Origin of the sequence: Cryobacterium sp. PH29-G1, from assembly GCF_030063365.1 — a bacterium.
Taxonomy (GTDB): Bacteria; Actinomycetota; Actinomycetes; order Actinomycetales; family Microbacteriaceae; genus Cryobacterium.
Genome location: NZ_JASISY010000017.1, coordinates 1 through 57,671, shown reverse-complemented (window position 1 = coordinate 57,671; position 57,671 = coordinate 1). Strand labels below are relative to the sequence as shown.

Below are 57,671 nucleotides of genomic sequence, written 5' to 3'. Positions count from 1 at the left end.
TGTACGACCCGGCGGCCGAACGCGACGCGTGCGGCCTGGCCATGGTTGCGACCCTGCGTGGAACCGCCGGTCACGACATCATCACCCAAGCACTGGATGCACTGCGCAACCTGGAACACCGCGGTGCGGTCGGCTCCGATGCCGGGACCGGTGACGGCGCCGGTATCATCACCCAGATACCCGACGCGTTCCTGCGCGCCGTGACGGATTTCGCTCTGCCCCCGGTCGGTCAGTACGCCGTCGGTAACGTGTTTCTGCCGACCGACCCGACGGCCCGCACGGGCATCAAACGAGCCATCAGCCGCATCGCGGACGAGGAAAGTCTCACGATTCTCGGTTGGCGGGAAGTTCCGGTACACCCAGAGGATCTCGGCAGTCAGGCGCGCTCGAATATGCCCGCCATCCAGCAGCTGTTCGTGCAGAGCACTCGCACCACCGAGGCCGGCGAGCACCTCTCGGACATCGCGCTCGATCGGCAGACCTTTCGCCTGCGCAAGCGGGCCGAACGCGAGCTCGAGATCTACTTCGTCTCGCTGTCCTGTCGCACGCTGGTGTACAAGGGCATGGTCACAACCCTGCAGCTCGAACCGTTCTACCCCGACCTGTCGGACGAACGCTTCGTGTCGACGCTGGCCCTCGTGCACTCCCGCTATTCCACCAACACCTTCCCGTCCTGGCCGCTGGCTCAGCCGTTCCGCATGATCGCCCACAATGGCGAGATCAACACGGTGCAGGGCAACCGCAACTGGATGCGTGCACGCCAGTCCCAGCTCGAATCGGAGCTGCTGGGCGACATTGAGCCGCTGCTGCCGATCGTCACCCCCGGAGCGAGCGACTCGGCGTCATTCGATGAGGTCGTCGAACTGCTCAGCCTGTCCGGACGGTCGCTGCCGCACGCCATCATGATGATGGTTCCGGAAGCCTGGGAAAACCAGACCGACCTCGACGATGAACGTCGCGATTTCTACGAATACCACTCCATGCTCATGGAACCGTGGGACGGACCTGCCGCGATCGTGTTCACCGACGGTTCGCTCGTCGGGGCGACGCTGGACCGTAACGGTCTGCGCCCCGGCCGCTACCTCATCACCGATGAGGGCCTCGTCGTGCTCGCGAGCGAGATCGGGGTGCTGGGCATCGACCCGGCCCGCGTCGTGCGCAAGGGCCGCCTGCGTCCCGGCCAGATGTTTCTGGTCGACACCAAGGCCGGCCGCATCATCGACGACAGCGAAATCAAGGCGGAACTGTCGGGTAGCGAACCGTGGGGCGACTGGCTCCAGAAGGGGCGAATCAACCTCAAGGACCTGCCGGAGCGGGAGCACATTGTGCACCCGCCGGCATCCGTTGTACGTCGGCAGCGCACCTTCGGCTACACCGAGGAAGAGGTGCGCATTCTGCTCACCCCGATGGCCCGCACCGGTGCTGAACCGCTCGGCGCCATGGGCAGCGACACCCCCATCGCTGTGCTCAGTGATCGCCCGCGGCTCATGTTCGACTACTTCACCCAGCAGTTCGCGCAGGTTACCAATCCGCCGCTCGACTCTATTCGCGAAGAGGTCGTTACCAGCCTCAAGCTCGGTCTTGGCCCGGAGCGCAACCTGCTCACCGCCGGACCGGAGCACGCCCGTCAGGTCATTTTGGACTTTCCGGTCATTGACAACGACGAACTGGCCAAGATCCAGCACATCGATCCCATCGTCGGCAGCCGCACGACCACGACTATTCGTGGCCTGTACCGCTTCGACGAGGGACCCGACGCGCTGGCGAAGCGGCTCGCCGCTATCTGCGTCGAGGTCGACGAGGCCATTGAATCCGGCGCCCTGTTCATCGTGCTCAGCGACCGCGACTCCACCAAAGATCTCGCACCGATTCCGTCGCTGCTCATGATCGCGGCGGTCCACCACCACCTGATTCGCACCGAAAACCGCATGAAGGTGGGCATCGTCGTCGAAGCCGGCGACGTGCGCGAAGTGCACCACGTGGCCTTGCTCATGGGCTATGGCGCCTCCGCCGTCAACCCGTACCTCGCCATGGAAACCTGCGAAGACCTCGTTCGCAGCGGCATCATCACCAACGTCACGCCCGAAAAGGCGGTGCGCAACGTGATCAAGGCCCTCGGTAAGGGGGTGCTGAAAATCATGTCCAAGATGGGCATTTCCACCGTGTCGTCCTACGCCGGCGCGCAAACCTTCGAAGCGGTCGGACTGGCCCAGTCGTTCGTCGACCAGTACTTCACCGGTACGACGAGCAAGCTCGGCGGTGTTGGCATCGACGTGATCGGTGTCGAAAACCTGTCGCGGCACGCATCCGCATATCCCATGGATGCCGCCGTCACCGCCCACGAGCGCCTCGCGACCGGCGGCGAGTACCAGTGGCGCCGCGATGGTGCTCCGCACCTGTTCAACCCGGAGACCATCTTCCGGTTGCAGCACGCGACCCGCACCCGGCGATACGATATCTTCCGCGAGTACACGAAACTCGTTGACGATCAGGCCGAATCGCTCATGACGTTGCGCGGTATGTTCACGCTCAGCCCCGGCCAGCGCACCCCGGTGCCGCTCGATGAGGTCGAATCGGTTGCACAGATCGTGAAACGATTCTCCACCGGCGCGATGAGCTACGGCTCCATTTCGCAGGAGGCGCATGAAACCCTCGCGATCGCGATGAACCGCCTCGGCGGCAAGTCCAACACGGGTGAGGGCGGCGAAGACCTCGATCGTCTACTCGACCCGACCAGACGCAGTGCCGTCAAACAGGTCGCCTCCGGGCGTTTCGGTGTGACCAGCATGTACCTGACCCACGCCGACGACATCCAGATCAAACTCGCCCAGGGCGCCAAGCCCGGCGAGGGCGGTCAGCTGCCGCCGACCAAGGTGTATCCGTGGATCGCCCGCACGCGGCACGCCACGGCGGGCGTCGGTCTGATTTCGCCGCCGCCGCACCACGATATCTATTCGATCGAAGACCTCAAGCAGCTCATCTTCGACCTGAAGCGGGCCAACCCGAAGGCGCGCATCCACACCAAACTGGTCAGCCAGTCCGGTATCGGTGCCGTCGCTGCGGGTGTGGCCAAGGCGCTCTCCGATGTAATCCTGATCAGTGGCCACGACGGCGGAACGGGCGCCAGTCCGGTCAACTCGCTCAAGCATGCCGGCACCCCGTGGGAACTCGGCCTCGCCGAAACCCAGCAGACGCTCATGCTCAACGGCATGCGCGACCGCGTGGTCGTGCAGGTCGACGGCCAGCTCAAGACCGGGCGAGATGTGCTCATCGGTGCCCTGCTCGGTGCCGAAGAGTTCGGCTTCGCCTCCGCGCCGCTCGTCGTCTCCGGGTGCATCATGATGCGGGTCTGCCACCTCGACACCTGCCCGGTGGGCGTCGCCACCCAGAACCCGGAGCTGCGCAAGCGCTACGCCGGCCAGGCCGACCACGTGGTGAACTTCTTCGAGTTCATTGCCCAGGAAGTGCGGGAATACCTGGCCGAGCTCGGATTCCGCAGCCTCGACGAGGCCATCGGCCACCGCGAGGTTCTCAACGTGAACCGGGCTCTCACCCACTGGAAGGCGCAGGGGCTTGACCTCTCACCCATTCTCAGCGGCCCGGACTTCTCCGAGTCCGAACCGCGCAAGTGGGCACGCCACCAGGAACACGAACTCGAAAAGCACTTCGACAACGAACTGATTCGGCGCAGCCAGAGTGTCCTCGAACACGGTGGAACGGTCAGAATCGACCTGCCGATCCGCAACACCGAACGAGCTGTCGGCACCATGCTCGGCCACGAGGTCACCCTGCGACACGGCGAAAACGGACTGCCCGCTGGATCCATCGAGGTCACCCTCACCGGGTCGGCCGGGCAATCCTTCGGTGCGTTCCTGCCGAGCGGTATCACTTTGCGGCTCGAGGGCGAATCGAACGACTACGTCGGCAAGGGACTGTCAGGCGGGCAGATTATCGTGCGCCCCGACCGTGCCAGCCAATTCCCGGCCGAGGACAACGTCATCGCCGGAAACGTCATCGGTTACGGCGCCACCCAAGGCAATATGTTCATTCGCGGCATCGTGGGTGAACGATTCCTGGTGCGCAACTCCGGTGCCATCGCCGTGGTCGAGGGTGTGGGTGACCACGCGCTGGAATACATGACGGGCGGACTCGCCGTGATTCTCGGTGAGACCGGACGTAACCTCGGCGCCGGCATGAGCGGCGGCACGGCCTATGTCTACGGACTGACCGCCGAACGGGTCAATCGCGACGCGTTGACCTCGGGGGAGCTGCGTCTGCTTGCCCTGGACCGCGCCGACCGCGAGATCGTGCGTGATCTGCTCGAACAGCACCGGGACCAGACCGATTCGGCACTCGCCGAGCGGATGCTGGACAACCTGGACGAAACCATGAACGCATTTGTCAAGGTACTGCCGCGCGACTACGCGGCCGTACTGGAAACCAGGCAGACGGCCGTCGATGAGGGACTCGATCCTGACGGTCTCGTTGTCTGGAATCGAATTCTGGAGGTAACCAATGGCTGATCCGAAGGGATTCCTGAAAACTACGGAACGCGAGCTTCCCGCTCGTCGCCCGGTGTCCATCCGCTTGATGGACTGGAAAGAGGTTTACGAGCAGGGTGACGCTGCCGTGCTCAAACGGCAGGCCGGTCGCTGCATGGACTGCGGAGTGCCGTTCTGTCACCAGGGTTGCCCACTCGGCAACCTCATTCCCGAGTGGAACGATCTGGTCTGGCGCGACGAGGGGCGAGCGGCTATTGAACGCCTGCACGCCACGAACAACTTTCCCGAGTTCACCGGTCGACTCTGCCCGGCCCCGTGTGAGTCGTCGTGTGTGCTCGGTATCAACCAGCCCGCCGTCACGATCAAACAGGTCGAGGTCTCGATCATTGATCAGGCGTTCGCCAAGGGTTGGGTGCAGCCGCATCCACCCGGCCGGCTCACCGGCAAGACCGTTGCGGTCGTCGGTTCCGGCCCCGCCGGACTCGCTGCCGCACAGCAACTGACCCGTGCCGGTCACACCGTCGCCGTCTTCGAACGCGATGACCGGATCGGTGGGCTGCTGCGCTACGGCATACCCGACTTCAAAATGGAGAAGAAGCACCTCGAGCTTCGGCTGGCGCAGATGACGGCCGAGGGAACTCGGTTCCGCGCCAACGTGAACATCGGTGTGGACATCACCTGGGACGACCTGCGGGCGCGTTACGACGCCGTCGTGGTGGCGACCGGCGCCATGGTGCCGCGTGACCTGCCGATTCCGGGGCGTGACCTGCCCGGCGTGCACTTCGCCATGGAATACCTGGTGCAGCAGAACAAAATCGGTGCCGGCGGCAGCATCGAGGCGCAGATCACCGCAGAGGGCAAGCACGTCGTGGTACTCGGCGGTGGCGACACCGGAGCCGACTGCATTGGTACCGCGCACCGCCAGCTGGCAGCATCCGTCACCAACCTGGCCATCGGCAAGCAGCCGGGTACGACCCGTCCTGAGCACCAGCCGTGGCCGATGTCGCCGACCCTGTTCGAGGTCTCCAGCGCCCACGAAGAGGGCGGAACCCGTCAATACCTCGCCTCGACGGTCGAATTTCTGCCCAATGAATTCGGTGAGGTACGTGCCATTCGCATCGCCGAAACCGAGTACCTCGACGGACGACGCGTACCGAAGGTGGGCTCGGAACGGGAGATTCCGGCCGATCTCGTGCTGCTCGCCATGGGTTTCACCGGTCCGGAATCCGAGGACCTCAGCCACCAGCTGAAGCTTCCGTTCGATGAGCGTGGAAACGTGGAACGCGACAGCGACTATCAGACCAGCCACGAGGGTGTGTTCGTCGCCGGCGATGCCGGCCGTGGCCAGTCCTTGATCGTGTGGGCTATCGCCGAAGGCCGTGCCGCCGCAGCGTCTGTCGACCAGTTTTTGGAAGGTCAGACGCAGTTGCCGTCTCCTGTTAAGCCCACGGACCGTTCTTTCGCCCTGTAATCCATTAGTCTTCCTGCACCACGTCGTTATGCGCTCGAAAAGCGCGGAAAATGGAGATCCATCAGAATGAGACGCGCAAAAATCGTCGCAACCCTCGGGCCGGCAGCTGCCAGCTATGAGCAGATCAGGGCGCTCATCGACGCGGGCGTTGACGTCTGCCGGATGAACCTGAGTCATGGCAACTACCAGGTGCACGAGGGTGTCTACGCCAACGTGCGTAAGGCCGCGAACGACTCCGGACGTGCCATCGCCGTCATGGTGGACCTGCAGGGCCCCAAGATCCGCCTCGGCAAGTTCGAGGGTGGGCCGTACGACCTCGCCGTGGACGATATTTTCAAGATCACCACCGAAGACGTGCTGGGTACCAAAGAGCTCTCCGGCACCACATTCAAGGGCCTGCCGCACGACGTGCACCCGGGTGACTTCCTCCTCATTGACGACGGCAAGGTCAAGGTGCAGGTCGTCGAAACGGATGGCGTCGTCGTGACGACCAAGGTCATCGTCGCCGGCCCGGTCTCCAATAACAAGGGCATCAACCTGCCCGGCGTGGCCGTCAACGTGCCCGCCTTGTCGGAGAAGGACGAGGCCGATCTGCGCTGGGGCCTCCGTCTCGGAACCGACCTCATCGCGCTGTCCTTTGTGCGTAGTGCCGACGACATCACTCGCGTGCACGAAATCATGGCCGAGGAAGGCCGCCGCGTTCCGGTGATCGCGAAGATTGAAAAGCCGCAGGCTGTGGACAACCTCGAAGGGATCGTCGATGCCTTCGACGCGATCATGGTTGCCCGCGGGGACCTCGGCGTAGAGCTGCCGCTGGAAGCCGTGCCGATCGTGCAGAAGCAGGCCGTCGAGATCGCGCGCCGCATGGCCAAACCGGTCATTGTCGCCACGCAGATGCTCGAATCCATGATCCTGAGCCCGGTGCCGACCCGCGCCGAGACCAGCGACGTTGCCAACGCCGTGCTCGACGGCGCGGATGCCGTCATGCTCAGCGGAGAGACCAGCGTCGGAGAATATCCCGTCGTCACGGTGCAGACAATGGCCCGCATCATCGAATCCACTGAGGTGCACGGGCTCGAACGCATCGGCAAGCTCACCAACCGTCCGCGTACCCAGGGCGGTGCCATCACCCTCGCGGCCATCGAGGTCGCCGAGTTCGTCGATGCCAAGTTCCTCTGCATCTTTACCGAGTCGGGCGACTCGGCCCGACGGATGTCCCGTCTGCGCTCCAAAATTCCCATGCTGGCCTTCACGCCGGAACCGGGTATCCGTCGCCGTCTGGCCCTCACCTGGGGCGTGCAGACCTATCTGGTCGACCGGGTGACCCACACCGACTCCATGTTCGGTCAGGTCGATGACATCCTCATCGGCGAAGGCCTCGCTCAAATCGGGGACAAGGTCGTCGTGATCTCCGGATCCCCTCCCGGGATCGTCGGCTCGACGAACGACATTCGCGTGCACCGAGTGGGCGACGCTCACAATGAGGTTGCGCCGGCGTACGTCAAAAACTAGACGCCACCAGAAAAGCCCCGCCCGAGATTTTCGGGCGGGGCTTTTCTCTTGTTGTTTGGTGCGCGTGTTGGTATGCGTGCCCGCTACTGGCCGGGCGGGACGCGGGTGTCGAGCCATTCCTGATGCTGGCGCAGAGCCGAACGGATGGCGTTTCGAATGACCAGATAGGCCAGCCAGAACCCGAGCGCCGCCAGCGCGGGATAAATCAACAACGCCAGATAGCCCCAGTACGAAATATTGTTCATCATCGGACGACCCTGACAGGTGTATTGGCACAACGACAAACTTGCGTGGGTCGCATTCCGATGCGGAATTCAGCTGCACACACGTGCAGGCCGGGTCGTCCACGGAAAAAGAGGCTTGTGATCAGGTATTTCGTATTCTTGAACTGGTACCGGTGGTGGGACTCGAACCCACACGTCCTTGCGAACAAAGCATTTTGAGTGCTCCGCGTCTGCCATTCCGCCACACCGGCTTACAACTACTTGATCAGAATACCGTAGGCTTTTGCTCGTGACCGACCAAGACAGCACCCCCACCCCTCCGCGCCGCGTTGTCGTCGCTGAGGACGAGTCCCTCATCCGCCTCGACATCGTCGAGATTCTGCGCGACAACGGCTTTGAAGTCGTCGGCGAAGCCGGTGACGGAGAAACTGCGGTCGCCTTGGCACGGGAGCTCCGCCCCGACCTGGTCATCATGGACGTCAAGATGCCCCAGCTCGACGGCATCAGCGCGGCTGAGCGCCTCTCCAAGGAGCACATTGCTCCGGTCGTACTGCTGACCGCCTTCAGCCAGAAAGAACTGGTTGAGCGCGCCACCGAAGCCGGTGCCCTCGCCTACGTGGTCAAGCCGTTCACCCCGAACGACCTGCTGCCCGCCATTGAGATCGCTCTGTCACGGTACAGCCAGATCATCACCCTGGAAGCCGAAGTAGCCGACCTGGTGGAGCGGTTCGAGACTCGCAAGCTCGTCGACCGGGCCAAGGGCCTGCTCAACGAAAAGATGGGGTTGACCGAGCCCGAAGCCTTCCGCTGGATTCAGAAAGCCTCCATGGACCGTCGCCTCACCATGCACGACGTGTCGCAGGCCATTATCGAACAGCTCAGCGCCAAGAAATAGCACGACCAGCACGCAGACTGCGTCAGAACGGCCCGGCAGACTTTGCCGGGCCGTTCTGCGTGCCGGACGCAGAAAAATGGTGAGAGTACATAGTCCGGTCGGGCATATTGCCCACGGAAATATTCCGGCGGGCAGGCCAGTGGGCGTGTCGGAGGCATCCGGTACGCTCGACACGACGAAGGGCGAGCACATGTTTCTGCTGGATGAGACCGTGGTGACGAGTGCCAGTGACCTGAGCGCGGCATCCGTCTGCGAATTTGCTTTTCTGCGCCGTATCGACGCCCGGCTTGGGCGCATTGAGGCTGTGCCAGACCCGGTCGATGCCATGCTTGAGCGCACGTCACGCCTCGGTGACGCCCACGAACACCGGGTGCTCGACGGCTACCGGCAGGCTCGTTCCGTCGTAGAGATCGAGCGGCCTGAACGGATCTCGCGGCCGGCGCTCATTGCCGCAGCCGAGCAGACCCGCGTGGCGTTCACCGCCGAGTGCGATGTCATTTTTCAGGCCACGTTCTTCGATCCGGCCTTCGGGCCGGAAGGCACGGGCAGTCCTGCCACTGCAAACGGTTCCGTCGGCACGGGCAACCGCAAGCCGATCGCTTTTCTCGGATTTGCCGACTTCATTGTGCGGCAGAGCGACGGCAGGTGGCTCGTTCAAGATACCAAGCTCGCCCGGCATGCCCGCGTCACGGCGTTGTTACAGCTCGCCGCCTACGCTGAGCAGCTCGAACGTATCGGCGTTCCCGCAGCCGCAACCGTCGAGTTGCTGCTCGGTGACGGCTCGGTGAGCGTGCATCGGCTCGCAGACATTGTGCCGGTCTACCGTAAACGCAAAGCGCGGCTCGTGCAGATCATCGCGGAGCGCCTGGTCGATGCTGCGGCCGTAGCCTGGGGAGACGCGCGATATACCGTCTGCGGACGGTGCGCCACCTGCGAGATCGAGGTGCAGGAGCATCGGGATCCCCTGCTCGTTGCCGGATTGCGGTTGTCACAGCGCGCCCGTCTGGCGGCGGCGGGCATCGACACCATCGACGACCTTGCTGCCTCCACCGGCAGCCTCACCGGACTAGCAGATTCCACGCTCGATGCGTTGCGGACGCAGGCGCGGTTGCAGTTGCAAGCCGTGTCCACCCTGCCGCCGCCGATCGACCTGTACAACCCGGGTGCGCTGGCCGTGCTGCCCGAACCGGATCCGGGTGATATCTTCTTCGATTTTGAGGGCGATCCGCTCTACACCGAGGGCGAGCCGACGGCCAGTGACGCGGCGGGTGACGCACAGGACTGGGGCCTCGACTACCTATTCGGTTTGGTCGATCGGGATGAAAGTTTTCGTGCGTTCTGGGCGCACACCTGGCGGGAGGAGAAGAAGGCGCTCACCGACTTTCTGGCCTATCTCGCCGAGCGCCGGGCACAGTTTCCGGGACTGCACGTGTACCACTACGCCGCCTACGAGCGCACCCACCTGCTCAGTCTCGCCGCACGTCACGGAGTCGGCGAAGATCAAATCGACCAACTCCTGCGCGAGAACGTACTGGTCGACCTGTATCCGCTCGTGCGCAAGACCATGCGCGTCGGATCGCGTTCCTACTCGATCAAGAAGCTCGAACCGCTCTATATGGGGGCCGAACTGCGCGGCGGCGAGGTCACCAACGCCGCCGACTCCATCACCGAATATGCCGCTGCCCGTGATTTGCACGCGCACGGCGACGTCAGCGAAGCCCAGCGCATGCTCGACTCTATTGCTGATTACAACCGGTACGACTGCGTGTCAACGGTGCGCCTGCGCAACTGGCTGCTCACGCTCGCCCGCACCGCCGGCATCCGGCCGACCGGCAGCGTGCTCGAAGCGGATGTCGGCACCGTCGAGCCCTCGCCCGTGCGCGACGCGCTGCTCGCTCTGGCTGCTCGATCACCGGCCGTCGCACACGCTCCGCGCAGCGCTGACCAGACCGCGGCGGCCTTCGCCGCCGCTGCGATCGACTATCACCAGCGCGAGCAGAAGAGCTTCTGGTGGGGGCATTATTTTCGCCTCGAGTATCCCATCGACGAGTGGCAAGACACTCGCGACGTACTCATTGTCGAACACGTTGATATTGAACGCGACTGGTTTCGTGAGGGCCAGCAGCGCGTTGACCGCCGCCATCTCTGGTTGCGCGGGCAGCTCGCCCCGGGAAGCAGCATCAAACCGGGGGACCAGGCCGGGCCTTACCTGCTCTACGAATACCCGGGACCGTTCGAAAATGTTGGCGCTGCAGCCGGCGCCCGCACCCACCGCAGCGTGAAAGTACTCGAGGCCACCGAGGGCGGCATCTTGGTCGAAGAAACGCTGCCCAAAGACATACCCCGCTACGGCCATCGGCCGAGCGCCCTCGCCCCGGCAGCACCGCCCCGGCCGATGCAGCAGAAACCCGCCATCGATGAATGGGCCGCAACCATCGTCGCCGCCCAGCCCGCGTGGCCGCTGGATGCGATGGTGGACATTCTGCGGCGCACGCCGCCACGCACGCGTGCCGGGCAGCTCGCACCGAGATCGGCCGACGGACAGACCATCGCCGCGGTGATCGCGACCCTGCGCGACCTCGACCACTCGTACCTGGCCGTGCAGGGGCCGCCCGGAACCGGCAAGACCTACCTGGGTGCCCACGTTATCACCACGCTCGTGCGCGAGTACGGCTGGAAGATCGGCGTTGTCGCCCAGTCCCACGCGGTCGTGGAGAATCTGCTGGGCGCCGTCGTCGCCGCCGGCCTGGAACCCGACCTAGTCGGGAAGGTAGCCAAAACCGGCACCGACCCGGCGCAGGTCACCCATACCGCGCTGCCCAAGGACGGCCAATTGCTCTTCGCCCAGGCGCACGCCGCGACCGGATTCGTCGTCGGCGGCACCGCGTGGGACTTCAGCAATGCGGCGCGCATTCCGCGGCACAGCCTCGACCTGCTCGTGGTCGACGAAGCCGGACAATTCTCGCTCGCCTCGACCATCTCATCGAGTGTGAGTGCCCACAACCTGTTGCTCCTCGGCGACCCGCAACAGCTGCCGCAGGTTAGCCAGGGCACGCACCCTGAGCCGATCGATCAGTCAGCGCTCGGTTGGGTTGCCGCGGGACGCGACGTCTTGTCGGCCGACGTCGGCTATTTCCTCGCTGAGAGCCGTCGGATGCATCCCGCCGTCACCGCACCCGTGTCGCACCTTTCCTATGGCGGCCTGCTGCGTTCAAATCCGATAACCGAGACCCGGCTGCTCGTCGGCGTCGAGCCCGGCGTGCACGCGGTCCCGGTCCGGCACGCCGGCAATGCGATCGCTTCGACCGAAGAGGCTCACGTCGTCGTCGCACTCGTGCGCGGCGCGCTCGGCCGGCTCTGGACCGACCCGACCACCGCTCGGGTGGCCGACCCCCTGACCGAAGCCGACATTATCGTCGTCACCCCGTACAACGCCCAGCTGACCCTGGTGCGGGAGATGCTCGTGGACGCTGGGTGCCGTCAGGTTCGGGTGGGGACGGTCGATAAATTTCAGGGCCAGGAGGCCGCGGTCGCCATTGTCACACTCGCCGCCTCCTCGGCCGATGACGTGCCGCGCGGCATGGCGTTCCTCATCATGAAAAACCGTTTGAACGTTGCCATCTCGCGGGCGAAATGGGCAGCCTACCTGGTCTACTCACCCGCACTCACCGAGTACCTGCCCGTCACTCCGGGCGGCGTGGCCGAGCTCAGCGCATTCATCAGCCTGGTTGAGCCAGACCGCTGACAGCGCCCTATTCTCGCGGCGGCAGGTCCTTGATCATGTTCGTGATGCGAATCGTCGAGCAGCGCCGTCCGGCATCGTCGGTGATTGCAATCTCGTGGGTGGTGAGCGTGCGGCCCAGGTGAATCGGGGTACAGACACCGGTGACGAAACCCGAGGTCGCCGAACGATTGTGGGAGGCGTTGATCTCGATACCCACGGCAAGCTTTCCCGGTCCGGCGTGCAGGTTCGCCGCCATCGAACCGAGCGACTCGCCAAGAACGACGTAGGCGCCACCGTGCATGAGCATGGCCGGTTGGGTGTTGCCGGCCACAGGCATCCGCGCCACGGCCCGGTCAATCGTGAACTCGAGGAACTCCAGCCCCATCTTGTCGGCCAGGTCTCCGCCACCGCGCTGCTGAACCCAGGCGAGTGCGTCGTCAGTCGTATTGAACATGATCACCTTTGTTCGCGCGAGCCCAGGCTGGAAGACACTTGTAGGCTGGGGGAGTGTTGGACTCCGAAAAGCCTACCCTGATGATCATCGACGGCCACTCCCTGGCATTCCGGGCGTTCTTCGCCCTGCCAGTGGACAGCTTCCAGACCCACGACGGACAGCATACGAATGCCATTCACGGCTTCCTGTCGATGCTGCTCAGCCTGCTGCGCAACGAGAAACCAACCCACCTTGCGGTTGCCTTCGACATTTCGCGTGCCTCATTTCGCACCCGGGAATACCCCGAGTACAAGGGCACACGCAACGCGACTCCGCCGGAATTCCTCGGCCAGATCCCGCTGCTGCAAGAAGCTCTCGCCGCGATGAACATCACCACCATCACCAAAGAAGACTTCGAGGCCGACGATATTCTCGCGACCCTGTCGGTTGAGGGCACCGCGGCCGGGTACAACGTGCTCGTCGTCTCCGGCGATCGCGACGCCATCCAGCTGGTCAATGAGACCGTCACCCTGCTCTATCCCTCCAGCCAGGGGGTGTCCGCACTCACCCGGTATGACCCGGCCCGGGTACGCGAACGCTACGGCGTCGAACCCGAACAGTACCCGGACGTCGCGGCCCTCGTCGGTGAAACCAGCGACAACCTCATCGGAATCAGTAAGGTCGGCGAGAAGACCGCCGTGAAATGGCTCGGCCTGTACGGCAGCCTCGACGGCATCCTCGAACACGCCGAGGAGATCAAGGGCGTTGTCGGTAATAACCTGCGCGAGCAGAAAGAGAACGCGATTCGCAATCGCCGGCTCAACCGTCTCGTGACCGATGTTGAGCTCCCCGTCGCCGTGGCCGCGCTGGAACGCGGTGCCATGAACGCCGACGCCGTGCGCGACATCTTCACGCGACTTGAATTCAAGACTCTGCTGGATCGAGTGCTCAAGCTCGCCGGCGAAGATCCCGCCGCCGCCGCCGCCGCCGCCGCGGCAGCGGCATCCGCTGCGGCCGTCATCGACGAAGAACCGACCGCCCAGGCTCCCGTCGCGCAGGACCTGCTCGACGAAGAACTGCAGTCGTGGCTGGACCGTGCGATCGTCGCCAACCCGGCCGGACTCGGCCTCACCGTCGAGGTGCAGGACGGCAAGGCGATCGGGTTCGGTCTGGCCAGCTCGACCGAGACCATCAACCTGCCGTGGCAGCCGGACCGCAAGGACTACGCGCCCCTCGAAGCGTGGCTCGCGAGTGGTGCTCCGAAAATAATGAACGACGCCAAACACCAGGTGAAGGCGCTGAGCCGCAGTGGTCTCGCCTTCAGCGGTCTGGCTTTCGACACCTTGGTGGGTGCCTGGCTCATTCGCCCGGGCGGTCCCGACAAGACCTTGGCCGATCTCGTGTCACGATACCTCGACGAAACTCTGGCCGTCGCCGATCCCAATCAGCTCGTGCCCGATGAAACTCAGCAGACCGGAGCTCCCGCCCAGGCCTGGTACACCCTCCGGGTTTTCGGCGCCGTCGAAACAACGCTCGACCCGGGCTCGCTCAAACTGCTGATCGACATCGAACTGCCGACCCTGCTGGCCCTGGCGGATATGGAACTGGCCGGAGTGAGCGTCTCGCACGAGCAACTCGCCGAGTTGTCCGCCGAGCTCGGTGCCAGCACGGCGAGCCTCGCCGCCGCCGCCTACGCCGAAATCGGGCGCGAGGTGAACCTCGGCTCACCCAAACAGCTACAAGACGTCTTGTTCGATCAGCTGGAGATGCCCAAGACCCGCGCCAATAAGACCGGTTTTTCAACGGATGCCGGCGCTCTCGCCGATCTGCAGGCCAGCAATCCGCATCCGTTTCTTGACCTGCTGCTGAAGCATCGTGACGCCACCAAGCTGCGCCAGATCGTAGAAACCCTCGACAAGGCCATCGATACGACCGGCCGCATCCACACGACGTACGTGCAGATCGGTACCACGACCGGCCGCATCTCCTCGAACGATCCCAACCTGCAAAATATCCCGGTGCGCACCGAGGAGGGCCGCCGCATTCGTGCTGCCTTCCAGGCCGGCGCGGGCAGCGAAAGCCTGCTCACCGCGGACTATTCCCAGATCGAGATGCGCATCATGGCGCACCTCTCTGAGGATGCCGGGCTGATCGAGGCCTTCAACGCCGGTGAAGACCTGCATCGTTTCGTCGGTTCACGGATCTTCGGCGTCGAACCCGCCGATGTGAGCGGTGAGATGCGCAGCAAGGTCAAGGCCATGAGCTACGGACTGGCCTACGGCCTCAGTGCCTTTGGACTGTCCCGTCAGCTGCGCATCGACACCAAAGAGGCCAAGCAGCTCATGACCGATTACTTCGAGCGGTTCGGCGCGGTGCGCGATTATCTCCGCAACGTCGTCGAGCAGGCCAAGGTCGACGGCTACACCGAGACCATCTTCGGTCGTCGCCGCCCGTTCCCCGACCTGGCCAGCCCGAAGCGCGTGCTGCGTGACAACGCAGAGCGAGCGGCCCTCAACGCGCCGATCCAGGGTTCAGCCGCCGACATCATGAAGATCGCGATGAACGGTATCGCCGCCGACCTGACGGATGCCACCATGGACTCGCGCATGCTGCTGCAGGTACACGACGAATTGATCTTCGATGTCGCTCCGGGGGAGTGGGATGCCTTGCGCCGGGTGGTCACTCACAACATGGAGTCCGCGGCAGACCTGCTGGTTCCACTCGAGGTGCAGGTCGGCCGCGGCCCCAACTGGGATGCCGCCGCGCACTAACCACGGTCCGGCGCGCTCCGGCGAGTGACCGCGAAGTTTCCCCAAATGGGGGTCCGGTTCGGCCGGTCGTGTCCTAGGCTCAGCTCATGACAAATGACATCCACCGCGCGCCCACGGCCATCGACCAGATCGCCGAAGAGTGGGTGGATACCCTCGTTGACCTTGACCCCACCGTGGGCACGTACATCGGTCGCACCGAGGGCGATGGCCGGTACGGCGATTACTCTCCGGCTGGCCATGAACACTACGTGCTGGAGGCCAAAAAGACGATTGCGCGGCTCGACGACGCTCGCCCGGTCGACAGCGTCGACGAAGTCACCCAAACCGACCTCCGCAGCGAGCTGTCGCTCAGTGTTGAGAGCTCCGACGCCCAGCTGCAGCTGCGTGACCTTAACGTCATCGCTTCGCCAGCTCAGGAGATCCGCGAAATCTTCGACCTGATGCCCACCAGTACCGTTGACGACTGGGCCAACATCTCCTCCCGGCTGGGCAATCTGCCCGCCGCCATCGACGGGTACATCGAGACGCTGCGTCTGGGCATGGAACGCGGGGTGACCCCCGCTCGCCGCCAGGTCCGTGAGGTGCTCGCCCAGGCTAAGCGCCACGCGGCCAAGGACGGATTCTTCGCCGAGTTCGCAGCCAACGCCACCCTTGACAACGGCTCACTGCCCGCCTCCCTGGCCAAAGATCTCGGCCTCGGCGCCCGCCGTTCAGCCGCCGCTTACGACAAGCTCGCATCCTTTTTCAGCGCTGAGCTCGAGGCTAAGGCCACCGAAGCCGACGCGATCGGGCGCGAGCTCTACTCCCTGGCCTCTCGCCGCTTTCTCGGCGCCACGATCGACCTCGACGAAACCTACGAGTGGGGCATTCAGGAACTCGCCCGCATGGTCGAGGAGCAAGAAAAGGTCGCCGACCAGATCAAGCCCGGCGCGAGCGTGCTGGAAGCCATCGCGTACCTCGATACCGACCCGAGCCGCAAGCTGCACGGCACCCAGGCCCTGCAAGAGTGGATGCAGCGAACCAGCGACAAGGCCGTGGCTGACCTCGCCGATACCCAGTTCGACATCCCCAATGAAATCAAAACCATCGAGTGCATGATCGCCCCCACCCAGGAGGGCGGCATCTACTACACCGGACCGACCGACGACTTCTCCCGGCCCGGCCGCATGTGGTGGTCCGTGCCGGTGGGCGTGACCGAATTCGACACCTGGCGCGAGCTCACCACCGTCTACCACGAGGGGGTTCCCGGCCATCACCTACAGATCGGCCAGGCCGTGTACAACCGGGCCAAGCTCAACACCTGGCGGCGCCAGCTCGCCGGAACCTCGGGCCATGCTGAGGGATGGGCACTGTACGCCGAGCGGTTAATGGAACAGCTCGGGTATCTCGACGACCCGGCCGACCGGCTGGGGATGCTGGACGGGCAGCGGATGCGTGCAGCCCGCGTCGTTCTCGACATCGGCGTGCATCTCGGCAAGATGCGACCCGACGGTTCGGGGCCCTGGACCGCAGATTACGCGTTTGAATTCCTCGGCCAGAACGTGAACATGAATGCCGGTTTCGTCAAATTCGAAGTCAACCGCTATCTCGGCTGGCCGGGGCAGGCGCCGTCCTACAAGGTCGGCCAGCGCATCTGGGAACAGCTCCGAGACGCAGCGCAGAAACGTCAGGGCGCGGACTTCTCGATCAAGGACTTCCACCGCGAGGCCCTCGATCTGGGTGGCGTCGGTCTCGATACCCTGCGGTCGGCCCTGCTGAAGTAAGGCATCCGCTGTCGGCCCAACACCCGCTATCCGGTCAAGTTGCCTGCGGGGGAGTCTGGTAGCTAGGATAGAGTGTCACATTTGTGGCGTCCTATCCGCTGCCATGCGCGGAGCGTTCCACGGTCCATTTGTACCGCGGAACATCCTCAACACCTGAACTGCCTTTCGCGTGTGGCCCGATTATGTCCATCCTGGAGCAACTACTACATGACAATCGCAACGACCGAACGGGCACCCAAGCAGGTCGCCATCAACGACATTGGATCTGCTGAAGACTTTCTTGCCGCGGTCGAAAAGACTCTGAAATTCTTCAACGACGGCGACCTCATCGAAGGCACCGTAGTGAAGATCGACCGCGACGAGGTTCTCCTCGACGTTGGGTACAAGACTGAGGGTGTCATTCCCTCCCGCGAACTTTCCATCAAGCACGACGTTGACCCTTCCGAGGTTGTCAAGGTCGGCGACCTGGTCGAGGCCCTTGTTCTTCAGAAAGAAGACAAAGAAGGCCGCCTCATCCTCTCTAAGAAGCGCGCTCAGTACGAGCGTGCATGGGGCGATGTTGAGAAGATCAAGGAGTCCGACGGTGTTGTCACCGGTTCGGTCATCGAGGTCGTCAAGGGTGGACTCATCGTTGACATCGGCCTGCGCGGCTTCCTGCCGGCATCGCTCATCGAGCTTCGTCGCGTTCGCGACCTGACCCCGTACCTGGGCCAGGAAATCGAAGCGAAGATCCTTGAGCTCGACAAGAACCGCAACAACGTCGTGCTGTCGCGTCGCGCCCTGCTGGAGCAGACGCAGAGCGAAAGCCGCACCACCTTCCTCAACAACCTCCAGAAGGGACAGGTCCGCAAGGGCGTCGTCTCCTCGATCGTCAACTTCGGTGCGTTCGTCGACCTCGGCGGCGTCGATGGTCTGGTTCACGTTTCCGAGCTCAGCTGGAAGCACATTGAGCACGCCAGCGAGGTCGTTGAAGTTGGCCAGGAAGTCACCGTCGAGATCCTCGAAGTTGACCTCGACCGCGAGCGCGTTTCGCTGTCCCTCAAGGCTACGCAGGAAGACCCGTGGCAGGTCTTCGCCCGCACCCACGCCATCGGCCAGGTTGCACCGGGTAAGGTCACCAAGCTGGTTCCGTTCGGCGCGTTCGTTCGCGTTGCCGAGGGCATCGAGGGCCTCGTGCACATCAGCGAACTCTCCGGCAAGCACGTTGAGCTCGCCGAGCAGGTTGTCTCGGTCGGCGACGAGGTCTTCGTCAAGGTCATCGATATCGACCTCGAGCGTCGTCGCATCTCGTTGAGCCTCAAGCAGGCCAACGACGGCGTCGATCCCGACGGTACCGAGTTCGACCCGGCGCTTTACGGAATGCTCACCGAGTACGATGACAAGGGCCAGTACAAGTACCCCGAGGGCTTCGACTCCGAGACCAACGAGTGGCGCGAAGGCTTCGACGAGCAGCGCGAAAAGTGGGAGCAGGACTACGCTGCAGCCCAGGCACGCTGGGAAGCCCACAAGAAGCAGGTTTCGACCGCGAACGACGAGATCGCTGCTCCCAGCGACGTTGCACCGGCCGGCTCCGCCTTCTCGAGCGAGTCGGCTGGCGCCGGCACGCTCGCCGACGACGAAGCACTCGCGGCTCTCCGCGAGAAGCTTTCCGGCGGCAACTAGCACCACAGCACCACAGCACCACAGCATGACGGCGTCGCAGTACGACGCCGAACGACGGGCCGCATCCTTTTGGATGCGGCCCGTTTTGTATATCTGCTTCTCGTCAGGTCCGAGGGCTGGCCCTGGCGCTCGTTCGTGCTATACCTGATCCTGAGGATTAATTCTCTTAGTGCTCCCGGTTTGATTTCTTTCGACCGGTGACGTCACGGAGTTTTCCACCGATGCACCCGAAGCTGGTTGGAATTCAAGCTCGAACCACTGTTGCTTGCATCACGGCCCCATCGGAGAATTTCATGAACAGTTTCCACCCCTCGGATGGCTCTGACACCACCGCCTCGTCCCTGAGCGTCGAAATGCTCAACGAACGCCTCCATGACCAGCAGTTCTACACCCGATCGCTGATCGAGTCCAATATCGATGCCTTGATGACGACCGACACGCAGGGCGTCATTACTGACGTCAACCAGCAGATGGTTGTACTCACCGGCCGCACCCGAGATGAGCTCATCGGTGCTCCCTCCCGTAATCTCTTCACGGATCCGACCCGCGCCGACACCGCGATCGCTCGGGTCCTCAACGAGGAACGGATCAAGGACTATGAGCTGACCGTGCGCGCTTTCGACGGGAGCGAAACCGTTGTCTCCTACAACGCCGCTATCCTGCGGGACCGTGAGCGCAACGTTCACGGTGTTTTTGCAGCCGGCCGAGACGTCACAGAACACAAGAGGCTGGAGCGTGCCCTGCTCGAAAAGACTTTCCGGATGGAGAAGGCCAACATTGCACGCGCCGAGTTTCTTGCGCGTGCGCAGCGGCACGTGCTGACGCCGTTCGAATCCATGATCTCCTCGTCCCGGGCATTGCAGCACGGTGCTGATGGAGCGTTGAACGAAGCGCAGCGGCAGCGCATTGACGGAATCTGCACGGAGAGCGACCGACTGTTGGCGTTGCTCACGGAGCTCATCAGGGTATCGACGGTGGAGACCGGCACCGTCGAGTTCAGCTACGAGGCCGTCGACGTGCACAGCTTGCTGCTCGCCAACGTCGCCCTCGTCGAGAACACGGGCGACCCGGCAGTTTCGGTCGTCGTGGACGGCGCTACCGATGTGGGCGCTTTTCCTCTCGACGTTACATACACGGCGCAGATCCTCGGAGTTCTGTTGAACAATGCCATCGTCGCCAGCACGGGCGGGACCGTCACCGTGCAGGCGCGCACCGTGCCTCGGAATGCCGTCGGCGAATTCAACGGACACCGTCCGCACTGGTCGATGCCACTCCCCTCATCCCGCTACACCGAATTTCTGGAGATTTACGTAGCGGATTCCGGAGTGGGCATCGCAGAGAACGATCTGCCCACGGTATTTCTTCCCCTCCGACACGATGAAATCGATTCCGATTGGGAGTCAGACGGTCATGGCGTGGGATTGACCATGGTCAGGCTGCTGGCCGGGCTTCACGACGGAACTGTCGGCGTGGCGGCTGCGCCGGGTGAGGGGGCAACCTTTGCGGTCTGGCTGCCACGTCGGGACCTCCCCGCGGCACCGGTGCGCACAACGGCCACGGTGAACAACCAGTCGGCTCTGTCAGAGACCGGTACCCCGCAAGCAGGCCCAACGGAGTCTCCTAAGCCTCCCGATCTTCAGGGTCTCGCCGTCGGCGTCGCGGGTCTCTCGGTTCCAAGCGGCACGTCAACGGCGCTCGTTGTTGAAGACGACCCGAAAGCCGCGAAGCTCGTTCGGCTGCTTTTGGAGGCGGAGGGATTTCACGTGCTCGTGGCGGGCAGCGGCGAGGAAGCGCTCGAACTCGCGCGCCGCGTACCACTTCGCTTGATCACTCTCGACGTGCAGCTTCCCGGAATGAACGGCTGGAAATTTCTGCTCCAGCTGCACGAGACCCCCGCTCTGGCGGCCATCCCCGTCGTGGTCATTGCGGGCCTGGCTGACGTCAGTCTGGCGCTGAATCGCGGCGCTGCGGCCGTGTTGGAGAAACCGTTGCAGCGCACGGAACTGCACAAATCGCTCACCCTGCTCGGGATGAACCCCGACCGATCGCACACACGCTGCATCCTCATCGTCGACGAAGACCGGGAAACCGTGGATGAGGTCACGTCGTATTTGGAACAACCGGCCTATCGCATCGAGTCATCCGCCACCGGAGCCGATGCCGTGACCGATGCGCTGAAGCTGACGCCGGACCTGATTCTGATCAATTTGATGATGGAGCAGCTGGGCGGTTTCACGACTATTCGCGCCCTGCAACAACACGTCAGTACCCAATGCATTCCCGTGGTCCTCTTATCGGCCGGCCAGATCACCGACGAGGAACAGAACACCATCGACAGCGACCCCGGCCAACCGGTTGTGGCGATGACTCGGCCGGATTTCAATCGCGAAGCACTTTTGGCTGAAATTAGGCGTGCTCTCGGGTGACTTTCCCCGGCCGACTATCGCACCGTCGGCGGCGACACACACGTCGGGAGACCACCCGATAGCATGGCGGAATGTATTTGATTGGGCTGACCGGCGGGATCGCATCCGGTAAGAGCACCGTGGCGAAGCGTTTGGCCTCCTGGGGTGCCGTGGGCATCGATGCTGACCAGCTGGCCCGGGAAGTAGTCGAACCCGGCACACCGGCTCTGGCGGCGATAGTCAACGAATTCGGTGACGACATTCTCCTGGCCGATGGCAGCCTTAATCGGCCGGCGCTGGGCGCCATCATCTTCACCGACCCGGCCAGCCGACAACTGTTGAACGCCATCACGCATCCGGCGGTGCGGCAACTGACCCGCGCTCGGGTTGCGGCCGCGGCAGCCGCCGACCCGCACGCCATCGTTGTATACGATGTTCCGTTGCTGGCGGAGGCGATCGCCGGCGGACTGGTGACCTTTGATCTGATCGTTGTGGTGCAAGCGGATGCCGACACCCGCATCCAGCGCATGGTTGAGTTGCGTGGCCTCACGCTGGAAGAAGCGACGCACCGTATCTCCGCACAGGCGAGCGATTCTGAGCGCCTCGCCCTCGCTGACGTGGTGATCGACAACAGCGGTACGCTCGACGCGACGCTGGCCCAGGTCGATGCGCTCTGGGAGCGGGCGCGCACGGCCGAAAGCCGAAAGAACGCCTGAACCGCGGCATCCACCCGCAGCACTGCAGCGCTGAGTGTCAGACCCCCTTTGTAGAATGGACGTATGGAACCCACGCGCTCTGTGAACCCGTTTGAAGTGGTCAGTGAGTACACGCCGAGCGGTGACCAGCCCGCCGCGATCGCCGACTTGACTGCACGCCTCAACGCCGGCGAGACCGACATCGTGCTGCTCGGGGCCACTGGTACCGGGAAGTCAGCCACGACCGCCTGGCTGATCGAGCAGGTCCAACGCCCGACGCTCGTGCTGGCGCACAATAAAACCCTCGCGGCCCAACTGGTCAATGAATTTCGCGAACTCATGCCGAACAACGCGGTCGAGTACTTTGTCTCGTACTACGACTACTACCAGCCTGAGGCGTACGTTCCGCAGACCGACACCTTTATCGAGAAGGACTCTTCGATTAATGAGGAGGTCGAACGACTGCGGCACTCCACCACAAACTCGCTGCTCAGCCGCCGCGACGTCATCGTGGTATCGACGGTGTCGTGCATCTATGGCCTCGGCACCCCCGAGGGGTACATGGAGGCCATGATCGCGCTGCAAATCGGGCAAAAGGTGAGCCGGGACTGGCTCGTACGTAAATTCGTGGCCATGCAGTACAAGCGCAACGACGTCGACTTCTCGCGTGGAAACTTCCGGGTGCGCGGCGACACCATCGAGATCATCCCCATGTACGAAGAGCTCGCCATCCGCATCGAAATGTTTGGTGACGAGATCGAAGGGCTGTATTCGCTGCATCCGCTCACGGGCGACATCGTCAAAAAGCTGGACTCCGTGTCGGTCTTTCCCGGCTCGCACTATGTGGCTAGCGACGACGTCATGCGCCGCGCGATCGGCACCATCGAGATTGAACTCGCCGATCGTCTGGCGGTACTTGAGCGTGAGGGCAAGCTGCTCGAAGCCCAACGGCTGCGCATGCGCACCACCTTCGACCTCGAGATGATGGAGCAAATCGGGTTCTGCTCCGGCATCGAGAACTACTCGCGCCACATCGACGCCCGCGAACCCGGTGAGGCTCCGCACTGCCTGCTGGACTACTTTCCCGACGATTTTCTCATGGTCATCGACGAGTCCCACGTGACCGTGCCGCAGATCGGTGCCATGTACGAGGGCGACTCCTCGCGCAAACGCACCCTCGTCGACCACGGTTTTCGGTTGCCGAGCGCCCTCGACAACCGGCCGCTCAAATTCAACGAGTTCAAAAACCGGGTCGGTCAGACCGTGTATCTGTCAGCCACTCCGGGTAAGTACGAGATGGGCATCGCCGATGGCATCGTCGAGCAGATTATTCGCCCGACCGGCCTGATCGACCCGCAGATCATCGTCAAGCCGAGCGCGGGGCAGATCGATGACCTGCTTGAAGAAATCAAGAAGCGCACCGAACGCAACGAACGTGTGCTGGTCACGACGCTCACCAAGAAAATGGCCGAGAACCTCACCGATTTTCTCACCGAGGCCGGGGTGCGGGTGCGCTACCTGCACTCCGACGTCGACACCCTGCGCCGGGTGGAACTGCTCACCGAACTGCGCGCGGGCATTTACGACGTGCTCGTCGGCATCAACCTGCTGCGTGAAGGACTCGACCTGCCCGAGGTGTCCCTGGTCGCCATCCTTGACGCCGACAAAGAAGGGTTTTTGCGTTCCGCCACATCGCTTATTCAGACCATCGGTCGTGCCGCCCGCAACGTGTCCGGTGAGGTGCACATGTATGCCGACCGGCTCACCGCCTCGATGGAGAAAGCCATTGACGAGACTGATCGGCGCCGGGAGAAGCAGGTCGCCTACAATACCCTGCACGGCATCGACCCGACGCCGTTGCGCAAACGGATCGGTGACATTACGGAGGCGCTCGCCCGCGAGGAGGCCGACACCGCCGAACTGCTCGCCGGCCGTGACGCCCGCCGCAAAGGCTCGACGCCCAACCGTCGGGTCGGCCTGGCCGCGAACGGTGCTAACGACCTCGAGTCCATCATCGCCGACCTCAACTCGCAGATGCTCGAGGCTGCCGGTGAGCTCAAGTTCGAGCTCGCCGCCCGCCTGCGAGATGAGCTCTCCGAGCTCAAGCGTGAACTGCGTCAGATGGAGAAGGCCGGCCACCTGCAGTAACCGCGCCTCCCCGCTCCTCCTCTTGCCGCACGGTCCCGCGCGGCACGTGTTTGCGAAGCTGGCACTGGTTCAAACACGCGCCAACTTCGCAATTCAGTGCCCCGAGAGGGAACGATACATCGGTGCCGGCAGAATCAGTCGAACGCGGCCCGATTACTGAAGCGGGTTCGGGTGCCGCCTGCGGTGAGAGCGGCGCCGGCGGCGACGAGTGCCGGCAAGGCCACCACGATCAGCGCCAGCTGCAGCCCCGGCGGGGTGAAGGGCAGCAACGAAGACCCCGACGTGTCGCGGGTGAGCGAGAGTGCGAACGACGGCACCAGGCCGAGCACCACTCCGATCACGCTGCCGAGGCCCACGATCACCACGGCCTGCCAGAAGCCGAAAGCCCGGCGTACCCGGGGCGATGCACCGAGCGAAGTGAGCACCGCATTGTCGCGGTGCCCGTCGGCGCGGGCCAGTCCGATCGTGATCGCGGCCGTGACCAGGGAGATGATGGCGGTGAGGGCGAGCAGCACCCAGGTCCAGGTTGCGCCGAAGACCTGCGGGCCTGACTCGACATTCAGGGGCATGTCCTGCGATACAGCAGCGAGTGAGCCCCGCGCGTGGTCCAATTCCGCCTGACTCGGGGCTGCGCCGAGGCTGCTGACCACCATCGATGGCCGGTAGTCCAGATGCAACGCGTCGGCCGTGGAATCGAGCATGAAGATGGCATAGGGCAGGGGATGCTCCGGCATCTGCAGGCTTCCATCGAGCGTCACGGTGCGGGCCGGCTCGATCGACGAGTTCAGCTCGGTGATCCAGTCGATCTGCACCGTGTCGTCGACGAGGTACTGCGGGTAGGTGCTCACGGCACCGCCGGCTGCAAGCGTCGCCTTCGACGTCTCGGACACGGGCTCGCCGAGGATGGCGGCGAAGTCATCGAGGCTGCCGACCCAGATATGGTCGCCGACACCCATCATCGTGTCGAGATAGTACGGGGTCGGGCAGCGGATGTCCGTGGGCATTTCCTGCAGGTTCTGGCCGCGCCTGCTCGCATCGCTCGGGCACACGGTATCCGGGTCGATGCGGGGGTACGCAAAAGTCGGCCCGTCAGTGCGGTTCGCGGCGGGCGCTTGCTGGTCCGTCTCTCCGCTGTCATTCGCAAAGCCCATTGGGGGAATCTCGACGCTGCTCAGCAGACGCGCCTGCGCGTCGGGGAAGGCGCTCTCCAAGGCAGCCGCAACCTCGGGCCCCTTGTCCGGCACGACCACTGTGGATGCCTCCACGCTGCGGGTTTTCAGGCTCACCCAGGCGGTGTTGAGCGGTGCTGCGAACGTGTAGTTCCTGGTCGAATTCAGTTGGAATGTGGCGACGAGGCTCATCGCGAACGTGGCCACGAAGACGCAGCTCATAATCGCGGCCAGGGCCGGAACGCTGCGCCCGGGGTTGCGTGCCACGTCGCGGGTTGCCAGCCTGGCGCCGGGTCCGAACTGTGAGGCGACCCGGGAGGCCCAACGCAGAATCAGGGGCGCGATGAAGACCGCGCCGATCTGCATGATCACCGGGCCGGCAACGATGAGTCCAATGCCGAGGTTGCTGAGCGCCTGATGGTAAACCGGCGTATAGGCGGCGAGCTCGACCAGTCCGCCGGTGACGGCGATGACGGCGCCCAGGATGAGCAAAATGGCCCCGGTTATCGGGCGTCGGCGAGAGACCTTCGGCGGGCGCTGGGCGCCGCGCAGGGCTGCCAACACGTCGACGCGGCCGGCCGCCCGGGCCGGCACCGCCGCTGCGCACCAGCCGGCTAGTATCGCGAAAGCCGCGATGGTTAGGAGTGACAACACATCGAGATGGAAGCCCGGGTACCGGCTGTCGTTGCCGTTTGCTGAGAACTGGATGAAGGCCCAGGCCGCGCCGAGGCCAAGCACGGTCCCCAGGGCCGCGCCGAACGCGCCGAGAATAACCCCGCCGAAGGACATAACCCGAAACAACATCCGCCGATCGCCACCGACGCTGGCGAGTGTCGCAAGGGTGCGCTGCTGCGTGCGGGCGCCGACGGTGAACGCGGCTCCGGCAAGCAGGGCCACTTCGAACAGTGCGAAGCCGCCGAGCAGAACGATGAACAGGTCGATGGGTCGACTCGAGGACCCGCCGCCGACGCTGAAGCTGCCCGCCGGCGGCGGATCGAGAAGAACGGTGCGGGACAGTACTGTCGCGCCGCGCGCGTTGAGATCCTCGATCTGACTCCAGGTGAGCGGGGTGTCGGGCAGATACCATGCCGTCGACCTGTCGTCATCCGGCAGCACATTGTCGAACGAACCGAAAGGCCCGTAGAACGCGACGGCCGTGTCGTCGAGGTTCGCACTGTGTATCGTTCCGACGATGGTGAGCGAGCGTTCCGGCGCGGTGAATGTTGCCTGCGATCCGATCTGGGCCCCGAGGCGATCAAGAGCGGCGGCGGTCACCATGATCTCAGAGTCGTTGCTTGGCGTCGACCCTCCCGTAACGTCCCATTTTCCGCTGAACATGGGATCCCACGATTGGCCCTGCACCGCCGTAAAAGAACCGAGTCCATCTTTCGTCTCCGCGACCACCTCCGTCGATCGAATCGGCAGCAGACGGGTGTCGGCCGGGAACAGAGATGCGGCGGCGACCGGCATCGGCTCAATCGACTGGGCGGCGTGGACATTGACGGCATCGTCACGGTACACCCAGGATAAGTCGTTGAGCGGATCCTGGGTCATCTTGGGGTCGGGCGCCGCGACGATTGTCACCCGGCCTTCGGTCGACCCGAGTTCGAGCACCGCACGTTCGGCGGGAGTGGGGTCACCGCTCGCGGACACCGTGGTGATTCCCACGAGCCCGAGCACTGGAATCGCCACGAGCAGCGCGATCAGCGTGCTGCGGCCCTTGGACTGCCCGGCCATGCGGCGGGCGATCCGAAAAGCTACGCGGGTGCTGCCCGAGCGTGCGCCGGCGAGCGAGCTTGATTCGTCGCCCGGGGCCGGCGCGCTGCCTCGGCTCATGCCGGCAGCCCGCTCAACAGGCTTGACACGGTGGATGGCTGCGACTCATCCACGATGCGCCCATCACGCAGAAAGACGATCCGGTCCGCCCACGCCGCATGCCGGGCATCGTGCGTGACCAGGATGCCGCCGGCACCCGCGTCGACCCGGGAACGGAGCATCCGCAGCACGAGCTCGCCGGTCATACTATCGAGGGCGCCGGTCGGCTCATCCGCCAGAATCAACGACCGGCCGCCGACGACGGCACGGGCGATGGCCACCCGTTGCTGCTGCCCGCCCGACAGGTCGGACGGAAAATGCTGGGCCCGGTCGGTCAGTTCGACGATGCCGAGGGCGTCGCGAGCTGGATGATGGGCCTTTTTCGACGACCACCCATCCAGTTCGAGCGGCAGACTGACGTTCTCCAGAGCCGTCAACGAGGGAATCAGATTGAAGTCCTGAAACACGAAGCCGAGGCTGCGCCGTCGCAGCGTGGCCAGCTCGCGTGCGGAGAGCTGGCTCAGCCAGTGCCCCTCCACGATGACCTCACCGGATGTCGGCGGGGTGAGCCCGCCCGCCACGGTGAGCAAGGTCGATTTTCCCGAACCGGATGCCCCCATCACCGCCACGAGCTCGCCCCGGCTCACCGACAGGTCCACCCCGGCGAGGGCCGTGATCGCGGTTTCGCCGTGGCCGTACTGCATCGATACCCCGTCGAGCTGCAACAGCACATCGCTGGCGGTCATGCGCCGGCCTGCACTGCCCTGGCCGGGCGGCCACGCTTGGGGACATCGGTGTTGAGCGGCAGGGGAGCGGCCAGGCCGGCGGCCCGGGAACGGGACAGCGTACTCTCCGAATGGTCGAGCCAGCGTGCTTCGGCCTCGGCGGCGAAGATGAGCGAGTCGATCACGAGCAGCCAGGCCAGCTGGTCGGACGATTCCGGGTCGGCGGTGGCATTCTTGGTACGCGTCAGCTCCTGCAGGGTGCGCATCGTCGCGGAGCGCTGCACCTGGATCACCCGGGCGATGTCCACGCCGGGCAGCGTCACGGCAATGGCAAGCTTGATGGCGAGTTCATCACGAGTGGCCATCGTGCGTACCACGGGGGAGCCGAGCCAGTCGGCGACTTCAGCACGGCCGGCCTCGGTGATCTCGACGTAGTTCTGGCCGTCGGCGTCGATATCGGCTTTCTGCACCAGGCCGTCGCGCTCGAGCCGGTCCAGGGTGTTGTAGATCTGGCCGACGTTGAGCGGCCAGGTCGATCCGGTGCGTCGGTCGAATTCGGCCCGCAACTGGTAGCCGTAGCACGGTCCCTGGTTCAGGATGGCGAGCAAACTCTGGCGAACGGACATACAACCTCCGGCACTGACACGACGAATCACGGCTAATAATTACCGAGTATATACATACTCCGAAACAATATCTCTGCAGCCGCCTGTTCGCTCAGGGCGGTAGTCGCTGTACGGCGGTGTCGGTGGTGTTGCATAGACTCGATGAGTGTCGATTACGAAGGTAGAAACCGGTCCAAAACTCAGTGTGCGCGGAGCGCGCGTGCACAACCTGCACAACGTTGATCTGGAGATTCCGCGCGATTCACTCGTGGTCTTTACCGGACTCTCCGGGTCAGGCAAGTCGTCGCTCGCCTTCGACACCATCTTCGCCGAGGGGCAGCGGCGCTACGTGGAGTCGCTCTCGGCCTATGCCCGGCAGTTTTTGGGTCAGGTTGACCGTCCCGACGTCGACTTCATCGAAGGCCTCAGCCCGGCGGTCTCGATTGACCAGAAGTCGACCAACCGCAACCCGCGGTCCACGGTGGGCACCATCACCGAAATCTACGACTACATGCGCCTGCTCTGGGCTCGGATCGGCGTGCCGCACTGCGCCATCTGCGGTGAGGTCATCCAGTCCCAGACCGTGCAACAGATCGCCGACCAGCTCATGGAGCTGAAGGCGGGCATCCGCTACCAGGTGGTCAGCCCGGTCGTTTCGCAGAAGAAGGGCGAGTTCGTCGACCTGTTCCAGGAACTCGCCGGCGGTGGCTACTCCCGGGCGATCGTCGACGGCACCCAGATTCAGCTGAGCGAGCCGCCCACGCTCAAGAAGCAGCAAAAGCACGATATCTCCGTAGTCGTCGACCGACTTGTGGCCGGTCCCGAGCTGCTCAGCCGGCTCACCGACTCCCTCGAAACGGCTCTCAAGCTCACCGACGGCCTCGTGCAGATCAACTTTCTCGACGAAGAGGGCGATAAGGCCTGGCAGAATTACTCCGAGAAGCTGTCCTGCCCGAACAACCACCCGGTGCAGCTGACCGAAATCGAACCGCGCACCTTCTCCTTCAACGCTCCGTTCGGTGCCTGCCCGGAGTGCTCCGGCCTCGGCACCCGCATGTCCGTCGACGAAGACCTGCTGCTCGGCGACCCCGACCTGAGCATCGCCGAGGGCGTCGTATTGCCCTGGACGACCCAGGGCAAGGGGCTGTTCCAGTATTACGAAAAGCTGCTCGACGGTCTCGCGCGCGACCTCGACTTCTCCCTCGATACCCCCTGGGGCGAGTTGACCACCGAGGTGCAGAACGCCGTCATGCGCGGCGACAACTTCGAGGTGCGGGTCAAGTGGAAAAACCGCTATGGCCGCGAGATGAGCTACACCTCCGGCTTCGAGGGCGTTGTGCCCTACATTGAACGCCAGTATTTGCAGGCCGAGAGCGACACCCAGCGGCAGCGCTGGTCCGAATACCTGCGGGAGGTCGACTGCCACGTCTGCCACGGCACCAGGCTCAAGCCCGAGGTGCTCGCCGTACTCGTACACGATGCAAGCATTGCGGATGTCTGCGCGCTCAGCTTGAGCGACGCCCGCGAATTCATGGACCAGCTGACCCTGACCGATCGCGAAGCCACCATCGCAGCCCAGGTGCTGCGTGAGATTCGTGCGCGCCTCGACTTTCTGATTCGGGTCGGGCTGAACTACCTCAACCTGGCCCGCGCCGCGGCGACGCTTTCGGGTGGTGAGGCCCAGCGCATCCGCCTGGCCACGCAAATCGGTTCCGGCCTCACCGGCGTGCTCTACGTGCTCGACGAACCGAGCATCGGCCTGCATCAGCGCGACAACCGACGCCTGATCGAGACGCTGGTCACCCTGCGCGATCTCGGCAATACGCTCATCGTGGTCGAACACGATGAAGACACCATCAAGACCGCCGACTGGATCGTTGACATTGGTCCCGGTGCCGGTGTCAACGGCGGACACGTTGTGCACTCCGGTTCCTACGACGGGCTGTTGGCCAACACCAAGTCGCTCACCGGCGACTACCTGGCCGGGCGCAAATCCATCGCCACTCCGCAGACCCGCCGCCCGATCGACCCGGAACGCCTCATCGGCGTGACCGGTGCCGAGGCCAACAACTTGCAGAAGGTCTCGGTGACCTTTCCGCTGGGCACCTTCACGGCCGTCACCGGCGTCAGCGGCTCGGGCAAATCGTCGCTCGTCAACGACATTCTGTATCGGGTGCTCGCCAACCGGCTCAACGGCGCCCGCAAGCTACCCGGCAAACACACCAGGGTCACCGGCCTGGAGCAGCTGGACAAGGTCATCCACGTTGACCAGGCCCCGATCGGCCGCACGCCGCGTTCCAACCCGGCCACGTACACCGGAGTGTTCGACAAGATCCGCACCCTGTTCTCCGAAACCATCGAGTCGAAAACCCGCGGCTACCTGCCCGGCCGATTCAGCTTCAACGTCAAGGGCGGGCGCTGCGAAGCCTGCTCCGGTGACGGCACGATCAAGATCGAGATGAACTTCCTGCCCGACGTCTACGTGGCCTGCGAGGTGTGCGGGGGAGCCCGGTACAACCGCGACACCCTCACCGTGCACTACAAGGGCAAGAACATCGCCGAGGTACTCGACATGCCGATCAGTGAAGCGGCCGACTTCTTCGAACCGATCTCATCGATCCATCGTTTTCTGAAAACTCTCGTCGAGGTGGGCCTCGGCTACGTGCGTCTCGGCCAGAGTGCCACCACCCTCTCCGGCGGCGAAGCGCAGCGGGTGAAGCTCGCTACCGAGCTGCAGCGTCGCTCCAACGGGCGCAGCGTGTACGTGCTCGACGAACCCACAACGGGCCTGCACTTCGAAGACGTGCGCAAATTGCTGCTCGTACTCAACAGCCTCGTCGACAAGGGCAACACCGTCATCGTGATCGAGCACAACCTCGATGTGATCAAGTCGGCCGACTGGGTCATCGACCTCGGCCCGGAGGGCGGGTCTGGCGGCGGAAAGGTGCTCGCCACCGGCACGCCGGAGCACATCGCCACCGTTAAGAAAAGCTTCACCGGTACCTTCCTGAAGGAGGTCCTGGCTGCCGGTTAGGCGGCCCGACGGCCATGTCTGATGCCCTGAGCTATCGCCCGAAAGCGGGCGAGATTCCCACCACCCCTGGGGTTTACCGGTTTCGCGACGCCACCGGCCGCATCCTCTACGTGGGTAAGGCCAAAAACCTGCGGGCTCGGCTGAGCAACTACTTCGCACCGCTCGGCAGCCTGCACGAGCGCACCCGGCGCATGGTGACCACCGCGACGGGCGTGGAGTGGACGATAGTCGGCACCGAGGTCGAGGCCCTGCAACTCGAGTGGATCTGGATCAACGAGTTTGATCCGCCCTTCAACGTGCAGTTCAAGGACGATAAGTCCTACCCGTACCTCGCGGTGACCCTGGCCGACGAGGCGCCCCGCGCTCTGGTCACGCGCACGGAGGGCATCAAGGGTGCCCGCTATTTCGGGCCGTATCCCAAGATCTGGGCCGTGCACGAAACCATCGAGCTCATGCTCAAGGCTTTTCCCATCCGCACCTGCAATAACGCCAATTACAAGCGGGCAATGCAGAGCGGCAAGCCGTGTTTCGCGGGTCAGATCGGGCGGTGCTTTGGCCCGTGCTCGGGTCTGGTGTCCATTGAAGATCACCGCACAATCGTGAATGAATTTGTCAGTTTCATGGGTAGTCACGATAAGAAACTCATCAATACCCTCACCCAGGAAATGAAAGATGCAGCGGCCGCCCAACAGTACGAAATCGCGGGCAAACGACGCGACCAGGTGCGGGCCCTGAACGCGGTCCTCGAAAAGAGTGCCGTTGTACTGCGCGACAGTGTCGACATCGACCTGTTCGCGGTCGAGCAAGACGAACTCGCCGCTGCCGTGCAGTTATTCATCGTGCGCGGCGGTCGTATTCGCGGTGTGCGGGGCTGGATGGTTGACAAAGAACTGGACGTCACCATGAGTGAACTGATCGACTCCATGATGCAGACGGCCTACAACCACGACACCCGACCGCCCCGGGAGATCGTGCTGCCGGAGCTGCCCGACGACGCCGAAGCTCTCGAAGCCGGACTGGCCGAGCTGGCCGGTCGCAAGGTGCGCCTGGTCGCGCCCCAGCGCGGGGAAAAAGCGGCCTTGCTCGTGACGGCCACCAACAATGCCAAGCAGGCGCTCATGTTGTATAAAACCCGGCGCAGCTCAGACTTCGTGGCCCGGTCCAAGGCGCTCGAAGACATTCAGGATGCCCTCGAGATGCCGGCAGCTCCACTACGGATGGAATGTTATGACGTCTCGCACCTCAGCGGCACCAATATCGTCGCGTCGATGGTGGTCTTCGAAGACGGTCTGCCTCGCAAAGACGAGTATCGACGGTTCAATATTCCGGAATCGACCGACGACACGGATTCGATCTACCAAATTCTGACCCGCCGCCTCGCCTACCTGAAACCGGAGTCTGATGCTGCGGAACTTGTGGAGGCCGCGGAACCAGCGCTCGCTCCGGCGGGCGGAGGCGAGCCACTGGACGTCGTTCAGGCCGAGCAGAAACGCGCCAAGTTCAGCTACCAGCCCAACCTGCTGATCGTCGACGGTGGGCAGCCGCAGGTTGCCGCCGCTAAACGCGCCTTGGCAGAATCCGGCGTCACCGGAATCCAACTGTGCGGAATCGCCAAACGGCTGGAAGAAATCTGGCTCCCCGACTCTGACTATCCGGTAATTCTGCCCCGGAACAGTGACGCCCTGTTTTTGATCCAGCGCATCCGCGACGAAGCACACCGGTTCGCCATTACCCACCAACGCATCCGACGGAAGAAGGACATTTCATCGATATTGGGTGAAATTTCCGGACTCGGCCCGGCCCGAGTGAAGGTATTGTTACAACATTTCGGATCGGTGGCGCGACTCAAGGTGGCCTCAGCGGCGGAAATAGCGGATGTCCGCGGCATCGGCCCGGTGCTGGCCGAGTCGATCCACGCCCATTTGCGCGCCTGAACGCCCCGGCGCTCGGTAGGCTTGATAATCCACCAACTTCTCATTAAGGCGCTTTCAACGAATGACAACGGACCCCGACAAGCAGGAAGTGCTGATCGTCACGGGAATGTCCGGGGCGGGCCGCTCGACCGTAGCTAACGCTTTGGAAGACCTCGACTGGTACGTCGTCGACAATCTCCCTCCGCAAATGCTGCGTCCCCTGGTCGATCTGGTCGAGCGGGCCGGTACCAACCTGCCCAAAATTGCGGCCGTCGTCGATATCCGCGGCCGCGACCTGTTCGGGGATTTTCTGGAAACCGTGCAGCAGCTGCGCGGTGGCACCCAGGTGCAGGTGATTTTTCTGGAAGCCCGAGACGATGCGCTCGTGCGTCGGTTTGAATCCGTGCGTCGGCCGCATCCGCTGCAGGGCGAGGGTACGCTCCTCGACGGCATTGCGGCGGAGCGCTCCCGGCTGCTCGCCGTACGGGAGTCCAGCGACCTCGTCATTGACACCTCCGATCTCAACGTGCACCAGCTCGCCACAACGATCACCGAGCGGTTTGCCGCCCTCGGCACCGCGGGCGTGCAGCTGACCATCATGAGTTTCGGTTTCAAGTACGGCTTGCCGACCGACGTCGATCTGGTCGCCGACGCGCGTTTTCTGCCCAACCCTTTCTGGATCCCCGAGCTTCGCGCGCACACCGGCGTCGACCCGGAGGTGAGAGACTTTGTACTTGCCCAACCGGGTGCCCTCGATTTCATCGACCACTACGCCGCGGCCATGGCTCCGGTTTTGGCCGGCTACCAGCGCGAAAACAAACGCCACGCCACCATCGGGATCGGGTGCACCGGCGGCAAGCACCGCTCCGTCGCCATGGCCAGAGAATTGGCCTCCCGGCTCGAAAATCTTCCCGGTGTCGCGGTCAACATCAAGCACCGCGACCTCGGACGCGAATAACAGAGGCCGGACGCAGCATGCGCTGCACCACTCGGCCGTCATCACTCAGACGCAACTGATCAACAGAATGGAAAAGCGATTGGCACTCACCGCCGACGTTAAAGATGAACTTTCGCGCGTGGAGGTCTCCAAGACCACCGTGCGCGCGGCCGAACTGGCCACAATCCTCCGATTTTCGGGCGGATTGCACATGATCAGCAGTCGAATTGCGATCGAATCAGAGCTAGACACGGCAATTTTGGCCCGGCGGGTGCGCAAGGACCTGGCCGAACTGTACGGGGTGCGTAGCGCCCTGCAGGTCATCGCCGCAACCGGCATCCGTCAGTCCAGCCATTACCTCGTGCAGGTTATTGAGGGCGGCGAGACTCTCGCTCGGCAGACCGGCCTGCTGGATGCCCGTCGCCGCCCGATTCGCGGGCTGCCGAACCGGCTGACGACCGGGTCCAGAGAAGAAATTGCCGCCGTCTGGCGCGGGGCCTTCCTGGCGCACGGCACGCTGACCGATCCGGGACGGTCGGCGGCACTCGAGGTCGTCTGCCCCGGGAACGAGTCCGCGATGGCCCTCGTGGGAGCGGCGGGACGCCTCGGTGTTGCTGCCAAAGCGCGTGAGGTACGCGGGGTGCACCGCGTCGTCATTCGAGATGGCGACGCCATCGGGGCGATGCTCGTGCACATGGGTGCAACAAATACCGTGCTGAACTGGGAAACGCTGCGTCAGCGCCGCGAGGTGCGCGCCACGGCGAACCGCCTGGTCAACTTCGACGACGCGAACCTGCGGCGTTCCGCCGAAGCGGCCGTCGCTGCCTGCGCCCGGGTACAGCGGGCAATGGATATCCTGGGCGAGGATATCCCCAAACATCTGCGCTATGCCGGGGATCTTCGCCTCAACTTTCGCGATTCCAGCCTCGACGAGCTCGGCCACCACGCCGACCCGCCAATGACCAAAGATGCCGTCGCCGGCCGTATTCGTCGACTGCTCGCCATGGCCGACAAGAAGGCGATCGAACTCGGCGTTGAAGGAACCGACGTCGAGTATCCGGTGCATTCCGACGACGCCTAGGGTCACAAATTCTGTGGCTCGCAACGCTCCCAGCTAGACTAAAACGTCGCAACAACAGGCCGCATCCGATGCCGGCACACCACACAAGGAGATAAGTAATGGCTGAATACACCCTGCCCGCACTTGACTACGACTATGCGGCTCTTGAGCCCAGCATCAGCGGCACCATCATGGAACTCCACCATGGAAAACATCACCAGGCCTACGTCACCGGCGCCAACACGGCCTTGGCCCAGCTCGCGGAGGCCCGCGACAGCGGAAACCTCGCCAACGTGAACAAGCTGGAGAAGGACCTCGCATTCAACCTGGGTGGCCACGTCAACCACTCCGTCTTCTGGACGAACCTCTCCCCGAACGGCGGCGACAAGCCGGTCGGTGAGCTCGCTGCGGCGATCGACGACAACTTCGGTTCGTTCGACAAGTTTCAGGCGCACTTCACCGCGGCCGCACTCGGCGTGCAGGGGTCCGGTTGGGCCGTTCTCGCCTGGGATTCCATCGGGCAGCGCCTGATCATCCAGCAGTTCTTCGACCAGCAGTCCAACTTCGCGGCCGGAACCGTACCGGTTCTTATGCTCGATGTTTGGGAGCACGCCTACTACCTCGACTACCGCAACGTGCGTGCCGACTACGTCAAGGCCTTCTGGAATATCGCAAACTGGGCCAACGTGCAGGAGCGTTTCACCGTCGCACGCGAGAAGACGAACGGCCTGCTGCTACTCTCGTAGCCTGCTGGTGCCCCTCGCAATAGGGGCACCACCGTTCTCGTCCCGCACTCTTTTCATCGCGCCTTTCGGCGCCTTTTCACAATCAGGAGCTATTCGTGTCCGTAAAGATCGGTATCAACGGGTTCGGCCGCATTGGCCGCAACTACTTCCGTGCAGCCCTCGCCAAGGGCAGCGACATTGAAATTGTCGCCGTCAACGACCTGAGCGACCCTGCCTCGCTCGCCCACCTGCTCAAGTACGACTCTGTCGGAGGCCGCCTGGACGCCACCGTCGAGGTCGACGGCGACAACATCATTGTCAACGGCAAGCCCATCAAGGTCCTCGCCGAGCGCGACCCGGCCAACCTGCCCTGGGGCGCCCTGGGCGTTGAAATCGTCATCGAATCCACCGGACGTTTCACCAAGGCCGTCGATGCCCAGAAGCACATCGACGCCGGTGCCAAGAAGGTCATCGTCTCCGCACCCGCAACGGGTGCTGACGTCGCGACTCTCGTACTCGGTGTGAACGAAGACACCTACGACGCCGCGGTGCACAACATCATCTCGAACGCTTCCTGCACCACGAACTGCCTCGCGCCGCTCGTCAAGGTGTTCCTCGACAACTTCGGTATCGAACGCGGCCTGATGACCACCATTCACGCGTACACCGCAGACCAGAACCTGCAGGATGGACCGCACAGCGACCTCCGTCGTGCCCGCGCCGCTGCGCTCAACATCATCCCGACGTCGACCGGTGCAGCCAAGGCCCTCGGCCTGGTCATCCCCGAGAGCGTCGGCAAGCTGGACGGCTACGCACTGCGCGTTCCGGTGCCGACCGGTTCGATCACCGACCTCACCATCACAGCCTCCCGTGCAGTAACGGTCGAAGAAGTGAACGCTGCCTACAAGGCCGCAGCAGAAGGTCCGCTCAAGGGCATCCTCAGCTACACCGAGGACCCGATCGTGTCCAGCGACATCGTTGGCGACCCGCACTCCTCGATCTTCGACGCCGGACTCACCAAGGTAATCGGCGACCAGGTCAAGGTTGCCTCGTGGTACGACAACGAGTGGGGTTACTCCAACCGCCTTGTTGACCTCACCGAGTTCGTCGCCGAGCGACTCTAACGGCCGCGCGGTGACGTTACGCACGATTGACTCGCTCGGACCGCTCGGCGGCAAGCGGGTTATCGTCCGCTTTGACCTGAACGTTCCGTTGAAGAACGGACAGATCACCGACGATGGACGGGTGCGGGCGTCACTGCCCACCCTCAACGCCCTCGTCGCTCAGGGTGCCCGCGTGGTGATTGTTTCTCACCTCGGGCGCCCCGACGGGGCCGTTGATCCTCAGTACAGCCTGAAGCCTGTTGCCGCTCGCTTGAGCGAATTGGTGAACCTCCCGGTTGCCTTTGCCACCGACACGGTCGGTGACTCGGCCACCGAGGCAGTGGCTGCGCTGCACGACGGCGACATCGTCGTTTTGGAAAACCTGCGATTCAACGCGGGGGAGACCAGCAAAGTGGATGCCGATCGCCTCGCGTTCGCCGAGCGGCTTGCGCTCCTCGGCGATGCATTCGTGTCCGACGGTTTCGGGGTCGTTCACCGCAAGCAGGCGAGCGTCTACGATTTGGCGTCGCTGCTGCCGAGTGCGGCCGGTCTGCTCATTGCCGCCGAACTCGACGTACTCGACCGCCTCACCGAGAAGCCCGAGGCCCCGTACACGGTCATCCTCGGCGGTTCCAAGGTGAGCGACAAGCTCGGCGTCATCGGGCATTTGCTGCCCCGCGTGAACTCCCTGCTGATCGGTGGCGGCATGCTGTTCACCTTTCTGGCCGCTCAGGGGCACAAAGTCGGTGCCAGCCTGCTGGAGAGCGACCAGATCGAGACGGTTCGCGGCTATCTGGCCGAAGCCGAACGTCTCGGCGTGAAGATTGTTCTCCCCACCGATGTGGTGGTCGCCTCAAAGTTCGGTGCCGATGCCGAGCACGTGATCACCCCGGCGGACAAAATTGAGGACACCCCGTTCGGCGCTGCCGGGCTGGGCCTGGACATCGGGCCGGATACGGCGGCGGCGTTCGCAGAAATCATCCGCGCGTCGAACACAGTGTTCTGGAACGGCCCCATGGGCGTATTTGAACTCGCACCCTTCGCGGAGGGCACCCGCACGGTTGCCGCCGCACTCACCGAGGTCAGCGGACTCAGCGTGGTCGGTGGCGGCGACTCGGCCGCGGCCGTGCGCATCCTCGGTTTCCACGACGACCAATTCGGTCATATTTCTACCGGCGGTGGCGCAAGCCTCGAATTCCTCGAGGGCAAGCGTCTACCAGGACTGGAGGTCCTCGGATGGCAATGAACACTAACCCTCGGCGTACTCCGCTAATTGCGGGCAACTGGAAGATGAACCTGGATCACCTCCAGGCCATCGCTTTCGTACAGAAGCTGGCCTGGAATCTCAAGGATGCCGGGCACGACTTCGCTGCGGTCGAGGTTGCAGTTTTTCCTCCATTCACCGACCTGCGCAGCGTGCAGACTCTGGTGTCGGCGGACAAGCTTCCGCTCGCCTTTGGTGCCCAGGACGTGTCGGCTCACGATTCCGGTGCGTACACGGGCGAGATCTCGGGTGCATTCCTGGCTCAATTGGAATGCCAGTACGTGATCATCGGGCACTCCGAACGCCGAACCCTGCACAACGAGAGCGATGAGCAGGTGGCCGCTAAGGTGTCCGCAGCCCTGAAACACAACCTGGTGCCGTTGATCTGCGTCGGCGAAAGCGCCGAAGACCTGGCCGTGCACGGTCCGAGCGCTGTTCCGGTCGCTCAGTTGCGCGCGGCACTCGCCGGTGTGACCAACGCCGCAGACATCGTGGTTGCCTACGAGCCCGTATGGGCGATCGGCTCCGGTCAGGCTGCAACTCCAGAGCAGGCCGAACAGGTCGCCGCCGCGCTGCGCGGCGTTCTCGTCGAGACGCTCGGTCAGGATGTGGCCGACAAGACCCGTATCCTATACGGTGGCTCGGTCAAGAGCGGCAACATCGCCGCATTCATGCGAGAGCCCAACGTTGACGGTGCCCTCGTTGGCGGCGCCAGCCTAGATATTCCGGAGTTCTCCAGCATTATTCGGTATCACAAGCACGTCGGTCTCTAATTCGACGTGTACCTCACGTGCAGGAGCGAGGTGGTTGCCCACGGGCAACCACCTCGCTCCTGTGTGAAGGGTATAATTACGAGGGTCTGGGCGCCAGAGTTGCGCCCTCCGTGTTTTGAAAGGTTTCGTGTGGAGATTCTCCAGGTCGTTATGCAGGTGCTCGTCGGTATTACGAGTCTCCTGCTCACCATGCTCATTTTGTTGCACAAGGGGCGGGGCGGTGGATTGTCCGACATGTTTGGTGGTGGCGTAACCTCCAATCTGGGTGCCTCGGGGGTTGCCGAGCGCAACCTCAACCGCATCACCATCATTCTTGGCTTGCTGTGGATCACCTGCATCGTGGTTCTCGGTTTGATTACCAAATTTGACACGGGGGCTTAACTTTTCGCCATGTGCGGAGTTACCCTAGCTCTTTGACCAGCACACTGAGTCACTAGCAGCACCACTAACAGCGGCACCAATAACTGCTCGAATCTGCAGCGCACAACTGCACGAGTCAACGGAGGAACAAGATGGCATCAGGCGGCAGCGCAATTCGTGGCTCGCGTGTAGGCGCAGGCCCCATGGGCGAGCAGGATCGCGGTTTTCACGCGGACCGCATCAAGGTCTCCTATTGGGATGCACTCGGCAATGAGACGGTGCGGTACTTTGCCGCGAGCCTTCCCGACGAGGAGATCCCGGTCACCATCGACTGCCCGTCGTCTGGATTGCCGGCCGGCCGTGACAAAGAGAACCCGCCGTCCGTGGTGAAACTTGAGCCCTACAAGACGCACCTCGCTTACGTCAAGGAACGTCGCACCGAGGAAGAAGCGGAATCGCTCTTGGAAGAGGCGCTCCACCAGCTGCGCGTTCGTCGCGGCAAGCTGTCGCCCACGAACTGAAGACTGAAACAAAAAACCGGCTCTCGAGAAAACGAGAGCCGGTTTTTTGCTGTTCGCCCGTGGCGTGCGGTTAGTAGGCGGGTGCGATGAGGTTCTCGGGAACCTGAGCAGCCGCATCGCTGTCGACGAAGTACATCGTGCGATAGCGTCCCTTGATCCCCGCAGCGGGAACTTCGTCACGGCTCGCGCCCGCCAGCGCGAGCCCGAGCGCTGACGCCTTGTCAGAGCCGGCCAGGACCAGCCAGACCCGGTCCGATGAGTTCAGCACGGGTCGCGTCAGCGACAAACGATCAGCCGGCGGCTTGGGGGAGTCGCGCACAGTGATGACGCTGGCCTCGTTCTCGCGAATTCCCGATCGGTGCGGAAACAATGATGCGATGTGCCCATCGGGTCCGACCCCGAGAAATGTCACGTCGAAACGCGGGTAGGGGGCACCCTCGGGTGCATGCGCGAGTAGTTCTGCCGTGTACCGGGCTGCTGCCGCCGCCAAAGCATCGGTGCCGCCCTCCGGGGCGGTCTCGGGGGAGTCATCCGAGGCTGCGAACGAGTGGATGTTCGCCGACGGGACGTTTATGTGGTCCAAGAGGGCCGCTCGAGCCTGCACTTCATTGCGCTCGGGATCGGCGCGAGCTACCCAACGTTCGTCTCCCCACCAAAAGTTGACTCGAGACCAGTCAATTGTGTCGCGGGCAGCTGAATCATTGATTGCGGCCAATACAGCGATGCCTACGGAGCCGCCGGTCAGCACGACATTCGCTTCGTCCTGCTCCTGCAGTACATCGACCATGTTCGTCAGAAAGCGGGCTGCTACCGAACTTGCCAGAGCTTGCGTGTTCTGGTGCACCAGCACCCGTCGATCATTGGTCACGGTCAGACTCCGCTCCTGTTATTCACCATGTCATCGAGTTGCGGCAAGCCGCGGGTGATGACCTCACCATACAGCTCGTCCGGATCGAGCCGGCGCAGTTCGTCGGCGAGACAATCGCGCAGGCTGCGTCGTTTGAGCGTCAGATCCTGAACCGGCTGCCCGGGTTGGCTCAGACGGGCAATATCGGGCATCTCGCGTTCGAGCGAGATGGTCCCCGATGCGCGAGTAAGGTGCACCCCGTGCAGGCCGTTGGCCTGGGGACCGGTGGTCAACTCGTAGTCGACCGGTACCTGCAGTTGCATTTGCAGCCACGCAGCCAACAGTGCAGTGGACGGGGAGGCTGCCGCGCCGGTGACTTGAATTCCGATGATGGGTTCGTAGGGGGGCTGGTCCAACACTGCGGCCAGCTGGGCGCGCCACAGCGTCAGGCGCGTCCAGGCGAAGTCGGTGTCCCCGGGACGATAGCTGCCACAGAGATGGTGCAGCGCGGCCTGCGGATCCGGCTGGGTCGAAGCATCCGTAATGCGACGGTAGGCGATGCGTCCCAGCGGGGACTCGCTGGGAACGGCCGGGGCCGTACCGGGCCACCAGGCCACGACGGGAGCGTCGGACAATAGCAAGCCGGTGACCAGACTCTCCGGGTCGCTTGCTGCCTCACCGTAGACCCGCAAAACGATGACCTCACTGGCTCCGGCATCGCCGCCCACTCGGATTTCAGCGTCGACCCGAGCGTCGGGTGTCGCCGTCGTCGAGGTCGTTTCCTGAGTGGAGACGACGATGACGCGCATCGGATGCTCACGGGAAGCATCGTTGGCGGCCTCAATCGCCTCTTCTTCGTGACCGACGGTCGAGGCAATAATCAGGGTGAGCACGCGGCCGAGAGCCACGGCGCCGCCCTCTTCCCGAATGCGCACAAGCGCTTTTGAGATCTTCGCGGTCGTGGTGTCGGGCAGATCGACGATCATGGTCGCCTCCAGGTGCGGCCATCGCGGGCCAGTAAGTCGTCAGCGGATGTGGGTCCCCAGGTACCGGGGCGGTACTGCTCCGGTTGTCCTTGCGTGGCCCAGTATTCTTCGATCGGGTCCAGAATCTTCCACGACAGTTCGACCTCTTCATGCCGGGGGAACAGGGGCGGGTCGCCGAGGAGTACGTCGAGGATGAGTCGCTCATAGGCTTCCGGGCTCGCCTCGGTGAAGGCGTGGCCGTATCCGAAGTCCATGGTCACGTCTCGTACCTGCATCACGACGCCGGGCACCTTCGATCCGAACCGGATCGTGACTCCCTCATCGGGCTGAACCCGAATCACCAGGGCATTGTGGCCCAGTTCGGCGGTCTGACCGGGCGCGAACAGATACTGCGGGGCGCGTTTGAAAACCACGGCGATCTCGGTGACTCGACGGCCGAGGCGTTTGCCGGCACGCAGATAAAACGGCACTCCAGCCCAGCGGCGCGTGTCGATCGTCAACCGCATGGCGGCATAGGTCTCGGTGACCGATTCCGGGTTCATACCGTCTTCATCGAGAAAACCGACGACCTTTTCGCCACCTTGCCAACCGCCGGCGTACTGGCCCCGCGCGGTCCCTTGTCCAAGATCGGCGGGGAGCCGCACGGAGGCGAGCACCTTCTCCTTTTCGGCGCGCAGGTCGGCGGCATCAAAGGAGATTGGCTCTTCCATTGCGGTAAGCGCCAGCAATTGCAGCAAGTGGTTCTGAATCACGTCGCGCGCGGCGCCGATGCCGTCGTAGTATCCGGCGCGCCCACCCACACCGATGTCCTCGGCCATGGTGATTTGCACGTGTTCAACGTGGTTGGCGTTCCACAACGGTTCAAACATTTCATTGGCGAAGCGCAGTGCCAAAATGTTCTGCACCGTCTCTTTGCCGAGGTAGTGATCGATCCGAAAGACGGAGTCGGGCGGAAACACCGACTCGACCACATCGTTGAGCTGCCGTGCAGTCTTCAGATCGCTGCCGAACGGCTTCTCGATGACGACCCGACGCCACTGGCCGTTTTCCTGCTCGGCCAGACCCGATCGCCGCAACTGCTCGGTAACCTGAGGGAAAGCCTTGGGCGGAATCGCGAGGTAGAACGCATGGTTGCCCATAGTTCCTCGCTCACGGTCCAGCTCGTCGATGGTCTGGGATAGACGGGTGAACGCTTCGTCGTCGTCAAAGGTGCCCGAAACAAAACGGATGCCCTCAGCCAACTGAGCCCAGACGTCTTCGTGAAACTCGGTGCGGGCATGCTGTTTGACGGCATCGTGCACAACCTGCATGAAGTCTTCGTTGTCCCAGTCGCGGCGGGCAAACCCGACCAGGGCAAAACCGGGCGGTAGTAGCCCGCGATTGGCCAAATCGTAGACGGCGGGCATGAGCTTCTTGCGCGCAAGGTCACCGGTGACACCGAAGATCACGAGGCTGGAAGGCCCGGCGATTCTATTCAAGCGATAGTCGGATGGTGACCTGAGCGGATTAAACTCCGGAGTTATTTCCACCGGGGACATGCAGCTCCTTTGACGGGACAGTGCAGAAAAATGGGGATGCAGCAGAGGATCCCGGCACACTTAAAGTGCGTGTGCCGGGGGTCCGCACGGGGTGCCCGTGAGGACCCCTCCCGACTAGACCAACGCCTGGAACAGGGTGGCGACGTTCTGCTGGGGTTGGGTCAGCGTCAGCGTCAAAACGGGGCGTCCGTGCTCGGCCAGCACGCTCGCATCGCCACTGGCTTGCGCTTGGATGAGTTCTCCAAAGGTGAACGGACGCTCGGGAATATCGAGGTCCTCCGCCGGTGTGGCCAGAATTTGCAGGTACACGGCGGTAGCCGGTCCGCCCTTGTGGAATTGTCCGGTGGAGTGCAGAAAGCGCGGTCCCCAGCCAAACGTGACCGGTCGCTTCGACAGCGTAGCGAGCTTGTTGCGGATCTCGGCCAGCTGCGGAAGCGCAAGGCGGTCGACGTAGGCCTGCACGGCGACGTATCCGTCGGAGCCCAGCTCCTCAAGCAGCGCATCGATCGCCGAGGCAAGGTCGCTGGCCGCACCGATGACGTGCGGGGTCCCCCGCACTTCGATGCCGTCCGTGATAAACGAGGCGGGCGCCGGCGTCGGGCGAGCATCCAACAGGCCGCGCGTGGCGATTTTTGCGGATTCGACATCGGGCTGGTCGAACGGGTTGATGCCCAGCAGGCGCCCGGCAACGACGGTCGCGTACTCCCACACCAGAAACTGTGCGCCGAGGGTTCCGCTGACGACAATCTCGTCGCCGGTCTCAGCAAACAGCTCGGTGCCGGCATCAGCGACGACCCGCACGAGCTGCAGGTCGGGCAACGCCTCGGTCAGCTCGGGAGCGTCCAGCTCCAGCACGACCGGCAAAATTCCGGTGCCGAGCTTGCCGGTCGATTCGGCGATGAGCTGTTCGACCCAGTCCGCAAAGCCCACGATGTGTGTGCCGTCGGAAACGATGGCGAGCTTGTCGCGCCGCGGGCTGGTGGCGGCGATCGCTGCACCGAGAACGAGCCCCGGGTTCTCGGGGGAGTCAACGGCCAATGCCAGCGAGATCGACTCTGCCTCGTCGAGGAGCTCGCCGATGTCCACGCCGGCCAGTCCCGAGGGCACGAGTCCGAACGCGGTCAGTGCCGAGTAGCGCCCACCCACGGTGGGATCCGCGTTGAAAACGCGGTAGCCCGCTTCACGTGCGGATGCTTCGAGCGGCGAACCGGGGTCGGTCACAACGATGATGCGCTCGGCAGGATCGATACCGATCTCGCGAAAGGCGCGTTCGAAAACCCGGCGCTGGCTGTCGGTTTCAACGGTGGAGCCGCTCTTGGAAGAGACGACCAGGGCCGTGCCGGCGAGGTTGTCTTTCAGCGCGGAGAGCACCTGCCCGGGGTCGGTTGCGTCGAGTACCGTGAGAGCGACGCCAGCGGTGCGGGTGATGACCTCAGGGGCCAACGATGACCCGCCCATACCGGCGAGGGCGATCTGGGTAACGCCGCGAGCCTGCAGAACGGAACGCAGTTCCGTGATTTCGGCCACGAGCGGGCGAGAAACCGCGACGGATTCGGTCCAGCCCAGACGCAGTGCTGCTTCAGCTTCGGCCTCGGGGCCCCAGAGGGCCGGGTCGAGGGCGGTGATGCCGGAGGCGACGAGGTCCGCGACGAGGGTGGGAACAGTGGCCAGTACCGCGTCTGCCGCGGCGCCACTCACCGAGATGCGAAAGCTCATCACACGGCCGCCGTGGTCGAGGCTGCAGTGAGGGCCGTCTGCACCGTGTCGAGCAATTCGTTCCAGGACACCTCGAATTTGGACAGGCCTTCTTCTTCGAGCAGCCGGGTGACGTCGTCGTACGAGACACCCTGAGCGGCCAGCGCGTCGAGCACGGCATTTGCTCCAGCGTAGGAGCCGGTGACCGAGTCCGCCGGGATGACGCCGTGGTCGGCAGTAGCCTGCATGGTCTTCTCTGGCATGGTGTTGACGACCTCGGGGGCGACCAGCTCGGTCACGTAGAGGGTGTCGGGCAGGCTGGCATCTTTGACGCCGGTCGAGGCCCAGAGTGGGCGCTGTTTGGTGGCGCCGGCCTTGATCAAGCCGAGCGCACGCTCACTGCTGAATGCCTGCTCGTAGACCTGGTACGCGAGCTGGGCATTGGCGACGCCGGCCTTGCTCTTGAGGGCGAGAGCTTCGGGAGTACCGAGCGTTTCAAGACGGATGTTGATTTCAGAGTCGACGCGCGAGACGAAGAATGAGGCGACCGAGTGAATCGTGGAGAGGTCGATTCCGGCGGCCTTGGCCTGCTCGAGTCCGGACAGGTACGCGTTGATGACCTGGCGGTGACGCTCCAGGCTGAAGATCAGGGTCACGTTGACGCTGATGCCGAGGGCGATGGTGGCCGTGATGGCTTCCAGACCCTCGACCGTCGCGGGAATCTTGATCATCGCGTTGGCTCGGTTGACTTTCTTCCAGAGCTGCTGGGCCTGGGTGATCGTACCGGAAGCGTCGCGAGCGAGACTCGGCTCAACCTCGATCGAGACGCGGCCGTCCTGACCATTGGTCGCGTCGTAAACCGGGCGAAAGATGTCACAGGCAGCGGCGACGTCATCGGTGGTGATGGCGAAGACGGCGTCGGTCACGTTGGTACCGTCGGCGGCCAGCGTCGCGACCTGTTCGCTGTATGCCTCGCCCTTGGCCAGGGCACCGGCGAAGATCGTCGGGTTCGTGGTGACGCCGACGACGTTGCTGTTCTTGATCAGATCCTGCAGTCCACCGGAGTTGATGCGTTCACGAGAAAGGTCGTCGAGCCAAATGCTAACGCCGGCAGCGGACAGCTGGGCGAGGGGGGTGGGGTTTGTCATAGTGAAATCTCCTGGTTGTGCTGCTTCAGGCAGCTGACTGTAGCGGTGTGGTGGAGAAGGGGGAGAACAGTATCCTGCACAGTATTACCGAATCGGTCCCCCGGGGGCACTCAGGCCGCGCTGATGGATTCCTTCGCGGCGGCGACAACGGCTTCGGTGGTGATGCCGAATTCCCGGAATAGCGTCTGGTAGTCGGCGGAAGCCCCGAAGTGCTCGATCGAGATGCTCCGACCGGCATCGCCGACGTAGCCACGCCAGGTCAGTGCGAGGCCGGCCTCGACCGACACGCGAGCGGTGACCGCGGCGGGAAGCACCGATTCGCGGTACTCGCTGCTCTGCTCCTCGAACCATTCGAGGCAGGGTGCGCTCACGACGCGGGCGTTGATGCCTTCCAGGGCGAGCTGAGCGCGGGCGTCAACGGCGAGCTGCACCTCGGAGCCGGTGCCGATCAGAATCACGTCGGGGATGCCGCCAGCCGCTTCGGCCAACACATACGCGCCACGGGCCACGTTCTTCGCCGAGGCGAAGGTCTCGGCGGATGCTGCGCCTTCGCCGCGTTCGTACACCGGGATGTTCTGGCGGGTCAGGGCGATTCCGGCCGGGCCGTTCCGGCGTTCCAGAATGGTCTTCCAGGCCCAGGCGGTTTCATTGGCATCGCCGGGACGGACAACGTCCAGTCCCGGAATGGCGCGCAGGGTTGCCAGTTGTTCGATCGGCTGATGGGTGGGGCCGTCTTCGCCGAGAGCAACCGAGTCGTGGGTCCAGACGAAAATCGACGGCGCCTTCATGAGAGCGGCGAGGCGAACGGCCGGGCGCATGTAGTCGCTGAAAATCAAGAAGGTGCCACCGAACGGGCGGGTGTTGCCGTGCAACACGATGCCGTTGAGGATGGCGGCCATGGCGTGTTCCCGAATACCGAAGTGCAGCACTCGGCCGTAGGAGTTACCGGTCCACTCGCCCGTGGAGTGTTCGCTCGGAATAAACGATGCGGCGCCACCGATGGTGGTGTTGTTGGATTCGGCGAGGTCAGCGGAACCGCCCCAGAGCTCGGGGATAACGCCGCCGAGAGCGGTCAGAACCTTGCCGGATGCCGCGCGGGTCGAGACGGGGGTGCCGCCAGCGAAGAGGGGAAGGGCCGTCTCGACGCCATCGGGCAGGTCGCCGGAAAGTACCCGGTCGAGCAGAACCTTGCGTTCGGGGTTTGCCGCGGCCCAAGCGTCGAACTGCACGGTCCACTCCGCGTGCTGGGCGGCTCCGCGATCCACCGCCAGTCGAGTGTGGGCAATGACCTCGGGAGCGACATCAAAGTTCTTCTCCGGGTCGAAGCCCAGAATGGTTTTAACGCCCGCGAGTTCCTCGGCGCCGAGGGCGGAGCCGTGGATCTTGCCGGTGTTCTGCTTCTTCGGGCTCGGCCAGCCGATGATGGTCTTGAGAATAATCAGGCTCGGCTTGCCGGTTTCGTTCTGGGCGGCTTCGATGGCCGCGTTCAGCTCGGCGACGTCCTCGACGTAGGAGCCGGTCTTTTTCCAGTCCACCGTCTGAACGTGCCAGTCATAGGCGGCGTAGCGAGCAGCGACATCCTCGGTGAAAGCGATGTTGGTGTCGTCCTCAATCGAGATCTGGTTGCTGTCGTAGATCGTGATGAGGTTGCCGAGCTGTTGATGGCCGGCGAGGGAGGATGCCTCGCTCGTGATGCCTTCCTGCAGGTCGCCATCGCCGGCGATGACGTAGACGAAGTGGTCGAACGGGCTGGATCCGATTGCGGCATCCGGGTCGAACAGCCCGCGCTCGAAGCGGGAGGCGTAGGCGAACCCGACAGCCGAGGCGAGTCCCTGACCCAGCGGGCCGGTGGTGATCTCAACGCCGTCGGTGTGGCCGTATTCCGGGTGTCCAGGGGTCTTGGATCCCCAGGTGCGCAGCGCCTTGAGGTCTTCGAGCTCAAGGCCATAGCCGCCCAGGTACAACTGCACGTACTGCGTCAGCGAGCTGTGGCCGACCGAGAGGATGAAACGGTCGCGACCGATCCACTCGTTGTCGACCGGGTCCCGGCGCATGATCTTCTGAAACAGAAGATACGCGGCGGGAGCGAGGCTCATCGCGGTGCCCGGATGCCCATTCCCAACCTTCTCGACGGCGTCAGCCGCCAGAATTCGCGCGGTGTCAACCGCTTTATTGTCGATGGAATCCCACTGCAATGCTGCCACGTTTTTTGGCCCTTCTATAAAGCGAAGAGGGCGAGTTGTTGTCAACCCGTCCTGAGATTGTCGTCACACGTATAGAGATCGAAACCTGATCGTTCTGTGTTTCCCGTCAGCCGCCACGAGACGGCACCTTAACTGGGCGGTAACGCGGAACCACGAGGTGGCGCGCCGAATCGCAGAGAGGGTGGGGGAACAATCCAAGTATACGGATCCGTGCCAAGGCGCACGGGTCATATGACGTTACATGGAGAAACAATCCGGTCAGGCGCCCGGTGGAGCGTCGGTCGAGGCGTGACCTAGACTGAGAAGACTTGCCTAGCGTTAGAGGAACAATGGACGTCGCCCTGAAGACCCCGGTCCTAAGCGGACCGCGCACACTAAAGCGCACCCTGAAGGCCTATCTTTCCCTGACCAAACCGCGAGTTGTCGAACTTTTGTTGGTCGTCACGGCGCCCACGATGCTGCTCGCCGAGCAGGGGATCCCCAGTCTCTGGCTGATTCTCGCCACGCTGGTCGGCGGTTCGCTCAGTGCCGGCTCCGCCGGGGCCTTCAACTGCTACCTCGATCGCGATATCGACCGCTTGATGAAGCGCACCAAGAATCGCCCGCTGGTCACCGGTGAACTCAGCGACCGAGAAGCACTGATTTTCGCCTGGGCTTTGGGTGCGGCATCCATTCTTTGGCTGGGCCTTCTGACCAACTGGCTCGCCGCAGCACTCTCGTTCGCCGCCATTTTGCTCTATGTCGTCTTCTATACGATCATTCTCAAACGTCGCACCCCGCAGAATATTGTTTGGGGCGGTATTGCCGGCTGCATGCCCGTACTCATCGGCTGGGCGGCCGTGACCGGGGACCTGTCCTGGCCGCCGTTCATTCTGTTCATGATTATTTTTCTGTGGACACCCCCGCACTACTGGCCGCTGTCGATGAAATATCGCAGCGACTACCAGGCCGCGGGCGTTCCAATGCTGGCCGTCGTGCGTGGTCGTGCGCAGGTGGGCCTGCAGGTCATCCTGTATGCCTGGGCTACGGTTGCTTGCTCGCTGCTGCTCATCCCGGTAGCGGGCATGGGCTTGCTCTACAGTTTTGTCGCTCTCGTCACGGGCGGCTGGTTCATCTACGAAACGCACCGGCTCTACAGCTTGGCCATTCGCCACGAGCATGTGTCCCCGATGCGCGTGTTCCACGGCTCGATCGCCTACCTGACCTTGCTCTTTGTGGCCGTCGGTGTAGACCCACTCCTGCCGTTCTAACCGGTCCTCTGGGCCTTTTACCAGGGGGAGACCTCATGTGGGCGTACGAGGGAACGGCCTGGCTCACCTATCTGGGACAGATAACGGGCATCCCGGCGTCGCGATTTTAGACCCGACGGGTGAGCCGGGTATCGATCTTGCCGACGTCGGCCGAATGAATCACAACCGTGACCACGCGTCCGGCCAGGGCCATCGCTGTCCCCGTGAAGTCGGACGCCGTCACGCTGATGGCGGTCAGGGCCATGCCGTCGACGATCAAATTCGAACGACGGGCCAGCGCGAGTTCGATCTCCGCCTGCTGCTGCGTATGCCGTTCGGCCCACAATTCTGACCCGAAATCGTACGGATTCTTGGCGTAGTTCATAACGATGTACTGCAGATGCTGGTTGAGCGCGTCACGGATAGGGTCGCCACCGCGATTGGTGGAGCCCGGCACATCCGTAAAAACGAATCCGCGCAGCTCGGCGATGCCAACCGGCCCGGCCGGGGAATCTTCGAACCAGAAATTGCCTGACGGGTCGGCGAGCCAATAGTGCGCCTGCGCTTCAAGCGTGCGGCCGTGATTGCCGTACCAACTCCAGCCGCGTTCCTGAATACGCTGTTGCGGCACGAACCCGAACACCGGGGGACCAAACAGGGCAAGGCGCGCCGCGTCGTCTGGCGGCTTCGATTTGGCTCCCGGAGCGAAATGCATGTCTGGAGAGTACACCGGCGACCAGCGTCGGGGGAGAGACGCGCGAGAATTCATGGCCCGTTCACGCCGCCGAACCCGGTCGGCACGGGGTCAGGAAAGCATTTTTGGGTGTTCCAGCACCGTCTTTCTGCCAGAATCAGCTACATCTGAGACGATCGGACCGAAGGGAAACCATGAAAACGCACCTTGTCGTTGGAGCCGGGCACATTGGTCGTCCGCTCGCCGAGCGCCTCGCGGAGCGCGGCGACTCGGTGACCATCGCGACCCGATCGGGCTCGAGCGCTGTCGGCACCACCGCCCGCATCCTTGATGCCCGCGACCCGGCCGCGTTCACCCAGGCCGCCGTGAACGCGTCAACCATCTTTCTTTGTACCAATCCGCCCTACACCGACTGGGCAGCGCAGTGGCCGCCGATCTTCGCTGCGGCGATTGCGGCGGCCATGGCGACCGGTGCCCGCATAGTCGCGATGGGGAACCTATATCCCTATGGTGCACCGACCGGCGCAATGACCGAGCAGTCACCCGAGACAACCATCGAAACGAAGGGACTGATTCGCCGCGCCGGATGGGCCGCGCTGCGCGCTGCGCACGACGCCGGTGACATTCGCGCCGTGGAGGTGCGGGCCAGCGACTACTTCGGGCCGGGAGCCACCGGCACCGCCCACCTCGGAGAGTCGTTTTTCACTGCCGTTCTGCGGTCGAAAACCGCTCACGTCGTCGGTAAACCGCAGGTCGAGCACAGTTGGAGCTACCTGCCCGATATCGTGGCAACTCTCATCGCTGCCGCAGACTTCACGGGGGACTGGGGACGAATCTGGCATGTTCCGAGCGGAACCTTCAGCCGCAGCGATATCGTCGCGCAGCTCAACGCGCACTACGGCACTCGGGGAAAAGTCTCCGGCTATCCGCAGTGGCTACTGCGTTCGCTCGGCCTGGCCAATCCGATGATGCACGAGGTGTGGGCCTCGAGCTACCAATTCGTGCTGCCGTTCATCATCGACTCGACCGAGACCGAACGTGCACTCGGCATCACCGCCACGCCGTGGAACGACGCACTCTTCGCCACCGCTCAGAGCTATCGCAACCTGAACTGATCGCCGGCTATCGGCTGCCGGCTTCGTTCGCCGCAGACAGCCGTGTGGCGTCAACCGCTGCTGCTGCCGGAGCCTTGAGCTTCAGCACAACGGCGGTCATCGTGGCGGCGAGCACGCAGGCGAGCACCATGTGCAGGCCCACGAGAACGGGCGGCAGACCCAAATTCGCCTGAAGCAGACCGACCGTGATCTGCACGATCTCGACGACCAGCAGTAGGGCAACGAATGCACGCACGGCCAGTTTGCCGCGAACGGCTGCCACGAGCAGCACGATCGTCAAGGCGAATGTTGCGTAGCCCGGCCAGGCATGCAGGTGCTCGAGCAGCTCGGCATTGAAGCCCGTGCGCCCCGCCGCGACATCGCCCGAGTGCGGTCCGGATGCGGTGGTCAGCACGCCCATCATCACGGTCAATGCCACGACGAAACTCGTGGCATGGGCCAGCCCGGCGAATCCGCTCGGCACGATGAGGGTGCGCACTCCCGGCGCCAGATAAACGCGGTACACGAGTACCGTTGCGATGCAGACCATGAGAAGCGACACCGTGAAGTGAAAGCCGACGATGAACGGGTTGAGGCCGGTCAACACGGTGACGCCGCCGACAAGTGCCTGCACAAGGACGCCGCCGCCGAGAATCACGGCGAGAACGAACAGGTCCTTACGTTCCGTGCGCAAACGCCAGAGCAGAACGACCGCCGCAATCGCAATGATGCCGATCAGCCCGGTCATCAGGCGGTTGCCGAACTCAATAATGCCGTGCACGCCCATCTCGTCGGTCGGTACCAGCGACCCGGCAACGCAGGTCGGCCAGGTTGGGCAGCCAAGTCCGGAGCCGGTCAGGCGAACAGCGCCGCCGGTTCCGACGATCAGGATTTCCGTTACGAGGGATAGCCAGGCGACCACCCGGATACGTCCGTCGATAGCGCGGGGCAACCATTGGTATATCGGATTCACCGGTTCTGCTCTCTATATCTTTTGAGGAGCGCGTGTCTTCAGATCGTGTCGTCTACAGATGTGAATCGACCGGCAAGCACGCGTATCATGCTGATCAACCTGTAGAATTGGTATCTCCATGGAGATCCTTCGTGCAGTCATGGTGATTGCACGATTTCAATCGGAACCGAACAGCGCCCTCGGGTGTTGGTCGGCTCGGGTTCATTTCGTTCCATGAATATTCTAGGTACGCAACGTAGCTGTCCACACAACCCGTTCCCGTGGTCTTCACTGAGGTCAGGGGAATGACCGGACTAATATCCGGGTTGTGCTGGGTAGAGAAGAGGTAATTATGTCGGATGTCCTGTTAGACCGTCCCGACCTTGAGGGGATTGGCACCTACGAATTTGGGTGGGCCGATTCCGACAAGGCTGGCGCATCCGCTCGTCGTGGTATTTCCCCCGAGGTTGTCACTGACATCTCCAACCTGAAGTCCGAGCCGGATTGGATGTTGCAGCGCCGCTTGAAGGCCCTGCAGCTGTTCGAACGCAAGCCCATGCCCACTTGGGGCGCCGATCTCTCCGAGATCGACTTCGATAACATCAAGTACTTCGTGCGTTCCACGGAGAAGCAGGCCCAGACTTGGGAAGACCTGCCCGATGACATCAAGAACACCTACGAGAAGCTCGGTATCCCCGAAGCTGAGCGTCAGCGCCTCGTCTCCGGTGTTGCAGCCCAGTACGAGTCCGAAGTGGTCTACCACCAGATCAATGAGGAACTCGAAGCCCAGGGCGTTATCTTCATGGACACCGACACGGCGCTCAAGGAGCACCCGGAGTTCTTCGAAGAGTACTTCGGCACGATCATCCCCTCGGGCGACAATAAGTTCGCCGCGCTCAACACGGCCGTCTGGTCGGGCGGATCGTTCGTCTATGTGCCGCCCGGCGTGCACGTTGAGATTCCGTTGCAGGCATATTTCCGCATCAACACGGAGAACATGGGCCAGTTTGAGCGCACGCTCATCATCGCCGACGAGGGCAGCTACGTGCACTACATCGAGGGCTGCACCGCCCCGATCTACAAGTCCGACTCGCTGCACTCCGCCGTGGTCGAGATCGTCGTCAAGAAGAACGCCCGTGTTCGCTACACGACCATCCAGAACTGGTCGAACAACGTCTACAACCTCGTCACCAAGCGGGCCACGGCCGGTGAAGGTGCCACGATGGAATGGATCGACGGCAACATCGGTTCCAAGGTCACCATGAAATACCCGTCCATTTACCTCATGGGTGAGCACGCCAAGGGTGAGACCCTGTCGGTCGCCTTTGCCGGACCCGGCCAGCACCAGGACGCCGGCGCCAAGATGATCCACATGGCCCCGTACACCCAGTCATCCATTGTGTCCAAGTCCATCGCACGCGGTGGCGGACGTAGCGGATACCGCGGTGAGGTTCGAGTGGATGCCGCCGCGCACCACGCGGCCAACACCGTGCGCTGTGATGCGCTCCTGGTCGACACCCAGTCACGCTCCGACACCTACCCGTCCATCGACATCCGCGTGGACGACGTGCAGCTCGGCCACGAGGCCACCGTCTCGCGCGTCAGTGAAGAACAACTGTTCTACCTGATGAGCCGCGGCATGCCCGAAGACGAGGCCATGGCCATGATCGTTCGTGGATTCATCGAACCGATCGCCCGGGAGCTCCCGATGGAGTACGCCCTCGAACTCAACAAGCTCATTGAAATGGGCATGGAAGGATCCGTCGGCTAAATGTCCGCCGCTTCAGCGCTTTCGAAGAGCGCTTCAAAAACTGTGCCCGCACCATCCACACCAGATGCTGGCTCGTCGGTCCTCCCGACCGGCCAGCACGGAATCAAAGAACACTCCGACGGACGTTTCGGCTACGTGCCGGTACAAACCCGCTCGGACCGCTTCAAGAGCGTCAACGTCGTCGACTTCGAGGCCGTCACCGGCCGCGAAGCCGTCTGGAAGCATTCGCCCGTCGCAAAGTTCACCGACCTCACCGCCGGCGACCTCGACGGCTCACGCTATGACGTCGAGTCCACCGAGGTGGCGGGGATCTCCGTCAACTGGGTACCCCGATCGGATGCCCGGATCGGCACCGCCGGTCTGCCGGAAGAACGCGCCGCCGCCAACGCCTGGGGTGCTTTCGACGAGGCTCTGGCCATCACGGTGTCCGGTGAGGAAGCCAAGGAGATCACGGTCACCCGATCGACCCTGGGCAACTCCGCTCGCGCCGCCCACACGATCATCGAGGCCAAGCCGTTCAGCCAGGCCACGGTCATCCTGCACAACACGGGTGACGCCCGGCTGAGCGAAAACGTTGAGATCATTCTCGGCGAGTCCGCCAACCTCACGGTCGTCACGCTGCAGGAATGGAACGACTCCGCGGTGCACCTGGCCAACCATTTCGCATCCGTTGGTCGTGACGCCCGCCTCAAGCACGTGGTTGTTTCCCTCGGTGGCAGCATCGTGCGGGTCAACCCCTCGGTACGTCTGGCCGGTCCCGGTTCTGACACCCTGCTTCTCGGGCTCTACTTCGCGGATGCCGGCCAGCACCTGGAACAGCAGGTGTATGTTTTCCACGACGCGCCGAAGAGCCGCAGCCGGGTCAACTACAAGGGCGCGCTGCAGGGTAAAGATGCGCACACGGTCTGGATCGGCGACGTGCTGATCGGCAGTAACGGTGCCGGTACCGACAGCTACGAACAGAACCGCAACCTCGTGCTGAGCGAGGGCACCCGCGCCGATTCCATCCCCAACCTGGAGATCGAAACCGGCGATATCGTCGGAGCCGGTCACGCCAGTGCCACGGGTCGATTCGATGATGAGCAACTGTTCTACCTGCAGGCTCGCGGTATCACCGAGGAAGAAGCGCGCCGTCTCGTCGTGCGCGGCTTTCTCACCGAGGTCGTGCAGCAGATTGGTTCCCCCGAACTTGAAGCGCGGTTGCAGCTCGCAATCGAAGCCGAACTTATTGGAACGGACGACAAGTAAGCATGGCCGCAACGAAGATCTGCGCTCTCGATGAGCTCGAAGTAAACCAGGCCGTCAAGGTCGAAATCGATGGCGTCGCCATCGCTCTCGTGCGTGACGCCGCCGGCGAGGTGTACGCCATCGGCGACACCTGCACGCACGGCGACATCTCGCTGTCGGAGGGATTCGTGGAAGGTCAGACGCTTGAGTGCTGGGCCCACGGCTCCATGTTCTCCCTCACCACCGGTAAGCCGCTGTCACTGCCGGCCTACGATCCGGTCCCGGTTTACCACGTTGAACTCATCGACGGTTTCGTCTTCGTCGATCCGTCCGTCACCGTCGCGGTCTAACCACCGCCCCACCAGCACCAGCTCCCATAGAGACTTGAGAAAGGGATCCGACATTCATGTCTGTTCTTGAAATTGTCGACCTGCACGTCAGCGTCGAAACCGACCAGGGCACCAAGCAAATTCTGCGCGGCGTCAACCTCACCATTAACGAGGGCGAAATTCACGCCATCATGGGCCCCAACGGCTCAGGCAAGTCCACCCTCGCCTACACGATCGCCGGCCACCCCAAGTATCACGTCGAGAGCGGTTCGATCCTGATCGACGGTGCCGATGTGCTCGCCATGACAGTGGATGCCCGCGCCCGCGCCGGCCTCTTCCTTGCCATGCAGTACCCGGTCGAGATTCCGGGTGTTACCGTCACCAACTTCCTCCGCACGGCTAAGACGGCCATTGAGGGTGAAGCCCCGCCCATCCGTACCTGGATCAAGGACGTTCGTCAGGCCATGACGAACCTGCGCATGGACAAGACCTTCGCCGAGCGCAACGTCAACGAGGGATTCTCCGGCGGCGAGAAGAAGCGCAACGAGATCTTGCAGCTTGAACTGCTCAAGCCCAAATTCGCCGTGCTCGACGAGACCGACTCCGGCCTCGACGTTGACGCGCTCAAGATCGTTGCGGAGGGCGTCAACCGTGCCAAGGCCAACACCGGCCTCGGACTGCTGCTGATCACGCACTACACGCGCATCCTGCGCTACATCCACCCCGACTTCGTACACGTGTTCGTCAACGGCAGAATCGCCGAACAGGGCGGCCCGGAGCTGGCCGATCGCCTCGAGGACGAAGGCTATGATCGCTTTCTTGTCCCGTCGAACGTAGGCTAGTCCTATGGCCTCAACACTCAGTCCGGCTCGCTTCGACGAAATCGAAGAAGCCCTTAAAGACGTCATGGACCCGGAACTCGGCATCAACGTCGTCGACCTGGGGCTCATTTATGACCTCGGCTGGGACGACGAGAACAACGCGCTCATCATCCACATGACCCTCACCTCGGCCGGCTGCCCACTGACCGACGTGCTTGAGGAACAGACGGCCGAGGCTCTTGATGGAGTCGTCGATCAGTTCCGCATCAACTGGGTCTGGATGCCGCCGTGGGGTCCGGAGAAGATCACCGACGATGGTCGCGACATGATGCGAGCCCTCGGCTTCGCCATGTAGCTCCAGTTCCATCTCGAAGGCCCCGCTTGCATCCGCAGGCGGGGCCTTCCTTCTTTGAGCGTGCCGAATCTCCGGTTGGTCGTGGCCGGTGGGCCGCGCCTGAGCATGGCAACCCGACTGCCCGCCCGATGCAGGTTGCAGGTCGCGGGTTGCCGCCAGCTTCCTTGCTGCCCTCAGCTGGGGCTTCCTTGAGGGACGGTTTCTAGAATGGTTGGGGGTCGGGGTTCTCGGCGTTGTCGGTGTCCCGGGCGGAGGTCCGGGCGGAGGTACAGTCGGAGGTCCACGGGTTGGGCGGGGGTGGTGCTGGTGCGTTGGGCGGGGGTGGTGCTGGTGCGGTGTGTTGCAGGTGGGGGCTGATTCGGGTGGCGGGGTCGGTGGCGTAGTGCTTGCCGGCGGGGCTGGTCCAGTGCAGGGTGCCGTCGGGGTCGGCGCTGGCTTTCCACTGGCTGAAGTGTTTCAGGTTGTGGTGTGCTGGGGAGAGGAAGTGCAGGTTGGTGGCGGTGGTGGGGCCGCCGAATTGTTTGTCGATGGTGTGGTCGAGGTCGCTGTGGCCGGCGGAGCGGTTGCAGCCG

42 protein-coding genes and 1 tRNA gene (1 of these 43 running past the window's edge) are annotated in these 57,671 nt (G+C 63.4%); 28 read left to right on the top strand and 15 right to left on the bottom strand.

Annotated elements, in window-relative coordinates:
- The 3 genes from gltB to pyk all read left to right on the top strand — a co-directional run.
- A protein-coding gene (gene gltB / locus QMK22_RS16205) for a glutamate synthase large subunit (protein ID WP_283498684.1) crosses the window boundary here: on the top strand, window positions 1-4,523 show its 3' portion. 55 nt of this gene lie to the left of the window's left edge; 4,523 of the gene's 4,578 nt are visible here — the last part of the coding sequence; the start codon falls outside the window, past its left edge; the stop codon is at window positions 4,521-4,523.
- On the top strand, window positions 4,516-5,973 hold the full coding sequence (locus tag QMK22_RS16200; protein WP_283498683.1) for a glutamate synthase subunit beta: 1,458 nt from the start codon (window positions 4,516-4,518) through the stop codon (window positions 5,971-5,973). Before gltB ends, QMK22_RS16200 begins: the two co-directional genes overlap by 8 nt.
- Before the next feature lie 66 nt (window positions 5,974-6,039).
- Window positions 6,040-7,485 carry a pyruvate kinase gene (gene pyk / locus QMK22_RS16195; protein WP_283498682.1) on the top strand — a complete coding sequence of 482 codons (1,446 nt, stop codon included), beginning with the start codon at window positions 6,040-6,042 and terminating at the stop codon, window positions 7,483-7,485.
- Between the two features lie 83 nt (window positions 7,486-7,568).
- Here pyk and QMK22_RS16190 read toward each other — a convergent pair whose 3' ends face one another.
- Entirely contained in the window at window positions 7,569-7,733 is a 165-nt protein-coding gene (locus QMK22_RS16190; RefSeq protein WP_283498681.1) for a hypothetical protein, read from the bottom strand.
- 141 nt (window positions 7,734-7,874) lie between these two features.
- A tRNA-Leu gene (locus QMK22_RS16185) sits at window positions 7,875-7,960 on the bottom strand.
- Between the two features lie 38 nt (window positions 7,961-7,998).
- Here QMK22_RS16185 and QMK22_RS16180 point away from each other — a divergent pair.
- Window positions 7,999-8,604 (top strand): ANTAR domain-containing response regulator, encoded by a 606-nt coding sequence (locus QMK22_RS16180; protein ID WP_035879545.1) that lies wholly within the window; start codon window positions 7,999-8,001, stop codon window positions 8,602-8,604.
- Between the two features lie 145 nt (window positions 8,605-8,749).
- Window positions 8,750-12,349: a TM0106 family RecB-like putative nuclease gene (locus tag QMK22_RS16175; protein ID WP_349361267.1), complete on the top strand. Its 3,600-nt coding sequence runs from the start codon at window positions 8,750-8,752 to the stop codon at window positions 12,347-12,349.
- A 7-nt stretch (window positions 12,350-12,356) separates the two neighbouring features.
- On the opposite strand, the gene QMK22_RS16170 is transcribed toward QMK22_RS16175, so the two are convergent.
- The gene (locus tag QMK22_RS16170) at window positions 12,357-12,782 is read right to left on the bottom strand and encodes a hotdog fold thioesterase (protein WP_283498680.1); all 426 of its coding nucleotides are present in this window, start codon (window positions 12,780-12,782) and stop codon (window positions 12,357-12,359) included.
- Between the two features lie 53 nt (window positions 12,783-12,835).
- Between QMK22_RS16170 and polA the strand changes: the two genes are divergently transcribed.
- From polA to uvrB, 6 genes are all read left to right on the top strand, one after another.
- Window positions 12,836-15,532, top strand: coding sequence for a DNA polymerase I (polA, locus tag QMK22_RS16165; protein WP_283498679.1), 2,697 nt, complete (start codon window positions 12,836-12,838; stop codon window positions 15,530-15,532).
- 86 nt (window positions 15,533-15,618) lie between these two features.
- The gene (locus tag QMK22_RS16160; protein WP_283498678.1) at window positions 15,619-17,295 is read left to right on the top strand and encodes a DUF885 domain-containing protein; all 1,677 of its coding nucleotides are present in this window, start codon (window positions 15,619-15,621) and stop codon (window positions 17,293-17,295) included.
- 207 nt (window positions 17,296-17,502) lie between these two features.
- Window positions 17,503-18,957, top strand: coding sequence for a 30S ribosomal protein S1 (gene rpsA, locus QMK22_RS16155; protein WP_092107815.1), 1,455 nt, complete (start codon window positions 17,503-17,505; stop codon window positions 18,955-18,957).
- A gap of 293 nt (window positions 18,958-19,250) precedes the next feature.
- Window positions 19,251-21,383, top strand: coding sequence for a response regulator (locus QMK22_RS16150; RefSeq protein ID WP_283498677.1), 2,133 nt, complete (start codon window positions 19,251-19,253; stop codon window positions 21,381-21,383).
- Window positions 21,384-21,454: 71 nt separating this feature from the next.
- A complete protein-coding gene (gene coaE / locus QMK22_RS16145; protein ID WP_283498676.1) occupies window positions 21,455-22,078 on the top strand; it encodes a dephospho-CoA kinase in 624 nt (207 codons plus the stop codon).
- Between the two features lie 63 nt (window positions 22,079-22,141).
- Complete coding sequence (uvrB, locus tag QMK22_RS16140) at window positions 22,142-24,205, top strand: excinuclease ABC subunit UvrB (RefSeq protein WP_283498675.1); 2,064 nt, start codon at window positions 22,142-22,144, stop codon at window positions 24,203-24,205.
- A 134-nt stretch (window positions 24,206-24,339) separates the two neighbouring features.
- Here uvrB and QMK22_RS16135 read toward each other — a convergent pair whose 3' ends face one another.
- The 3 genes from QMK22_RS16135 to QMK22_RS16125 are packed head-to-tail and all read right to left on the bottom strand — an operon-like array spanning window position 24,340 to window position 28,540.
- On the bottom strand, window positions 24,340-27,210 hold the full coding sequence (locus tag QMK22_RS16135; protein WP_283498674.1) for an FtsX-like permease family protein: 2,871 nt from the start codon (window positions 27,208-27,210) through the stop codon (window positions 24,340-24,342).
- A complete protein-coding gene (locus tag QMK22_RS16130; protein WP_283498673.1) occupies window positions 27,207-27,935 on the bottom strand; it encodes an ABC transporter ATP-binding protein in 729 nt (242 codons plus the stop codon). The genes QMK22_RS16135 and QMK22_RS16130 overlap by 4 nt, the downstream gene beginning before the upstream one ends.
- Window positions 27,932-28,540, bottom strand: coding sequence for a PadR family transcriptional regulator (locus QMK22_RS16125; protein WP_283498672.1), 609 nt, complete (start codon window positions 28,538-28,540; stop codon window positions 27,932-27,934). The genes QMK22_RS16130 and QMK22_RS16125 overlap by 4 nt, the downstream gene beginning before the upstream one ends.
- A gap of 145 nt (window positions 28,541-28,685) precedes the next feature.
- Between QMK22_RS16125 and uvrA the strand changes: the two genes are divergently transcribed.
- The 10 genes from uvrA to QMK22_RS16075 all read left to right on the top strand — a co-directional run bounded on the left by uvrA (window position 28,686) and on the right by QMK22_RS16075 (window position 40,209).
- The gene (gene uvrA / locus QMK22_RS16120) at window positions 28,686-31,553 is read left to right on the top strand and encodes an excinuclease ABC subunit UvrA (RefSeq protein WP_283498671.1); all 2,868 of its coding nucleotides are present in this window, start codon (window positions 28,686-28,688) and stop codon (window positions 31,551-31,553) included.
- A gap of 14 nt (window positions 31,554-31,567) precedes the next feature.
- A complete protein-coding gene (gene uvrC, locus QMK22_RS16115) occupies window positions 31,568-33,487 on the top strand; it encodes an excinuclease ABC subunit UvrC (protein WP_283498670.1) in 1,920 nt (639 codons plus the stop codon).
- Between the two features lie 61 nt (window positions 33,488-33,548).
- Window positions 33,549-34,424 carry an RNase adapter RapZ gene (gene rapZ, locus QMK22_RS16110; RefSeq protein WP_283498669.1) on the top strand — a complete coding sequence of 292 codons (876 nt, stop codon included), beginning with the start codon at window positions 33,549-33,551 and terminating at the stop codon, window positions 34,422-34,424.
- 79 nt (window positions 34,425-34,503) lie between these two features.
- Entirely contained in the window at window positions 34,504-35,484 is a 981-nt protein-coding gene (gene whiA / locus QMK22_RS16105) for a DNA-binding protein WhiA (protein WP_283498696.1), read from the top strand.
- 98 nt (window positions 35,485-35,582) lie between these two features.
- Entirely contained in the window at window positions 35,583-36,209 is a 627-nt protein-coding gene (locus QMK22_RS16100; protein ID WP_283498668.1) for a superoxide dismutase, read from the top strand.
- Window positions 36,210-36,304: 95 nt separating this feature from the next.
- A complete protein-coding gene (gene gap / locus QMK22_RS16095; RefSeq protein WP_283498667.1) occupies window positions 36,305-37,312 on the top strand; it encodes a type I glyceraldehyde-3-phosphate dehydrogenase in 1,008 nt (335 codons plus the stop codon).
- Window positions 37,313-37,322: 10 nt separating this feature from the next.
- Complete coding sequence (locus QMK22_RS16090; protein ID WP_283498666.1) at window positions 37,323-38,537, top strand: phosphoglycerate kinase; 1,215 nt, start codon at window positions 37,323-37,325, stop codon at window positions 38,535-38,537.
- Window positions 38,534-39,328, top strand: coding sequence for a triose-phosphate isomerase (gene tpiA, locus QMK22_RS16085; protein ID WP_283498665.1), 795 nt, complete (start codon window positions 38,534-38,536; stop codon window positions 39,326-39,328). The genes QMK22_RS16090 and tpiA overlap by 4 nt, the downstream gene beginning before the upstream one ends.
- A 129-nt stretch (window positions 39,329-39,457) precedes the next feature.
- Complete coding sequence (secG, locus tag QMK22_RS16080) at window positions 39,458-39,709, top strand: preprotein translocase subunit SecG (protein ID WP_283498664.1); 252 nt, start codon at window positions 39,458-39,460, stop codon at window positions 39,707-39,709.
- Between the two features lie 131 nt (window positions 39,710-39,840).
- The gene (locus QMK22_RS16075) at window positions 39,841-40,209 is read left to right on the top strand and encodes an RNA polymerase-binding protein RbpA (RefSeq protein WP_283498663.1); all 369 of its coding nucleotides are present in this window, start codon (window positions 39,841-39,843) and stop codon (window positions 40,207-40,209) included.
- A 70-nt stretch (window positions 40,210-40,279) separates the two neighbouring features.
- On the opposite strand, the gene pgl is transcribed toward QMK22_RS16075, so the two are convergent.
- From pgl to tkt, 6 genes are all read right to left on the bottom strand, one after another.
- Window positions 40,280-41,077, bottom strand: coding sequence for a 6-phosphogluconolactonase (pgl, locus tag QMK22_RS16070; RefSeq protein WP_283498662.1), 798 nt, complete (start codon window positions 41,075-41,077; stop codon window positions 40,280-40,282).
- Between the two features lie 2 nt (window positions 41,078-41,079).
- Complete coding sequence (locus QMK22_RS16065) at window positions 41,080-42,042, bottom strand: glucose-6-phosphate dehydrogenase assembly protein OpcA (RefSeq protein WP_283498661.1); 963 nt, start codon at window positions 42,040-42,042, stop codon at window positions 41,080-41,082.
- Complete coding sequence (zwf, locus tag QMK22_RS16060; RefSeq protein WP_283498660.1) at window positions 42,039-43,580, bottom strand: glucose-6-phosphate dehydrogenase; 1,542 nt, start codon at window positions 43,578-43,580, stop codon at window positions 42,039-42,041. Before zwf ends, QMK22_RS16065 begins: the two co-directional genes overlap by 4 nt.
- 114 nt (window positions 43,581-43,694) lie before the next feature.
- Window positions 43,695-45,296 carry a phosphoglucose isomerase-related protein gene (locus QMK22_RS16055; RefSeq protein WP_283498659.1) on the bottom strand — a complete coding sequence of 534 codons (1,602 nt, stop codon included), beginning with the start codon at window positions 45,294-45,296 and terminating at the stop codon, window positions 43,695-43,697.
- Window positions 45,296-46,423, bottom strand: a complete 1,128-nt coding sequence (gene tal, locus QMK22_RS16050) for a transaldolase (protein WP_283498658.1) — start codon at window positions 46,421-46,423, stop codon at window positions 45,296-45,298. The genes QMK22_RS16055 and tal overlap by 1 nt, the downstream gene beginning before the upstream one ends.
- 110 nt (window positions 46,424-46,533) lie before the next feature.
- Entirely contained in the window at window positions 46,534-48,627 is a 2,094-nt protein-coding gene (tkt, locus tag QMK22_RS16045) for a transketolase (protein WP_283498657.1), read from the bottom strand.
- Between the two features lie 329 nt (window positions 48,628-48,956).
- On the opposite strand from tkt, the gene QMK22_RS16040 reads away from it, so the two are divergent.
- On the top strand, window positions 48,957-49,877 hold the full coding sequence (locus QMK22_RS16040; protein ID WP_283498656.1) for a heme o synthase: 921 nt from the start codon (window positions 48,957-48,959) through the stop codon (window positions 49,875-49,877).
- Window positions 49,878-49,983: 106 nt separating this feature from the next.
- Here the strand turns inward: QMK22_RS16040 and QMK22_RS16035 are convergent, their stop codons facing one another.
- The gene (locus QMK22_RS16035) at window positions 49,984-50,571 is read right to left on the bottom strand and encodes a hypothetical protein (RefSeq protein WP_283498655.1); all 588 of its coding nucleotides are present in this window, start codon (window positions 50,569-50,571) and stop codon (window positions 49,984-49,986) included.
- Window positions 50,572-50,744: 173 nt separating this feature from the next.
- On the opposite strand from QMK22_RS16035, the gene QMK22_RS16030 reads away from it, so the two are divergent.
- A complete protein-coding gene (locus QMK22_RS16030; protein ID WP_283498654.1) occupies window positions 50,745-51,665 on the top strand; it encodes an NAD-dependent epimerase/dehydratase family protein in 921 nt (306 codons plus the stop codon).
- Between the two features lie 7 nt (window positions 51,666-51,672).
- Here QMK22_RS16030 and QMK22_RS16025 read toward each other — a convergent pair whose 3' ends face one another.
- Window positions 51,673-52,617, bottom strand: a complete 945-nt coding sequence (locus tag QMK22_RS16025; protein WP_283498653.1) for a COX15/CtaA family protein — start codon at window positions 52,615-52,617, stop codon at window positions 51,673-51,675.
- Between the two features lie 331 nt (window positions 52,618-52,948).
- On the opposite strand from QMK22_RS16025, the gene sufB reads away from it, so the two are divergent.
- The 5 genes from sufB to QMK22_RS16000 are packed head-to-tail and all read left to right on the top strand — an operon-like array spanning window position 52,949 to window position 57,099.
- A complete protein-coding gene (gene sufB, locus QMK22_RS16020) occupies window positions 52,949-54,367 on the top strand; it encodes a Fe-S cluster assembly protein SufB (RefSeq protein ID WP_283498652.1) in 1,419 nt (472 codons plus the stop codon).
- Entirely contained in the window at window positions 54,368-55,615 is a 1,248-nt protein-coding gene (sufD, locus tag QMK22_RS16015) for a Fe-S cluster assembly protein SufD (protein ID WP_283498651.1), read from the top strand. It begins immediately after the preceding gene.
- A gap of 2 nt (window positions 55,616-55,617) precedes the next feature.
- Complete coding sequence (locus QMK22_RS16010) at window positions 55,618-55,944, top strand: non-heme iron oxygenase ferredoxin subunit (protein WP_283498650.1); 327 nt, start codon at window positions 55,618-55,620, stop codon at window positions 55,942-55,944.
- A gap of 56 nt (window positions 55,945-56,000) precedes the next feature.
- A complete protein-coding gene (gene sufC, locus QMK22_RS16005; RefSeq protein ID WP_283498649.1) occupies window positions 56,001-56,765 on the top strand; it encodes a Fe-S cluster assembly ATPase SufC in 765 nt (254 codons plus the stop codon).
- A gap of 4 nt (window positions 56,766-56,769) precedes the next feature.
- Window positions 56,770-57,099 (top strand): metal-sulfur cluster assembly factor, encoded by a 330-nt coding sequence (locus QMK22_RS16000; RefSeq protein ID WP_092107875.1) that lies wholly within the window; start codon window positions 56,770-56,772, stop codon window positions 57,097-57,099.
- Between the two features lie 202 nt (window positions 57,100-57,301).
- On the opposite strand, the gene QMK22_RS15995 is transcribed toward QMK22_RS16000, so the two are convergent.
- A partial coding sequence (locus QMK22_RS15995; protein ID WP_283498648.1) for an HNH endonuclease signature motif containing protein occupies window positions 57,302-57,671 on the bottom strand: 370 nt, incomplete at its 5' end.

Bases quoted from the DNA above. Each gene is read 5' to 3' on its own strand.
- QMK22_RS16200 (WP_283498683.1), top strand. From the start codon at position 4,516: ATGGCTGATCCGAAGGGATTCCTGAAAACTACGGAACGCGAGCTTCCC.
- pyk (WP_283498682.1), top strand. From the start codon at position 6,040: ATGAGACGCGCAAAAATCGTCGCAACCCTCGGGCCGGCAGCTGCCAGC.
- QMK22_RS16190 (WP_283498681.1), bottom strand. From the start codon at position 7,733: ATGATGAACAATATTTCGTACTGGGGCTATCTGGCGTTGTTGATTTAT.
- QMK22_RS16170 (WP_283498680.1), bottom strand. From the start codon at position 12,782: ATGTTCAATACGACTGACGACGCACTCGCCTGGGTTCAGCAGCGCGGT.
- QMK22_RS16160 (WP_283498678.1), top strand. From the start codon at position 15,619: ATGACAAATGACATCCACCGCGCGCCCACGGCCATCGACCAGATCGCC.
- rpsA (WP_092107815.1), top strand. From the start codon at position 17,503: ATGACAATCGCAACGACCGAACGGGCACCCAAGCAGGTCGCCATCAAC.
- QMK22_RS16150 (WP_283498677.1), top strand. From the start codon at position 19,251: ATGAACAGTTTCCACCCCTCGGATGGCTCTGACACCACCGCCTCGTCC.
- coaE (WP_283498676.1), top strand. From the start codon at position 21,455: ATGTATTTGATTGGGCTGACCGGCGGGATCGCATCCGGTAAGAGCACC.
- uvrB (WP_283498675.1), top strand. From the start codon at position 22,142: ATGGAACCCACGCGCTCTGTGAACCCGTTTGAAGTGGTCAGTGAGTAC.
- QMK22_RS16135 (WP_283498674.1), bottom strand. From the start codon at position 27,210: ATGAGCCGAGGCAGCGCGCCGGCCCCGGGCGACGAATCAAGCTCGCTC.
- QMK22_RS16130 (WP_283498673.1), bottom strand. From the start codon at position 27,935: ATGACCGCCAGCGATGTGCTGTTGCAGCTCGACGGGGTATCGATGCAG.
- QMK22_RS16125 (WP_283498672.1), bottom strand. From the start codon at position 28,540: ATGTCCGTTCGCCAGAGTTTGCTCGCCATCCTGAACCAGGGACCGTGC.
- uvrC (WP_283498670.1), top strand. From the start codon at position 31,568: ATGTCTGATGCCCTGAGCTATCGCCCGAAAGCGGGCGAGATTCCCACC.
- rapZ (WP_283498669.1), top strand. From the start codon at position 33,549: ATGACAACGGACCCCGACAAGCAGGAAGTGCTGATCGTCACGGGAATG.
- QMK22_RS16100 (WP_283498668.1), top strand. From the start codon at position 35,583: ATGGCTGAATACACCCTGCCCGCACTTGACTACGACTATGCGGCTCTT.
- tpiA (WP_283498665.1), top strand. From the start codon at position 38,534: ATGAACACTAACCCTCGGCGTACTCCGCTAATTGCGGGCAACTGGAAG.
- QMK22_RS16075 (WP_283498663.1), top strand. From the start codon at position 39,841: ATGGCATCAGGCGGCAGCGCAATTCGTGGCTCGCGTGTAGGCGCAGGC.
- QMK22_RS16065 (WP_283498661.1), bottom strand. From the start codon at position 42,042: ATGATCGTCGATCTGCCCGACACCACGACCGCGAAGATCTCAAAAGCG.
- zwf (WP_283498660.1), bottom strand. From the start codon at position 43,580: ATGTCCCCGGTGGAAATAACTCCGGAGTTTAATCCGCTCAGGTCACCA.
- QMK22_RS16055 (WP_283498659.1), bottom strand. From the start codon at position 45,296: ATGAGCTTTCGCATCTCGGTGAGTGGCGCCGCGGCAGACGCGGTACTG.
- tal (WP_283498658.1), bottom strand. From the start codon at position 46,423: ATGACAAACCCCACCCCCCTCGCCCAGCTGTCCGCTGCCGGCGTTAGC.
- QMK22_RS16040 (WP_283498656.1), top strand. From the start codon at position 48,957: ATGGACGTCGCCCTGAAGACCCCGGTCCTAAGCGGACCGCGCACACTA.
- QMK22_RS16035 (WP_283498655.1), bottom strand. From the start codon at position 50,571: ATGCATTTCGCTCCGGGAGCCAAATCGAAGCCGCCAGACGACGCGGCG.
- QMK22_RS16030 (WP_283498654.1), top strand. From the start codon at position 50,745: ATGAAAACGCACCTTGTCGTTGGAGCCGGGCACATTGGTCGTCCGCTC.
- sufB (WP_283498652.1), top strand. From the start codon at position 52,949: ATGTCGGATGTCCTGTTAGACCGTCCCGACCTTGAGGGGATTGGCACC.
- sufD (WP_283498651.1), top strand. From the start codon at position 54,368: ATGTCCGCCGCTTCAGCGCTTTCGAAGAGCGCTTCAAAAACTGTGCCC.
- QMK22_RS16010 (WP_283498650.1), top strand. From the start codon at position 55,618: ATGGCCGCAACGAAGATCTGCGCTCTCGATGAGCTCGAAGTAAACCAG.
- sufC (WP_283498649.1), top strand. From the start codon at position 56,001: ATGTCTGTTCTTGAAATTGTCGACCTGCACGTCAGCGTCGAAACCGAC.
- QMK22_RS16000 (WP_092107875.1), top strand. From the start codon at position 56,770: ATGGCCTCAACACTCAGTCCGGCTCGCTTCGACGAAATCGAAGAAGCC.